This is a genomic window from Veillonella fallax (genome assembly GCF_020687175.1).
Lineage (GTDB): Bacteria > Bacillota > Negativicutes > Veillonellales > Veillonellaceae > Veillonella > Veillonella fallax.
In genome coordinates, this window is sequence record NZ_JAJEQD010000007.1 from 56,021 (window position 1) to 112,900 (window position 56,880).

46 protein-coding genes and 3 tRNA genes (1 of these 49 running past the window's edge) are annotated in these 56,880 nt (G+C 39.8%); 45 read left to right on the forward strand and 4 right to left on the reverse strand.

All coding sequences use genetic code 11. The features are described 5' to 3' along the window. The 22 genes from hemA to LKD20_RS04875 all read left to right on the forward strand — a co-directional run. On the forward strand, positions 1-164 hold the 3' portion of the coding sequence (hemA, locus tag LKD20_RS04770; protein ID WP_005385587.1) for a glutamyl-tRNA reductase. Its footprint begins 1,108 nt before the window's first position; the window shows 164 of its 1,272 coding nt (coding positions 1,109-1,272); its start codon lies off the left edge, out of view; it ends in the stop codon at positions 162-164. A gap of 4 nt (positions 165-168) precedes the next feature. Then, a complete protein-coding gene (gene hemC / locus LKD20_RS04775; protein ID WP_039969005.1) occupies positions 169-1,107 on the forward strand; it encodes a hydroxymethylbilane synthase in 939 nt (312 codons plus the stop codon). Beyond that, positions 1,104-2,612 carry a uroporphyrinogen-III C-methyltransferase gene (cobA, locus tag LKD20_RS04780; protein ID WP_227721038.1) on the forward strand — a complete coding sequence of 503 codons (1,509 nt, stop codon included), beginning with the start codon at positions 1,104-1,106 and terminating at the stop codon, positions 2,610-2,612. The genes hemC and cobA overlap by 4 nt, the downstream gene beginning before the upstream one ends. 9 nt (positions 2,613-2,621) lie before the next feature. Further along, a complete protein-coding gene (hemB, locus tag LKD20_RS04785) occupies positions 2,622-3,596 on the forward strand; it encodes a porphobilinogen synthase (RefSeq protein WP_039969007.1) in 975 nt (324 codons plus the stop codon). A 9-nt stretch (positions 3,597-3,605) separates the two neighbouring features. Then, the gene (gene hemL / locus LKD20_RS04790) at positions 3,606-4,910 is read left to right on the forward strand and encodes a glutamate-1-semialdehyde 2,1-aminomutase (protein ID WP_227721039.1); all 1,305 of its coding nucleotides are present in this window, start codon (positions 3,606-3,608) and stop codon (positions 4,908-4,910) included. Between the two features lie 91 nt (positions 4,911-5,001). Further along, positions 5,002-5,463, forward strand: a complete 462-nt coding sequence (locus LKD20_RS04795; protein WP_105097369.1) for a helix-turn-helix domain-containing protein — start codon at positions 5,002-5,004, stop codon at positions 5,461-5,463. A 318-nt stretch (positions 5,464-5,781) separates the two neighbouring features. Next, complete coding sequence (locus LKD20_RS04800; RefSeq protein ID WP_227721040.1) at positions 5,782-6,534, forward strand: hypothetical protein; 753 nt, start codon at positions 5,782-5,784, stop codon at positions 6,532-6,534. Positions 6,535-6,599: 65 nt separating this feature from the next. Then, on the forward strand, positions 6,600-7,034 hold the full coding sequence (locus LKD20_RS04805; RefSeq protein WP_227721041.1) for a hypothetical protein: 435 nt from the start codon (positions 6,600-6,602) through the stop codon (positions 7,032-7,034). Positions 7,035-7,414: 380 nt separating this feature from the next. Beyond that, positions 7,415-8,179, forward strand: coding sequence for a DUF3969 family protein (locus LKD20_RS04810; protein ID WP_227721042.1), 765 nt, complete (start codon positions 7,415-7,417; stop codon positions 8,177-8,179). Between the two features lie 245 nt (positions 8,180-8,424). Then, positions 8,425-9,192, forward strand: coding sequence for a M48 family metallopeptidase (locus tag LKD20_RS04815; RefSeq protein ID WP_316119942.1), 768 nt, complete (start codon positions 8,425-8,427; stop codon positions 9,190-9,192). A 12-nt stretch (positions 9,193-9,204) separates the two neighbouring features. Further along, positions 9,205-12,612, forward strand: coding sequence for a DNA polymerase III subunit alpha (locus LKD20_RS04820; RefSeq protein WP_227721044.1), 3,408 nt, complete (start codon positions 9,205-9,207; stop codon positions 12,610-12,612). A gap of 75 nt (positions 12,613-12,687) precedes the next feature. Beyond that, positions 12,688-14,436 carry a pyruvate kinase gene (gene pyk / locus LKD20_RS04825; protein ID WP_227721045.1) on the forward strand — a complete coding sequence of 583 codons (1,749 nt, stop codon included), beginning with the start codon at positions 12,688-12,690 and terminating at the stop codon, positions 14,434-14,436. Positions 14,437-14,544: 108 nt separating this feature from the next. Next, on the forward strand, positions 14,545-15,288 hold the full coding sequence (locus tag LKD20_RS04830) for a Bax inhibitor-1/YccA family protein (RefSeq protein WP_227721046.1): 744 nt from the start codon (positions 14,545-14,547) through the stop codon (positions 15,286-15,288). 11 nt (positions 15,289-15,299) lie between these two features. Beyond that, positions 15,300-16,211, forward strand: coding sequence for a LysR family transcriptional regulator (locus tag LKD20_RS04835; RefSeq protein WP_024066727.1), 912 nt, complete (start codon positions 15,300-15,302; stop codon positions 16,209-16,211). A gap of 391 nt (positions 16,212-16,602) precedes the next feature. Next, positions 16,603-18,006, forward strand: coding sequence for a DASS family sodium-coupled anion symporter (locus LKD20_RS04840; protein ID WP_060924528.1), 1,404 nt, complete (start codon positions 16,603-16,605; stop codon positions 18,004-18,006). 123 nt (positions 18,007-18,129) lie between these two features. Continuing rightward, positions 18,130-18,399, forward strand: a complete 270-nt coding sequence (gene citD, locus LKD20_RS04845; protein ID WP_005385629.1) for a citrate lyase acyl carrier protein — start codon at positions 18,130-18,132, stop codon at positions 18,397-18,399. Beyond that, on the forward strand, positions 18,399-19,364 hold the full coding sequence (locus LKD20_RS04850) for an HpcH/HpaI aldolase/citrate lyase family protein (RefSeq protein ID WP_004695279.1): 966 nt from the start codon (positions 18,399-18,401) through the stop codon (positions 19,362-19,364). Before citD ends, LKD20_RS04850 begins: the two co-directional genes overlap by 1 nt. After that, positions 19,354-20,901 (forward strand): citrate lyase subunit alpha, encoded by a 1,548-nt coding sequence (gene citF / locus LKD20_RS04855; RefSeq protein ID WP_060924527.1) that lies wholly within the window; start codon positions 19,354-19,356, stop codon positions 20,899-20,901. The genes LKD20_RS04850 and citF overlap by 11 nt, the downstream gene beginning before the upstream one ends. A 434-nt stretch (positions 20,902-21,335) precedes the next feature. Continuing rightward, complete coding sequence (locus LKD20_RS09640) at positions 21,336-21,617, forward strand: DUF4261 domain-containing protein (protein WP_432049332.1); 282 nt, start codon at positions 21,336-21,338, stop codon at positions 21,615-21,617. 28 nt (positions 21,618-21,645) lie between these two features. After that, positions 21,646-22,002: a cupin domain-containing protein gene (locus tag LKD20_RS04865; RefSeq protein ID WP_227721048.1), complete on the forward strand. Its 357-nt coding sequence runs from the start codon at positions 21,646-21,648 to the stop codon at positions 22,000-22,002. Between the two features lie 241 nt (positions 22,003-22,243). Continuing rightward, positions 22,244-23,557 carry an MFS transporter gene (locus tag LKD20_RS04870; protein ID WP_213467167.1) on the forward strand — a complete coding sequence of 438 codons (1,314 nt, stop codon included), beginning with the start codon at positions 22,244-22,246 and terminating at the stop codon, positions 23,555-23,557. A gap of 156 nt (positions 23,558-23,713) precedes the next feature. Beyond that, positions 23,714-24,610, forward strand: a complete 897-nt coding sequence (locus tag LKD20_RS04875) for a hypothetical protein (RefSeq protein ID WP_227721049.1) — start codon at positions 23,714-23,716, stop codon at positions 24,608-24,610. Between the two features lie 70 nt (positions 24,611-24,680). Here LKD20_RS04875 and LKD20_RS04880 read toward each other — a convergent pair whose 3' ends face one another. Further along, positions 24,681-25,100, reverse strand: coding sequence for a hypothetical protein (locus tag LKD20_RS04880; RefSeq protein ID WP_227721050.1), 420 nt, complete (start codon positions 25,098-25,100; stop codon positions 24,681-24,683). Then, the gene (locus LKD20_RS04885) at positions 25,100-26,023 is read right to left on the reverse strand and encodes a LysR family transcriptional regulator (RefSeq protein WP_105094131.1); all 924 of its coding nucleotides are present in this window, start codon (positions 26,021-26,023) and stop codon (positions 25,100-25,102) included. The genes LKD20_RS04880 and LKD20_RS04885 overlap by 1 nt, the downstream gene beginning before the upstream one ends. Before the next feature lie 385 nt (positions 26,024-26,408). Between LKD20_RS04885 and nifJ the strand changes: the two genes are divergently transcribed. From nifJ to LKD20_RS04900, 3 genes are all read left to right on the forward strand, one after another. After that, the gene (nifJ, locus tag LKD20_RS04890; RefSeq protein WP_227721051.1) at positions 26,409-29,945 is read left to right on the forward strand and encodes a pyruvate:ferredoxin (flavodoxin) oxidoreductase; all 3,537 of its coding nucleotides are present in this window, start codon (positions 26,409-26,411) and stop codon (positions 29,943-29,945) included. Positions 29,946-30,217: 272 nt separating this feature from the next. After that, positions 30,218-31,834 (forward strand): methyltransferase regulatory domain-containing protein, encoded by a 1,617-nt coding sequence (locus LKD20_RS04895; protein WP_227721052.1) that lies wholly within the window; start codon positions 30,218-30,220, stop codon positions 31,832-31,834. 349 nt (positions 31,835-32,183) lie between these two features. After that, positions 32,184-33,212, forward strand: coding sequence for a helix-turn-helix transcriptional regulator (locus LKD20_RS04900; protein ID WP_105084871.1), 1,029 nt, complete (start codon positions 32,184-32,186; stop codon positions 33,210-33,212). A gap of 74 nt (positions 33,213-33,286) precedes the next feature. Here the strand turns inward: LKD20_RS04900 and putP are convergent, their stop codons facing one another. Further along, positions 33,287-34,774 carry a sodium/proline symporter PutP gene (gene putP / locus LKD20_RS04905; protein WP_227721053.1) on the reverse strand — a complete coding sequence of 496 codons (1,488 nt, stop codon included), beginning with the start codon at positions 34,772-34,774 and terminating at the stop codon, positions 33,287-33,289. A gap of 323 nt (positions 34,775-35,097) precedes the next feature. On the opposite strand from putP, the gene recQ reads away from it, so the two are divergent. The 6 genes from recQ (at position 35,098) to LKD20_RS04935 (ending at position 43,803) form a co-directional block, all read left to right on the forward strand. Further along, positions 35,098-36,981, forward strand: coding sequence for a DNA helicase RecQ (gene recQ / locus LKD20_RS04910; protein ID WP_227721054.1), 1,884 nt, complete (start codon positions 35,098-35,100; stop codon positions 36,979-36,981). Positions 36,982-37,097: 116 nt separating this feature from the next. After that, a complete protein-coding gene (locus tag LKD20_RS04915) occupies positions 37,098-37,889 on the forward strand; it encodes a thymidylate synthase (RefSeq protein WP_129823877.1) in 792 nt (263 codons plus the stop codon). Positions 37,890-38,020: 131 nt separating this feature from the next. Continuing rightward, positions 38,021-38,515, forward strand: a complete 495-nt coding sequence (locus LKD20_RS04920; protein WP_005385658.1) for a dihydrofolate reductase — start codon at positions 38,021-38,023, stop codon at positions 38,513-38,515. Beyond that, positions 38,512-40,791, forward strand: a complete 2,280-nt coding sequence (locus tag LKD20_RS04925; RefSeq protein WP_227721055.1) for a Tex family protein — start codon at positions 38,512-38,514, stop codon at positions 40,789-40,791. The genes LKD20_RS04920 and LKD20_RS04925 overlap by 4 nt, the downstream gene beginning before the upstream one ends. A gap of 215 nt (positions 40,792-41,006) precedes the next feature. Next, positions 41,007-42,491: an aldehyde dehydrogenase family protein gene (locus tag LKD20_RS04930; RefSeq protein WP_227721056.1), complete on the forward strand. Its 1,485-nt coding sequence runs from the start codon at positions 41,007-41,009 to the stop codon at positions 42,489-42,491. Between the two features lie 244 nt (positions 42,492-42,735). Beyond that, the gene (locus tag LKD20_RS04935; protein WP_349226963.1) at positions 42,736-43,803 is read left to right on the forward strand and encodes a hypothetical protein; all 1,068 of its coding nucleotides are present in this window, start codon (positions 42,736-42,738) and stop codon (positions 43,801-43,803) included. A gap of 82 nt (positions 43,804-43,885) precedes the next feature. Here the strand turns inward: LKD20_RS04935 and LKD20_RS04940 are convergent, their stop codons facing one another. Beyond that, complete coding sequence (locus tag LKD20_RS04940) at positions 43,886-44,461, reverse strand: hypothetical protein (RefSeq protein WP_060924509.1); 576 nt, start codon at positions 44,459-44,461, stop codon at positions 43,886-43,888. 287 nt (positions 44,462-44,748) lie between these two features. On the opposite strand from LKD20_RS04940, the gene LKD20_RS04945 reads away from it, so the two are divergent. From LKD20_RS04945 to LKD20_RS05010, 14 genes are all read left to right on the forward strand, one after another. Next, positions 44,749-45,141 carry a hypothetical protein gene (locus tag LKD20_RS04945; RefSeq protein ID WP_060924508.1) on the forward strand — a complete coding sequence of 131 codons (393 nt, stop codon included), beginning with the start codon at positions 44,749-44,751 and terminating at the stop codon, positions 45,139-45,141. Between the two features lie 111 nt (positions 45,142-45,252). Then, on the forward strand, positions 45,253-46,818 hold the full coding sequence (cshA, locus tag LKD20_RS04950; protein ID WP_227721058.1) for a degradosome RNA helicase CshA: 1,566 nt from the start codon (positions 45,253-45,255) through the stop codon (positions 46,816-46,818). 176 nt (positions 46,819-46,994) lie between these two features. Further along, positions 46,995-47,414, forward strand: coding sequence for a Fur family transcriptional regulator (locus LKD20_RS04955; RefSeq protein ID WP_227721059.1), 420 nt, complete (start codon positions 46,995-46,997; stop codon positions 47,412-47,414). Positions 47,415-47,583: 169 nt separating this feature from the next. After that, positions 47,584-48,420, forward strand: a complete 837-nt coding sequence (locus tag LKD20_RS04960; RefSeq protein ID WP_227721060.1) for a deoxyribonuclease IV — start codon at positions 47,584-47,586, stop codon at positions 48,418-48,420. Positions 48,421-48,506: 86 nt separating this feature from the next. Next, entirely contained in the window at positions 48,507-49,877 is a 1,371-nt protein-coding gene (locus LKD20_RS04965) for an exonuclease SbcCD subunit D (protein ID WP_227721061.1), read from the forward strand. After that, the gene (locus tag LKD20_RS04970; RefSeq protein ID WP_227721062.1) at positions 49,878-52,961 is read left to right on the forward strand and encodes an SbcC/MukB-like Walker B domain-containing protein; all 3,084 of its coding nucleotides are present in this window, start codon (positions 49,878-49,880) and stop codon (positions 52,959-52,961) included. Between the two features lie 79 nt (positions 52,962-53,040). Continuing rightward, on the forward strand, positions 53,041-53,415 hold the full coding sequence (locus tag LKD20_RS04975) for a VOC family protein (protein WP_004695332.1): 375 nt from the start codon (positions 53,041-53,043) through the stop codon (positions 53,413-53,415). Next, a complete protein-coding gene (locus tag LKD20_RS04980) occupies positions 53,415-54,122 on the forward strand; it encodes a tRNA threonylcarbamoyladenosine dehydratase (protein WP_227721063.1) in 708 nt (235 codons plus the stop codon). The genes LKD20_RS04975 and LKD20_RS04980 overlap by 1 nt, the downstream gene beginning before the upstream one ends. Continuing rightward, positions 54,119-54,553: a peptidylprolyl isomerase gene (locus tag LKD20_RS04985; RefSeq protein WP_227721064.1), complete on the forward strand. Its 435-nt coding sequence runs from the start codon at positions 54,119-54,121 to the stop codon at positions 54,551-54,553. The genes LKD20_RS04980 and LKD20_RS04985 overlap by 4 nt, the downstream gene beginning before the upstream one ends. A gap of 4 nt (positions 54,554-54,557) precedes the next feature. Further along, positions 54,558-55,187 (forward strand): hypothetical protein, encoded by a 630-nt coding sequence (locus LKD20_RS04990; RefSeq protein WP_105089630.1) that lies wholly within the window; start codon positions 54,558-54,560, stop codon positions 55,185-55,187. Positions 55,188-55,269: 82 nt separating this feature from the next. After that, positions 55,270-56,109 carry a polyamine aminopropyltransferase gene (gene speE / locus LKD20_RS04995; protein WP_227721065.1) on the forward strand — a complete coding sequence of 280 codons (840 nt, stop codon included), beginning with the start codon at positions 55,270-55,272 and terminating at the stop codon, positions 56,107-56,109. Positions 56,110-56,326: 217 nt separating this feature from the next. After that, positions 56,327-56,402 (forward strand) — tRNA-His (locus tag LKD20_RS05000). A gap of 24 nt (positions 56,403-56,426) precedes the next feature. After that, positions 56,427-56,501 (forward strand) — tRNA-Gln (locus LKD20_RS05005). 4 nt (positions 56,502-56,505) lie between these two features. Continuing rightward, positions 56,506-56,581 (forward strand) — tRNA-Lys (locus tag LKD20_RS05010). Positions 56,582-56,880 lie beyond the last annotated feature (299 nt).

A 56,880-nucleotide genomic window follows, 5' to 3' on the forward strand; every position in this document is an offset into this window, starting at 1 on the left:
TTTCAGATAAAGAGCGCCGTATTATGGACTCTATGAGTCGCATGATCATTCGCAAAATGTTGCGTGAACCGATGATTCACTTTAACGAAATCGCCGGTACAGAGGAAGAAGGTTTGTACTGGGATTTATTCAAAGATATGTTTAATCTTGAGAAAGAAGGCTAATGCCATGAGAGACCATATTCGAATCGGCACGCGAAAAAGTGCCCTTGCCCTATGGCAGGCTGAACATATTAGTGCAGAGTTACAACGTCTGTACCCAAACATTACAGTAGAGCTTGTTCACTTTAATACAAAGGGTGACCGTATCTTGGAAAAACCACTGGCTCAAGTTGGTGGCAAAGGTTTATTTACCGCTGAGCTAGAAGAGGCTATGCATAAAGGCGACATCGATATCGCCGTACATAGCTTGAAAGATATGCCTACAGAGTTGCCAGAAGGTCTTACGCTAGGTGCTATTTCAGCCCGTGAAGTTCCTTACGATGCGCTCGTAAGCCCTGTGTATAAAACATTAGATAAATTGCCTGAAGGTGCTTGCGTCGGTACGAGTAGCTTGCGCCGTCAAGCCCAATTATTACATGTGCGACCGGACCTTAAGGTGGAGGTTATCCGCGGCAATGTACAAACCCGCTTAAGCAAGATTGAAACAGAGAAGCTAGATGGTGTTATCTTGGCACAAGCTGGTCTTAAACGGTTGGGCTTAGATGATCAAATTACCCAAGTATTTAAAGCTGATGAAATGATTCCTGCCGTTGGTCAAGGTGCTCTTGCTATCGAGTGCCGCGCTGACGATACGGAAATGCTTGAAATGCTAGCTCCTATTAACGACGAAGCTACACGCTATGCCGTTGAAGGGGAACGCAGCTTCTTGCGTCAGTTAAATGGTGGTTGCCAAGTGCCGATGGGTGTACATGGTACTATTAATAAAGGTCAATTGATACTAAAGGCTATGATTGCCTCCCTCGACGGTAAAACTGTGTACGAAGGAGAAATTTCTGGCCCTGCTAAAAAAGCTGAAATTCTTGGTAAAAACCTTGCAAAAGCCTTATATGAAGAAGGTGGCAAACATATTGTGGATGCTCTCATAGAGGAAGGAATCATAAAATGACAGGTATGGTATATCTAATCGGTGCAGGCCCTGGCGATGTTAAACTTATTACTGTAAAAGGTCGCGAATGCATTGAAAAAGCAGATGTAATTGTATATGACTATTTAGCAGATGCTCATTTACTTGAATGGGCACGCCCAGATGCAGAATTGATTTACGCTGGTAAACAATGTAAAGATCACACAATGCACCAATGGGAAATTAATGAGCTTTTAGTACAAAAAGGTAAAGAAGGTAAAATCGTAGCTCGCTTAAAAGGCGGAGATCCACTCGTATTTGGCCGTGGTGGTGAAGAGGCTATGGCTCTTGGTGAAGCTGGCGTACCATTTGAGTTTGTACCTGGTGTAACATCTCCAATTGCAGCACCTGCTTATGCAGGTATTCCTGTAACACAACGCGCTATGGCTACATCCTTTGCAGTTGTAACAGGCCATGAAGATCCAACTAAAGCAGTATCTGGTATTCACTGGGAAGGCCTTGCTACAGCCGTTGATACACTTTGCTTTGTAATGGGCGTTGGCAACTTGCCTACTATTGCAGAAAAATTGATGGCTTATGGACGCCCAGCTTCTACACCAGTAGCGCTTGTTCGTTGGGGTACAAAAACGGTTCAAGAAGTTCTCGTATCTACCCTTGAACATGTAGTAGAAGACGTAGAAAAGGCACAACTAAAAGCGCCAGCTATCATCGTAGTAGGCGATGTAGTTAACCTTCGTGAAAAATTACAATGGTTCGATAATAAACCTTTATTCGGCAAAACTATTGTAGTTACACGCGCTCGCTCTCAAGCTAGTGCATTCCGCGAAAAATTAGCAGCTCAAGGTGCTAATGTAATAGAAGCGGCAGCGATTAAAACATCTCCATTGGAGTTGTTTGATGAAGATAAACGCATCATCAATAATACAAAACAATACCAATGCATCGTATTCACTTCTGGTGAAGGAGTTCGTTACTTCTTTAATGCTCTTTACAAAGAAGGCAAGGATACACGTGCATTAGGTAATTCTAAAGTAGCAGCTATCGGCTGTGCTACAGCTCGTGAACTTCAAAAATACGGCATCGTACCAGATATTATTCCTGTAGACTACAAAGCTGAATCTGCTGTAAAGGCTCTTGAAGAAGAGCTCAAAGCAGGGGACTCCGTATTGCTTATTCAACCAAAAGTAGCGCGCGACGTAATTCCACGCTCTTTGCGTCATCACGATATAGATGTAGATATTTTGCGTTTATATGAAACGACACAAGATACATCTCAACAAGAAGCATTAGTAAATGCATTAACTGCAGGTACTGTAGACTATATTACGTTTACAAGTTCCTCTACAGTAACCAATACAATTCAATTATTGGGCGATGATGCATTGAAACTATTAGGTAATACTAAGATTGCTTGCATCGGACCTATCACAGCTGCTACAGCTATGAGTGCAGGTCTTAAACCGGCTGTTATCAGCGATGTATATACAACTGATGGCTTGGTAAATGCTATTGTAAAGGACATTTAGGAGGATTACATGTACGATTTAACATACCGTCCTCGCCGCTTGCGTATCAATCCAGAAATGCGTGATTTGGTACGGGAAACGACACTCGACGTAACTGATTTAATTTATCCATTATTTATCGTTCCTGGTGAAGGTATCAAAAAAGAAATCGATACGTTGCCAGGCCAATACCACTTATCCGTTGATGAAGCTGTAAAAATGGCTCAAGAGGTATATGATCTTGGTATTCTTGGGGTAGAAATCTTCGGTATTCCTACATATAAGGACGAGCAAGGCTCCTCTGCATGGGATATGTCCCAACCTGTTCAACAAGCTATTAAAGCCATCCGTGCAGCGGTGCCAAATCTATTAGTGGTAGCTGATGTTTGCTTGTGCCAATACACAACAACAGGCCATTGTGGCATGATTGATGATCATGAAATCTTAAATGATGAAACATTGCCATTGCTTTGTAAAGTAGCGGTAAGCCAAGCAGAAGCAGGTGCCCATATGGTGGCTCCATCCGATATGATGGACGGCCGTGTAGGTGCTATCCGTGAAGCCCTTGATGCGGCAGGTTATACTAATGTATCTATTATGAGCTATGCTGCAAAATACGCATCCGCTTACTATGGTCCGTTCCGTGGTGCCGTTAACTCTGCTCCTAAATTTGGGGACCGCAAATCCTATCAAATGGACCCAGCTAATCGATTGGAAGCTTTCAGAGAAATTGAACTTGACATCGCTGAAGGTGCAGATATTATCATGATTAAACCAGCCTTGTCCTATTTGGATATCGTTCGTGAAACACGTGACCGCTATGAATTACCTGTAGCTGTATACAATGTGTCTGGCGAATATGCGATGGTTAAATCCGCTGCTGCAGCTGGTCTTATCGACGAAGAACGCCTCGTTATGGAAACAATGCTTTCTATGAAGCGCGCCGGTGCTAAAATCATCATTACGTACCATGCTATAGATATTGCTAAATGGTTACAAAAGTAAGGAGAAACCATGTTCCAACTCGGTAAATCTGAAAAGGCCTTTGAAGAGGCTAAACGTTATATGCCAGGCGGCGTAAACAGTCCTGTTCGTTCCTACCGCAGTGTAGGTTCTAACCCTCCGTTTATCAGCAGTGCTAGCGGCAGTCGTATTTATGATATCGATAATAACGAATACATCGACTATGTGTTGAGCTGGGGCCCTATGATTTTGGGCCATGCGAACCCTGAAGTTATCGCGAGCTTACAAGAGGCGATTCCTCGCGGCACGAGTTATGGTGCGCCTACACTACTAGAAACAGAATTGGCTAAAAAGGTACAAGCCTTCATGCCATCTATGGAGGTTATCCGCCTCGTTAACTCTGGTACAGAGGCTACTATGAGTGCGTTGCGCGTAGCTCGTGGCTATACTGGTCGCGATCGGATCGTGAAATTCGTTGGCTGTTACCATGGTCATAGCGATGCACTCTTGGTAAAAGCTGGCTCTGGCCTTGCTACCTTTGGTGTACCAGATAGCCCTGGTGTACCTCAAGGTGTAGCAGAAAATACAATTACTTTGCCGTACAATGACTCTGATGCGGTTCGCAAATTATTCGACGACATCGGCGATACTATTGCGGCGATTATCGTAGAACCTGTAGCAGGTAACATGGGCTGTGTGCCTCCAGAACCAGGCTTCCTGGAAACCTTGCGAGAAGTGACTAAGGCTCATGGCGCAGTATTGATCTTTGACGAAGTTATGTGTGGCTTCCGCGCTAGCAGTGGGGGTGCACAAAAACGTTACAATATTAAACCTGACCTTACATGCCTTGGTAAAATCGTTGGCGGTGGCATGCCACTTGCTGTATTCGGTGGCTCTCGTGAGATTATGAATCAAATTGCGCCAGCTGGTCCTATTTATCAAGCCGGTACATTGAGCGGTAACCCAATTGCCGTTACCTCTGGTCTTGCAACGCTTTCGATTTTGCAACGGGATCCAACTGTATTTAAACAAGTAGAAGATACGACAATTGCCCTTTGTGAAGGCTTTGAACGTTTGGCAGCACAATACAATGTGCCTGTTGTAGTGCAACGGGTAGGCTCCATGTTCACCATTTTCTTCACTGATAAACCAGTTAAGAACTTTGATGATGCAGCAGCGTGCAACGAAGAACAATTCAAAATGTTCTTCCATCATAACTTGAGCCATGGTATTTACTATGCACCAAGCCCTTATGAAAGTAACTTTGTATCTATCTGCCACAAGAGCAGTGAAATTGAACGGACATTAGCCGTTGCTGATGAAGCTTTCAAAAAAATCAGTGATACACTACTATAAAGATTAGTGATACACTACTATAAAAATCAGTGATACATTATTATAAAATATATAGTTTGTAGTTGTTTATGTATCGATGTAGGTGATGAACATGCAGTTTTATAAGAACTTAAAGCGTGCTCGCGTGCGCATGGGCAAAAGCCAAATCGAAGTAGCAAAGGCCGTAGGTATCAGTAATGCGGCGCTTTCAAATTACGAAACAGGGTATCGCGAACCAGATTTAGATACACTCTGTGCTCTGTCTCGCTATTATGGATTGACCTTGGATGAGCTGCTAGATGTAAATGGAGAACAACACGAGCCCATCTATGATCTCAGTCCTGTACTCAAAAATAAATACATCGCCTATAAAGGTGAAGTATTCGAGTTGAAAGACTCACAAAAACGTGCGCTCTTGCGCGAGCTAGATAATCTATTTACTAAATTTGAGAAATCAAAGGTAGAAGATAAAAGTAGCAAGCCAAAAACGTACAAACATGGGAACCCACATATCAATCGAGCTGGCCTAGCTAATAGCGCTGGTAGTCTGGCAGCACGACGAAATATAAAATAGTGCTATACTACATTGTATGTGAGTGGAACTGTTTATTTGAAGAACTTAATTAGAACAATTATAAAAGCACCATCTATCTTAATAGGAAACGATACATAAGTCGGACCTAGGTAGATGGTGCTTTTGTATTACTATACTGTAAATGCCTGTGCTAATGCTTTGGCATTTTTTTAGGCTAACTATAAAAATAAATAAAAGATAACAATGTTAAAATATCTGTTGGTGATATAAGTTGGTTTAATATATAATTGAAATATAGAAGTAGATTAAATATTAACCAATAGAAATAAAAGTGCGGTTTAGTTTAGAGGTTTCGTTATGAAAAAGGTTTGTGCTTTAATACTGCTCGGACTAGTAATTATTAGTGCTGTGATTTATCAGTATTATTATCACGATAGTTCACCAAATAATATAGTTATTATGGATGAGTCTCATGAGTTAGTGGATACTTCGATTGATGAATCGATTTCTAATCGTATTTTAGCAGTGTATCTTGATGATCCTTACTATTATTATTTAGGCTATGATGGAATAGGTCGGTATGATATTAAAAATCATAAACTAGATGTTTGGGAATTTACCGTTTATGGTGATGAAACCGAACAGCATAAATTATATCATCCAAGATCAAAGATGATCGTTAATAAGAAAAATAAGTTAGAAGATTTTTCCAAAATGGATTTAGATAACTTTGAAAAAATGTTAATGAATTCTGATCGTGGTGCAAAGTACTTTAATAAACGCTGGTATCACTCAGGCTATGAAGCAACGTTTCTAGATTTAGATAATCATCTTATTATTACGAATGATGTGCGAGGTGTAAAAGATACGGCTACAAAAATTCTGATATTTAATGTGAGTGGTTTTATTATCATCGATAAAGAAACAAATGATATTCAAGTATACTTTGATGAAAGTCTTGCTGGTAAAAAGGTTACAGACTCTTTAATTGCTATGTTGAAATATACTTATGGAGATCATCTAGTTTTGTTAAATAGCTTAGATGAAATTGGCGAAGAAGAACGAACTATTTTATTACAATTACGAGATAACTATGTTAGTAAAAATTAGAAATACGCTATATTTATTTTGATAATGTTATGTAGTATTTCTGTGTACTTTAACAAGTTGATTTGATGGGGTTATTAGTTTTGAAAAAGATATCCTATTACTATAACATGATTCCTTTATCTTTTAAGATGATTTTGGGATTTGCACTTATATGTATGATTATTATCTCTTTGATGACCGTAGCTGCTATTATTAATAGACCAAAACAAATTCAACAACTAGAAGCATATGAGCAAAAGCTAACAAGTATATCTGCACATAAAGTTAGCGAAGATCATTATGCTACAGGTAGAAATGGGCAGGTTTATAATTTTAAGATTACATATGAAAGTATTACTTTAGAAGAAGTGAAGAATATACTTTCAGAAGAAAAGATAAACTGGCGTGAAGTAAATAAGAGTCAACTTATAGGATACGATGTAGATGATAATATTGGGGTTGATATTACTCATGATATTAATACAAAGGCTATCATCGTTAAATTAGAAAAAGACAGGTGAACTTAATATTATATTTAGTATGTATCATTTTAACTATAAGGAGATTCAGTGTATAAATGGAGTTTTTCGATTCTTTACTAAATTTATATAATACTAATTATGAGGTTAAAGATACAATTCAGTCTATAGGTCTTACTATTGCATTTCTTTGTATCCCTGAGTTGATTGGCAATCATGATAGCATAGAATCTTTTACTCCGGCTAAGCCTATAGTGAGACGTGTAGTAAGGATTATTTTAAGTATCCTCTTGGTTTTTGCTATATTTACTTTGTTGGGGTTACTGATGGATAATGGACTGTTATAATTCACTAAGTAAAACGGGTTAATGATGAACGTATAGATTTTAAGTTAGAATAAATTAGTGGACAGAGGTATAAATATGATCTATTTTAAAAATAAAAAAAGTTTAGATACATTTTTAATGGTCTTTATATTGGGCGCTGTTAAGGCATATAGACGAAATTATATTGATTTGACCATTCTAGAATATTACATATTTAGTATGTTAATTCGATTAATGTGCAGAAAAGCACATCTGTCCAATAAATTGTTAAATATTATTGGAGATGGGATGAGTTTAGAGGATGTTGATGAGTGGATGGCTCGTAGGATTCCTATACCACCATTAAATGATACGTTAGATGATATTGAATGCAGTAGTTGGATTGCTTTAATAGAACGGGAGTTAGAGGGTAATACTTTATCTGAAGCGTTAAAGATTTCTACACATGATGAAGAGAAGCTCGGTATCTATTTCTTTACCGATTATGTAGAGGATATATTTTGGGCGTTGTTTTTGTTAGGATTATATGAAGTCTTACAAAAACCTGAATTTATTTCTGAATCAATCTTAAGTTGTATTAAACAGACCTATTTGTCTGAAATATATACGTTTGAACGTATTCAGAATGAAGATCTTCAAGCATGTATTTCCAATTTACAAGAGATAGTTGATACTAATATATCCGGGCAATTAAGTAAAGAATTAATTACTATGAAAGCAAAATTAGCATCATTACAGGTATTATTACCATTTTATGATGTGAGTTTTGATAAGTTAAAAACAGACATTGATTTAAAAGCTACTAGAGGGATGTTCTGGCAAATTAAAGTTTCAGGGAAGTTTATAGACTTGGGATTATAGATTCTAAAAGATTATTGAGTTGGTTCTATACTTATGATTACTTTTAATTTTGGGATTAACCTTTATTAACTTCTATCCTTAAATAATATTTAGTGTTAAATGTTATAAGCTTATTTTAATGACATCTATACCTTTCATAAGGGACTGGTATAGGTGTCATTTTTATATTACAAATTAATAAAAATCAGTATTGATTAAAATCTAAGTATTTCTATTAAAATCACCAGAATTTTACGATTTTATGAGTGTTTTATGATAAAATAAAAGGTATGAATACTTCAACAACTAGGTCTATTACCTATAATGGCGACAGAATTGAATATGAGTTAACTATCAAGCGTGTGAAGAATATGAACATGCGCATTACAAAGGATGGGGTGATCCATGTATCGGCGAATGCCTATGTGCCGGATTATAGGGTGGACAAGTTTGTTATCGAGAATATGCCCTTCATTGAGCGGGCTCGTTACAAGATTGATGCATTGAATGCCAAGCGTGTCGATGCGTTGCAGTATGTGAATGGTGAAAGCTTATCAATCCTCGGCATTCCCGTTACGTTACGCCTAGTTGAGCAGGACGGAAAGCCTCATATTGGCTTTGACGGAAAGGCGATTCTTACTATGGTGGTACCTTGTGGTACGACCTTTGAGGCTAAGCATAAATTAATGCAAAGTTATTGGCGTAATTTAGGGGAGAAGGTCTTTGTCCATTGGGCAAAGGTCGTGTATCAACGCTACCATAAGCAAGGTATTGATGTACCTATGCCAACCATAAAACAGCAGCGTATGAAGAGCCGTTGGGGTTCTTGTACGCCAGCAAAGCAGCTCATCAAAATGAACACCCGCTTATTAGAGGGACCACAGGCGTATATTGAGTACGTTATGGTTCATGAGTTTGCTCATTTTAAATATTTAGACCATTCCAAGAACTTTCACAATCTAGTGGCACTGTTTTTGCCAGATTGGAAGGCTCGTAAGAAGTCATTGAACGTATATTTTGCTCATCGCCCTTAAAGGAGGTGTACCATGCAGCCATTTGTACATTTACATAGTCATACAGAGTTTAGTTTGCTGGACGGTATCAGTCGTTTGCCTGACATGGTACGTCGTGCGAAGGAGTTAAATCAGCCAGCCCTTGCCATTACAGACCACGGCAATATGTACGCAGCCATTTATTTTTATAAGGAATGTGTGGCCCAAGGCGTTAAACCGATTATTGGATGTGAAGTATATGTCACAGAAGGTAGCCGTCTTGATAAGCAGGAAGGTCGCAGCCGTGAACGATTAAAACATCTTATTCTATTAGCGGAGACCATGGAAGGGTATCGAAATCTAGTAAAAATCGTGTCGAAAGCCTCTACTGAAGGGTTTAATTATAAGCCTCGTGCAGACCGCGATTTATTGCGCCAATACAGCAAGGGCATTATTGCCCTCAGTGCTTGTATTCAAGGGGAGATTCCTCAGTATATTTTGCAAGATAATATGGAAGGCGCGAAGCGTTCTATCGAATGGTATATCGAGACGTACGGGAAGGATAGTTTCTTCTTAGAAATTCAAAACCATGGTTTACCAGAGGAGGCAAAGGCTCAAGAGGAGCTCATTAAGCTCAGCAAGGAATATGGTCTTGGCATCGTAGCATCTAATGACTTCCACTATGTCTTAAAAGAGGACGCAGATGCGCAAGATATTAAGGTATGTATTTCTACAGGCCGTCGCCGTGCTGAGGTGGACCGCTTAAAATTTCCGAATGATGAGTTCTATCTAAAATCTGGGGATGAGATGGCAGAGCTATTTGGACATATTCCTGGGGCCATGGAAAACACGTTAAAAATTGCAGACCGCTGTAATGTAGAGTTTAATTTCGATGAACATCATTTGCCGCACTTTGATGTGCCAGAAGGGGAAACGTCTAAGACCTATTTGCGTAAGGTTTGTGAACGGGAAATTCCACGTCTCTATGGTGAGACCTCTGAAGAGTTACAAAAACGTCTCGACTATGAACTAGATGTTATTGGCACCATGGGTTTTGAAGATTACTTCCTCATCGTATGGGACTATGTACGGTATGCCCGTGAACATGATATTTTAGTAGGTCCTGGTCGTGGTTCGGCGGCAGGTTCTGTAGTTGCCTATCTACTTGGTATTACAGGTCTTGATCCATTAAAATATGATTTGCTCTTTGAACGGTTCTTAAATCCAGAGCGGGTAAGCATGCCCGATATTGATATTGACTTCTGCTATGAAAAGCGTGGCCAAGCTATCGAATATGTAACGCGAAAATACGGACAGGAGCGTGTATCCCAGATTATTACCTTTGGTACTGAGGCTGCGCGTGCCGTAATTCGTGACGTAGGTCGTGTGCTAGACTTACCACTGGCGGAAGTGAACCGTATTGCTAAGATGATTCCCAATGAACTTGGGATTACCTTAGATAAGGCTCTGCAAGGCAAAGAATTAAAGGCTTTGTACGAAGCTGATCCAAATGTTAAAGAGTTATTTGATTTTGGTAAAAAACTAGAAGGCATAGCGCGAAATTCGTCCACTCATGCAGCGGGCGTCGTAATTTCCGCGAATCCTTTAGATGACCACGTACCAGTACAAAATGCCAATGATGATGGCTTTGTAACACAGTACGATAAGGATAACATCGAGGAATTAGGCCTCTTAAAGATGGACTTCTTGGGCCTCCGTACCTTGACGGTTATGGGGGATGCTTTAAAGCTCATCAAGGCGAACCGTGGTATTGATCTCGATTTAGATGCAATACCGCTCGATGATAAAGCGGCTTGTGATATCCTCACAAAAGGAGACACCTCTGGTGTATTCCAGCTTGAATCGGAAGGTATTACAAAGCTCGTTATGGACCTTAAGCCTGAACATTTTGAAGACTTAATTCCATTGGTTGCCTTGTATCGTCCAGGCCCATTGGGCTCTGGCATGGTAGCGGACTTTATCGACCGCCGTCATGGTAAAAAAGAGGTTACCTATTTACATCCTATCTTGGAACCAATACTAAAAGATACCTTTGGGGTAATCTTGTACCAAGAACAGGTTATGCAAATTGCATCCGCCATGGGCGGCTTCTCCCTTGGTCAAGCGGACTTGATGCGCCGCGCCATGGGTAAGAAAAAGGAATCTGTGCTAAAGGCGCAGCGCGAGTCCTTTATTCAAGGTTCCATAAATAATGGTATAGAAGAGTCCATTGCAAATGAAGTATTTGACTTGCTCGTATACTTTGCAGGCTATGGCTTTAATAAATCACATAGTGCGGCTTATGCATACATTGCGTACCAAACGGCGTATCTGAAAGCCCACTATTTCCCTGAGTTCATGGCTGCAACCATGACTAGCTTTATGCAAAACATGCAGAAATTGACGTACTATATCAATGCCTGCAAGAAGCATAATGTTAAGGTACTCGGTCCAGATATTAACTATTCTGAACGCAGCTTTGCCGTGCAAGGTGATGCCATTCGCTTCGGCCTTGGGGGTATCAAAAACGTAGGGGATAATGCCATTGATCGTTTGATTCGCGAGCGTAATGAACACGGCCTCTATACAGATATCGTAGATTTCTGTAAACGCGTGGACAATAAAGTTGTTAATAAACGACTTCTTGAAAGTCTCATTCGATGTGGCGCCATGGATGGTTTCAAGGAAAACCGAAACCAATTATTGCACATGTATGAAAGTGCACAAGCCGTTGGTGCTAAAGAGCAAAAGAATGCCGCTATGGGTACTATGAGTCTCTTTGGCGATATAGAGGAGTCCGTTGACTTCATCCCTGTACCGAATGTGGAGGATTTATCGGAAGATGATAAATTAAAGGATGAAAAGGAATATACAGGCTTTTACATTACAGGCCATCCATTGCAAGGCTATGCGAAGGAGCTAGAGGGCCTATTTGAACTGGGGGCTCTCGTAGAAAATCCAGAGCAATACGATGGTCAAACCATAACCTTTGGCGGTTTGATTGAAAATAAGACGGACCGCATGACGAGACGGAATGAGGTTATGTCCATTCTTCGAATCGAAGATTATTCTGGTGCGGCTAACGTAGTGGCATTCCCTAAGGTCTTTAGTCAAAGTCAACAGTTCCTTGCGATCGATATGATCGTTAAGGTAAAAGGCCGCGTTGATGCGGATGAAAAGGGTGTGCAAATTATTGCAGACCGCATTATGCCGTTAAAGGTAAACTATAGTCAGGCTAAGCATGTGGCCATTCATATTTATAGCCAATATGACACGCCAGAAAATAGTGAAGCCTTAAAACGGCTGTTAACAAACACCGCAGGCTCTGTGCCAACATCACTATATTTGCACCGTCAACGGAAGCGCATTAACTTGCCACCGAACATGTGCTTTGATCCTAGTGATGCATCTATCAAGGCTATTGAAGCTATCTTAGGTGATGGATCCGTAGAGGTGCAATAATAAATAGCTTTCACCAACATTACTACAATAAGAAGTGAAAGATTCAATATAGAAATTGCTTTCATAGGAGGAAAGATGAAACGTACAAAAATCGTATGTACTGTAGGTCCGGGAACGGATAAATTTGGTATTTTAGAAGATATGATGCGAGCGGGCATGAACGTGGCTCGTTTTAATTTCTCTCACGGATCTCATGAAGAGCAAGCCGAGCGCATGCAAATGGTGCGCGATGCGGCGATGATCGTCAATAAACCAATCGCATTATTGCTCGATACGAAAGGTCCTGAGGTTCGTCTTGGCCTATTTAAAGAGGGCAAGGTATTCCTTGAGGCAGGTCAACAATTTACGTTGACTACCGATGATGTGGAAGGCACAAAAGAGCTTAGCTCCGTGAACCACAAAGGTCTTGTTGGCGACGTGTCCGTTGGGAATAAAATCCTCTTGGCTGATGGTCTTGTAACACTTAACATCGATGCCATCGAAGGGAATAACATCATTACTACCGTTCAAAACAGTGGTGAAATCGGTAACCGTAAACGCGTGGCTGTGCCAGGTGTAGCGCTTAGCTTGCCTCCTGTATCTGAACAGGACGAAGCGGACTTGCGCTTTGGCTGTCAACAAGGTGTAGACTTTGTAGCCGCATCCTTTATGCAACGCGGTAAAGATATCGTAGCCATCCGTCGTATTCTTGAGTCTGAACAAAAGGATATTAAGATTATCGCAAAAATTGAAAATGCCGAAGGCGTTAAAAATATTGATGAAATCTTGGAAGTAGCAGACGGACTTATGGTTGCGCGTGGTGACCTTGGTGTAGAAATTCCTGCAGAAGAGGTACCGGTTCTACAAAAGATGATGATCGAAAAATGTAACAACTTGGGTAAACCAGTTATTACGGCTACACAAATGCTTGAATCTATGATTCAAAATCCACGTCCTACACGTGCGGAAGCAAGTGACGTAGCTAATGCTATTTTGGACGGCACAGATGCCATCATGTTATCTGGTGAAACGGCAAACGGCGCATACCCTGTAGAGGCAGTTACAACTATGACTCGTATTGCAGAGGTAACAGAAAAAGCCTCTATTTACGACAGCAAAAGCCGTGCTCGTCAAGATGACGACATGACTACTACAAGTGCTGTATGTTTAGCGAGTGTGCGCATTGCTCAAAACCTTGGGGCTGCAGCTATTTTGACGTGTACTGAATCTGGACATACTGCACTTAGCGTGGCACGACACCGCCCAGATTGCAAAATTATTGCCGTTACACCTCATGAGGAAACAATTCGTCGCATGCAATTGTGCTGGGGCGTAGAGGCTATCAAAGGCCATGAAATCATCAACTCTGATGAAATGGTAAAACAAGCCATTACAGGTGCTCTTGGCACTGGTGCCATCGAGTCTGGTGATCTCGTAGTTGTTACAGCAGGTGTGCCATCTGGTGCAACAGGTACTACAAATATGATTCGCGTTCACATCGCGGGCCAAGTACTCTTGTCTGGTAATGGTATTTTACGTAAATCCGTAACAGGTAATGTTTTCATTGCGGCTAATCATAAGGGCAATTATGAAAGCTTCAAAGATGGCGACATCCTTGTGGTGGGCACAATGGAGCCTGAATTGATGTCTGTTGCAAAAAGAGCAGGCGGTATTATCGCTGTAGAGGATGGTTATACCTCTGACAGTGCTATTGCTGGCATTACCTATGGCATTCCTGTAATCTTAGGCGCTAAAAACGCTCATGACGTACTCCTTGAAGGTCAAGAGGTAACAATCGACGGAGAACGTGGTAAGGTGTTTGCTGGCATTGCTAATGCTCGATAGTTAGGGATAATAATTTTATAATATAGGGACTGCCTAATCTCGTGACGGGAGTAAGTGACGAAATATAGGCTGGTCAAAATATGAATGCTTAATACAAGGAGTGAGACTATGAATCCATATAATGTAACAGGACCTAGTAATTCTCAAGTTGCTCAGGTTGAAAGTATTGTATCCCAACGTATGAAGGGATCCTTCTTGTGGATGGTTGTAGGTTTACTTACGACTATCGGTGTTGGAGTGGCTGCGTTGGCAAATCCAAACTGGCTACGCTTTGCATACGAAAACTTTAATATTATTCTATTAGTTGAACTAGGCGTAGTATTCCTATTTAGTGCTCGTGCGTATACGGCCAATGTTATGACTTTAAAAGGCATGTTCTTCCTCTATAGTGCATTGAATGGCCTTACATTGACCTTAATATCGTTGCGATATAATGTATTTGAAGTAGTTATTCCCGCGTTAATCGGCACGTTAGCGTTCTTCATTGGCTTTGCCGTGGTAGGGGCTACTACGAAACGTAATTTGTCATCCCTAACACCATATGTAATGGCTGCCTTACTTGGTATGATCATCGTATCTTTTGTGATGATAGGGGCTCGTTATTTTAACTGGGCTGTACTTAGTGGCTTTAGTGACACTGTTAGCTTAGTTCTAGGTTATGTAGGGGTTGTAGTATTCTCCATCTTTACAGCTATCGATGTGAACCGCATTAAAAATAATGTGACACAAGTAGCTCTTATGGAGGATGAAACAATTCTAGACCGCATTGAAATCACAGGTGCTTTGAGCCTATATTTAGATTTCATTAACTTATTCTTATCCTTATTGCGCATCTTTGGTAATAAGCGATAAAAGGAGATTGTATGGATAATAGAGAATGGCAAACCTTTGTAACCGTTGTGGATGAAGGGAATATTACAAGGGCTGCAGAAAAATTATTTTTATCACAACCGGCTTTAAGCTATCGGTTGCGCCATATGGAAAAAGCCTTAGGCCATTCTCTGTTGTTGCGAACTGCTGAAGGGATTGCTCTTACGGCACAAGGCGAAATTTTTTATGACTACTGTAAAAGAATGATGCAAGATCAAGAGGCCTTAGAAAATGCTATGAATTCCGCTTCTGGTAAGATTCAAGGGACCTTAAAAATCGCATCATCCATCAATTTTGCAGACTATGAACTACCAGCTTTACTGAAATCATTTCGAGAGCAATATCCGGATGTGCATATTCAAGTTAAGACTGCTTTCAGCCATCAAGTAGTAAAAATGTTTAATTCTGGTGACTGTATGGTTGCCTTTTCTCGTGGTGGCTATGAAGTATCTGGTAAATCTGAATTACTATTGGAGGAACCGTATTGTTTGGTTTATAAAGAATTAGTACCACCTGAGTCGTTAGAGAAGGTACCATTCATTAAATATCAAACAGATGCGTCTGTAGCAAACATTATTGAAACGTGGTGTGCTGAGCATTTTGAAGAACCACCGAGTGTTGCGATGGATGTAAATTCTATGAGTACGTGTCGTCACTTTGTACGCGCCGGCCTTGGATGGTCTATTTTGACCTATATGGGCCTTGGATCTTGTAAGGATAGAGATATATATGTAAGTCCATTGCGTAGCAAAGATGGGACCTATATCACTCGTGATACAAATATGGTATATACAAAGGATACGGAAAATCTTGTTGTAGTTAAAACATTCATTGAATATGTTCGCGATTACTATAAAAAACATACTGTTGTAGATAATAGTATTTTTAGAGAATATAAAGGATAGATTATACAAATTGAGTCTATATAAGGCTTTATAACTGTCTATCCATGCTATTTCAGTATTAGACTTTTTCGATATAATCAGTCATAATAAAGGTGTCTCGAAAGAGCAAGGCAGTAACCATGTAAGTGCATGTATACCCCCTTTGGGGACGTATACATGCATTTTTTTCATTTTGGGCTGCAATTCTATGCTTAAAATGCATAAAAAGTATGAATAGTAGATATAAAAGTTTTTATAACCCCTATAAAGGTAATCTATTATTCATAATTCTTTTAAGCATATATAATGAGTGTAGACTTAATCAATGTAACTGACGTCGCGAGCAGTTAGGTTGTTAAAGACTAGATGATTTTATGTATGCCTAAGTTAGTTAAGAAAGGTAAAGACACACATGAAAGACAAATTATGGCGCGTTGCCGTTATGGCTGCCATCGTCGCAATCGCATGGTTTGGTGGCACACCAGAAGGCCTCAAACCACAAGTATGGCAATTATTTGGCATTTATTTAGCAACTATCGTGGGCTTGGTATTAAAACCATTCCCAGTTCCTATTACGGTATTATTAGGTGTTGCTACATCTTCTATTTTATTGAGCAACACAAAAGATGTATTAGCTGGTTACAGCAATACAGCATTATGGTTGATCTTCGCAGCCTTCGCATTATCCGTTGCGTTTGGTAAAACTGGCCTTGGTCACCGTATCGCTTACCACTTAGTTCGATTGTTTGGTAGCACAACACTTCGTCTTGGTTATGTAACTGCATTCCTTGACTTAATCTTGTCTCCAGCAACTCCATCCAACACAGCACGTGCAGCAGGTATTGTTTATCCAATCAACTTATCTATCGCTGAAGCGGTTGGTTCATATCCTGGTGAAACTGCTAAAAAAGCAGGTGCTTACCTCTTACAGAATGGTTACTTTGCAACAAAGGTAACATCTTTCCTATTCGCTACAGCAATGGCACCAAATTACTTAGCACTTGATTTCATTACTAAATTAACAGGTGTATCCTTGAATTGGGCACAATGGGCTGCAGCTATGTTTGTACCTGGTTTTATCATGTTAATGCTAATACCACTTATTGGTTATATGTATGAGCGTCCATCTGTAAAAGATATTGACAATAAGAAAATTGCGGCGGATGGTTTAGCTGAATTAGGACCTATGAAAGCGTCCGAAAAAGGCCTTATCGTTATCGCACTTCTTGCAATCACTGGTTGGATTCTACCAACATTTGATATTAAAATCGATGCTACCGCAGTAGCTATCGTAGCCATGATTGCTACATTTGTATGTGGCATTATTTCTTGGGATGATTTGCTTAAAACAAAAGCTGCTTGGAACACATTGATTTGGTTCGGCGGTATCTTGGGCTTATCCTCCGCATTGACTAAAGGTAAATTCTTCGAATGGTTGGCTAAATACTTAGAAGCTCATATGAACTTTGGTTTAGATCCATTCATGATGCTTATCCTTATCTCTATTATTTCCGTTGTAGTTCGCTATTTCTTCGCATCTGGTACTGCATACATCTCTGCAATGCTTCCAGTATTCTTGATTGTAGGTATTAACGCAGGCATCGATCCTACATTACTTGCGTTCATCATGATTGGTACAAATGCGTATGGTGGTTCCGTAACTCACTACGGTGCAGCTCCTGGTCCAATCATCTTCTCCGCTGGTTACAACAATGTAAAAGACTGGTGGACAGTTGGTCTCATCTCCGCCGTTGTATGTTTAGTATTGAACTACGTAATTGGTATCCCTTGGTGGAAAATTACTGGTTTCATGTAATATGAAACTTTCACTATGGAGTGTTAGAATTTAATTGTTAGTATTCAATGTCTGTATATGGCTCTCGCGACGAGCCTGTACAGACTTGGGTTTTATAAATGTTTCACAAGGAAAGGATGCAACATGGCACAATTAGTAAAAGCTGCACAAGCTGGCTTCGACGAAAAAAATGATGCATTAGTAACGGTTGAACCGATTGCTAGCGGTATCGAAATTGAATTAACATCCAAAGTTATCCGCCAATACGGCGACCAAATTAAATCCGTTATCTTAAACACAGTAAAAGAAGCTGGTTTTGATGGCGTAAAAGTAATTGTACAAGACAAAAATGCTTGGGATTACACAATTAAAGCTCGCGTATTAGGCGCATTGGAAAGGGGGAGCAAAGCATAATGGCTAACGATAAAACATTCCCAGAAGTTAAAACAAATCCATTAACAGAGGCTGCTAAAAAACGCTTGTCTCGTTCCATGATGTTCGTACCTGGTAATACACCTAAAATGATTAACAGTGCTGACATTCACGGTGCTGACTCCATCATGATCGACATCGAAGATTCCGTGCCTATTACAGAAAAAGATACAGCTCGTCTTTTAACTGCAGAAGCATTGAAATCCCGTAAATTCCGTGCAGAAACAGTTGTACGTATCAACCATCCTACACAAACTCCTTATGGCTATGACGATCTTGATGTAATCGTTCCAGCTAAACCTGATATGATTCGTTTACCTAAAACTGAAGATGTTTCTGAAGTTGAAATCGTAGCAAAGAAAATTGAAGAAGTAGAAAAAGCTAACGGTTGGCCAGAAGGTACAATCAACATTATCGTAGCTATCGAATCCGTTCGTGGCTTGTACAATGTTCGCGAAATCTGTCACGGCCCTCGCGTAGTAGCTATCGCTCTTGGCGCTGAAGACTACCGTGCTGACCTTCGTACAGGTAAACATAAACCAGCTGTTGAATTGTTGTTCGCTCGTCAAACAATCCTTCATGCAGCACGCGAAGCAGGTATCCGCGTAATCGATACTGTATTCTCTGACGTGAAAGACCCACAAGGTTTCCGCGAAGAAGTTGAATTCATTAAAGCTTTGGGTTACGATGGCAAATCTTGTATCCACCCAAGCCAAATCAAAATTATCCACGAAGTATTCACTCCTGACGAAAAAGAAATCGCTCATTCTGTTAAAGTATTGAACAGCTATGCAGATGCATTACGCAACAATAAAGGCGTAATCTCCGTAGATGGTAAAATGATCGATGGTCCTATCGTAGTTCGTGCACAACGCGTAGTTGATAAAGCACGTGCAGCAGGCATTAAAGTTGAATTAGAGGAAGGAGCAGAATACGATGTTAAATAAAGTAGGTCGCGATATCCCAACAAATATTCCAGCACTAGAAGGTCGCGAAGTATATCAAGGTGAATTCGCAATTGAACCTAAAGCTCATCGCGCAGGTAAACCTGTACACATGAGCCGTGTTGGTACAAATAAAGTACTTGCTTCTATCGATGAAGCAATCGAAAAAGCTGGCGTAAAAGATGGTATGACATTGTCCTTCCATCATCACTTGCGCAATGGCGACTATGTAATGAAAATGGTTATGGAACGCGTTCAAGCAAAAGGCATTAAAGACATTACAATCGCGTCTTCTTCCTTGTCCCCATGCCATGAATTCTTGGTAGAAATGATTCAAGATGGTACTGTAACAGCTATCGAAACATCTGGCTTGCGCGATCGTCTTGGTAAATTCTTAACTCAAAACCCAGGCGTATTAAAACGCCCTGTAGTAATTCGTTCCCACGGTGGCCGTGCTCGTGCTATCGAATCTGGCGAAGTTCATATCGACGTGGCTTTCATGGCTGCTCCTACAGCTGACCCACGTGGTAATGCTACTGGTCGTATGGGTAAATCCGCATGCGGTGCGCTTGGTTATGCTAAAGTTGACTCCCACTATGCAGATACAACTGTTATTATCACAGATAACTTGGTTGACTATGTACACAACTATGCAATCCCTCAAACTGACGTAGATTATGTTGTTGAGGTTGAAAGCATTGGTGATCCAGAAGGTATCGCTTCTGGTGCGGTAGGTTTCACTAAAAACCCTATCCAAATTAAAATTGCTGAATTAGCTGGTGAATTCCTTGACCAAGCTGGCATCATTAAAGATGGTTTCGTATTCCAATTGGGTGCTGGTGGTGCTCCATTAACTGTAGCAAAATTCATCGCTGAAAAGCTTCGCAAACGCGGTGAAGTAGGTGGCTTCGCTATCGGTGGTGCTACTGGTATCTTGACTGGTATGCTTGAAGAAGGTTTGATTCGTGCTATTTACGATACTCAAACATTCGATACAACTGCAGCAGCATCTTTAGATAAAAACCCTGCACACATCGAAATGTCTGCTTCCATGTACGCTAACCCATGGACAGACTGCACTACAAACTACTTAGACGTAGTATTCCTTGGTGCTACTGAAATCGATCTTGATTTCAACGTAAACGTAATGACTGACTCCAACGGTGTATTGATGGGCGCTTCTGGCGGTCACTCCGATACAGCAGCAGGTGCTAAATGCACAGTTATTACTTGCCCATTGATCCGTGGCCGATTGCCAATGATCCGTGACAAAGTAGCAACTGTAATTACACCAGGCTCCTCTGTTGACGTTCTCGTTACTGAATACGGTATCGCAATCAACCCAGCTCGTACTGATTTGATTGAACGCTTCAAAGATAGCAACTTGCCTATCTTCACAATTGAAGAATTACAACAATTAGCATTTGACTTAGTAGGTAAACCACAAGATATCCCTGTATCTGATAAAGACGAAGATATCATTGCAATCGTAGAATATCGCGATGGCTCTATCATCGACGTGGTTCGTAAACCTCTATAATTGATTGGTAATCGGCGCATATCACTATAACTATAGTGATGTCACTATCGCTTTACCAGTCCTCACTGATTAGTGACTATAAAGACCCTCTCCATAGTTCTCGGACTTATGGAGAGGGTCTTTTGGTATTTTAATAATACTTTAGTGCTCACTTTTAAAATATTCATAATATTTAATGTGGTAAAAATGGTACATAGATATAGTTATACTTTTACCATAGCAAGATTGGGGAGCTTTAGGAGGTAGTTTCTATGTATCGATGTATTGCTAATTTAGAGATTGACCTAGATGGATTACGTGAGTTTTATAGTGAAGTAGATGAATATGAAACATTAAATATGTACCAAATAATATCAGCATGGTTACAGGATGATTTAGATGGACCTAATCCAGAAAAGACCGTATTTGGTGTATCAGAGTATGCCTTAGACTGGATGTCTGTGTTACCTGGAGATATTTCTTATCGAAACCTATTTGATATGGAAAGCTGTAAACGAGGCAATTGTTTTGAAAGTATTGATTATTTATATAGTGTGTTGTATTATATCTTTGAAGATGATAATCCTATTGATGACGGGCAAACTATTGCAGGCTTAGAAAATGGAGATATGAATCCAGATATTAAATGGAAGGTTCAATATGAGGACTCTTTAATTCAACGTGTTCGAACTGTTATAGATATTAATATGGGAGAATACGCATCTGGTACTCGTTAGTTATTAATCGATGAAAGGTGTGAGCATTATGAGTGATCAACGTGTTTTTGACATGGAACTTGTGAAAGTTGAAAGTCTAGAGAAAGCTGTTAGGACACCATTTTATGAAACTGATTCCACAGGTGGTTCAGTATGGGTTATTAAACCTGGGCAAACCTTACCAAAGCATTACCATCATAACTCTGATGATATATGGGTTATATTGCAAGGTAAGGGGGTATTTTATCCAACGCCTGATACAGAGGTGCCTTTTACAAAGGGACAAGTTATAGTATCTAAAAAGGGTGAATGTCATGGCGCAAAAAATACTGGGACAGAAGATGTTATCTTTGTAAGTATCGTTGCTCCTATGCCTGCTGATTATGATCCTGTTAGTACAAATTAATATGAAAGCACTTTATAGTATTTTCTTATCTTGTGATAGAGATATATTTATACTATAAAGTGCTTTTTGTTTTATACAGTCATTCCTAGCAAATATCCTTTTTCTATTTTTAAAGGCTATTATTTTGGTGTTACTATTCCTATTTGTTATTTCTATATTCTATATAATTCCATTGACAGAGGACTTTTGTTTTCTTAAGATAGTAAGGTATGTAATATCTTAAGTAGTAGAAAGGAATTATATGAACTCATCTACACCAGAGCCTCAAAGTGGGGCCATCGATTTCAAAGACTTTACAAAGCGGCGTATGCTACACGTAGTCTTACCTTTATTTATTGTTTCCATCATTGCCTTCTTAGACCGTGTTAATATTGCCTATGCAGGCTTGACCATGAAAGAGAATTTACCATGGTTAACGCCAGAGGTATTCGGTATGGGGGCCGGTATTTTCTTTATTGGCTACGTTTTATTTGAAGTGCCAGCATCCTTAATAGCTGCTCGCTGTAACGCTATGCATTGGGTGGCTCGTATCATGTTTAGTTGGGGTCTCGTATGTATTCTTATGACGACGATGACTACAGAGTTGGAGTTTTATATTTATCGATTCTTACTCGGTCTATGTGAAGCCTCTTTATATCCTGTAATTTATTCGTTACTGATACCGAATTGGTTCTTGCCAAAGGAACGTGCGAAAGCGATCTCCTTGATGTTAACATCTTTATTGTTCTCTAACATCATTGGTGGTCCATTGGCAGGTATCTTGCTAGATACAACATTCTTTGGTTTGCATGGTTGGCGCACACTCTTTATCGTTGAAGCCATTCCTGCTGTAATTTTTGCGTTCATTTTCGCATTCTGGATGAAAGAACGTCCAGATCATGCATCTTGGGTAACTGATGCAGAAAAAGCGTATATCAAGGCTGAACTTGAAAAAGAAGAGCAACAAAAGCAAGCTGTAAAGAAATATACCACATGGCAAGCTTTAAAAGATCCAAAAGTATTACGTTTAGCGTTAATTTACTTCTTATGGGTTATTGGCTTCTGGGGCTTTAGCTTCTGGATGCCTCAAGTGCTTAAAAGCTTATCCGGTTGGCCACCAAGTGTTGTAGCATGGTCTATTGCGATTCCAATGTCTGCTGCATTACTTGTACAAGTATATTGTGGTTACTCCTCTGAAAAGCGCAATGAAAAACGTTGGCATGTTGCTACAACATTATTCATTGGTACTATTGGCTTCTTAGCAACGCCACATAGTCCATCCCCAGAAATTAGCTTATTCTTTATCTGCTTAACTGCTGTAGGCGTTTACGGTGGCATGGGTGTATGGTGGACTATGCCAACTACATTCTTATCCGGTGCTGCTGCGGCGGGTGCGATGGGCCTTATTAACTCCTCTGGTAACATGGGGGGCTGGGTAGGTCCTTACATGCTTGGTTTCATCAATGGTCATACAGGTAGCTTTACTTACGGTTACTATGTAATGGGGGCCTGCATGTTCCTTGCAGCTCTATTGATTTTGACATTACCTAAATCTATGGAACACAAAGACGACTAAGTTAAATATTAAAATTACAAATTTAAAAGAGCTATATTTTTTATTCTTTTCTATGACGGATATTGAATAAATATATAGCTCTTTTTCTTTTAGTAAATATATTGTTTTATGTATAATAAGAGTAATGTAATCTACAGTAAATAGAGAGAGGATACTATGTATAGAACGTTATTATTAGCAACCGTATTAACAACTTTTACACTAGGCGTATCTGTAAGTGCCATATCATTACATGATCCGACGGGTGAAGGTAGAGCTGCCTTTGAGAAAATTGCAGTGTACAACCGTGACGTTGTTAAAGTTTCAGGTCCTTATGATTCATGGGAGTTAGCTGTTAAGAATTTAGGGCGCGCTAAATATATTAGTGATATAGAACAACGTAAGACGATAGATAAATTACAGAGTCAATTGAAGCCTATATTAGGCAATTACTATGTATCAGCTTATTACGTAGATTCTAATATCCTTACTCATGACGAGGGTACTATTAAAATAAAATCGACTACTGATGCGGTGGGTGAAAGTAAATATATTGTAGAGTATAAAACTCAAGAGCATTATATAGATTCAATCTTATGGAATCCCTTTGTAGAGAAAAATATTACAGTAGCAGATCCGATTATTTCCTACGAGAATCGGTATGGCTCAGGAAAACTTATAGTAGTGACTGCTTTTGGATATCAAGAGGATGCTCAAGGGTTTCCTGATAAAGGTCTTATAGCGGCAAATAAAGCTTATAAGGCTGCTGAAGATACTTTGGTTAGTAGAGTATTGGAATTAGGCTGGGTTAATGCATCTCGTGAAGCAGAGTTGCGAGATTATTTAAATACAAATGATGGCGTTCATAAGGGATATACTTTGGACGCGATGGGATTTGGTGTTATGGCTCAAAAAGATCTCTTTCTTTATATAGATGATAAAGGTAATTTCCATCATAGGCACTACCCTGTTGTGAGCGAATGGGAAAAATCCTATAATAAGAATTTTAGTTTATATAAGCACATTCCTCTTGATAAAAAGATAAAAGCTATTACTGTAGTTCAAACGGATTAAGGCAGATATAATAAAAAGCCAGATACAAGGTAAATACTTTTAAGTATGTATTTACCGTATCTGGCTTTTATTATTTTGTTACATCTGGCACTTTCCCAGGGTTCATATCGAGGTTTAAATCCGTCGATTTAAATGGGGAAGGGTTTGCTTCTGGTGGCCGTACTTTGAGTTCTGGGTGCAACCATTGTAGTTGTTTTAGTTCCCAGTCGTACTTGGCACCATCGTTTTGTAGTTGGCGAATGTCTTTAAAGATATCATCCAGTTGGTCGCTATGTTTATTAGCCATCCCTTCGAGGATGTAAAGGCGACCAGCTACACTATCAACGGAAGAACCATCGTGGTCTTCATCGACACGCCATTGTAGTTCTGAGATTTGTATTTGCTGGAAGATTATGACAATGACCAGCACGATAATAACGCCCCACATGGGTGTTTCTTTAGCTTTCAAAAGGGCCCGCAATTTAGATGCGAGCCCAGATGGTTTATTCATTATTGAAGATCCTCAAGTTGTAATCCAGGTAATGGTAATTTGGAATTTACGAAGTCTAACCACAAGCGAGAAGCGTGGGAGAGGTAATGACCTTTTTTCCAAATAACATAAAGTGTATGAATGATTTCTGGTACAAGTGGACGTACAACAACCTTGGAACCAACCTCTGTGTTTTCACCTACCTCAGGGCAGAGGCGAGATGGTAACAATGCGATAGCAAGGTCTGCACTAACTGTTTGTAACATGAGATCACGTTGGCTTGTTTCAAATACAATATGAGGTTGGAAACCTGTATGTTTACAAGCTTTGATGATTTCGTCATGTAAGTTAAAATCATCTTTATGCAATACGAAGGATTCATCAGCTAGCATTTCTAAACGAATTTCTTTTTCTTTCGCTAGAGGACTAGATTTAGGAACAATAACGGAAAGTGGATCGCTAGTGAGGTAGAAGGATTCAAATTCTTTAGGATTTGGTTTTGTACAAATGATACCAATATCGATTAAGCCTTCCTGAACACTAATCTCAACTTTTTTGGAACCTTGTTCGTAAAGTTCTAGTTCGATTTGTGGATATACTTTTTTGAATTCACCTAAAAGCTGTGCAAAGATAGGTGCATCGGTAATTGGTGGAATACCAATTCTGATGGAACCTTGTTCCAAACGAAATTCGTTTTCAAAATCAGTTTTAAGATGTTCAAACATGAATACTACGCGTTTTGCGTGGGTTAAGAAGATGGTACCCCCATCAGTAAGTTCTACAGATTTAGCATTACGCATGAAGAGAACAACACCAAGTTCGTCTTCTAAAGCTTTAATAGTACGGCTGATAGCGGATTGGGAGATGTGCAAATTCCGCGCAGCTTTACTAAAGCTTTTTTGATCAGCTACTTCAACGAAGTATTTCAAATGATGAAAATCCATAATTAACCCCCTAAAAATAAAACTTGGTTATAGGAAGTGACCTAAACTAAATGAGAATAGTTATTACTATAACGCAATTAGCTATTACTTTATGTAAAGCATGGATAGCAATATTGGCAAAGCGACAGTCACTGTATGTGTTGCGTTGATAGGGCCCAGCACGTTATAATGTGCTTATAGGGCTATATCAAGTTATGATATTAGGAATTATGGTTGTGCCCAATACAAAAGTATGTTCACACATAATGCCATATTATATATAACATATATATTATTGCATTATTTTTTCATGTGCGCAAGTTTGTAATGGTTGTTATTCCTAAACATAATGATAGATTAAGCAAGTGTTCTATTTTTGCTAAATGCTTAAGGAGGCAATAATCACATGAGTCGTAAATTTAAAACTATGGACGGCAACCAAGCGGCTGCTCACGTTTCTTATGGTTTTACTGAAGTTGCTGCGATTTACCCAATCACTCCATCTTCTCCAATGCCAGAACACATTGACGAATGGGCTGCGTCTGGTCGTAAAAACATTTTCGGCAACACTGTTCAAGTTGTAGAAATGCAATCTGAAGCAGGTGCTGCTGCCGCAACTCACGGTTCTTTACAAGCTGGTGCATTAACAACAACTTTCACATCTTCCCAAGGTTTGTTATTGATGCTTCCTAACTTATACAAAGTAGCAGGCGAATTACTTCCAGGTGTATTCCAAGTAGCTGCTCGTGCATTGGCTGCACATGCTTTGGCTATCTTCGGTGACCATCAAGACGTAATGGCTGCTCGTGCAGCTGGCTGCGCTATGCTTGCTGAATCCTCCGTACAAGAAGTAATGGACTTGTCCGCTGTAGCTCACTTAACAGCTATTAAAACTCGTGTACCTTTCATCAACTTCTTCGACGGTTTCCGTACATCCCACGAAATTCAAAAAATCGAAATCTGGGACTATGAAGATTTAAAACCATTGGTTGACATGGACGCTGTTAAAGCTTTCCGTAAAAACGCTTTAAACCCAGATGCTCCTGTAACTCGTGGTACTGCAGAAAACCCTGACGTTTACTTCCAACATCGTGAAGCATCCAACAAATTCTACTTGAACGTTCCTGACGTTGTAGAACACTACATGAACGAAGTTAACAAATTGGCTGGTACTAACTACCAATTGTTCAACTACCATGGTGCTCCTGATGCAACTGACGTAATCGTAACTATGGGTTCCTCCGCTCAAGTAGTTCAATCCACTGTTGACTACTTAAACAAATTGGGCCGTAAAGTTGGTTTCATCAACGTTCACTTGTTCCGTCCATTCGCAACAGATCGTTTGTTGAAAGCTCTTCCTCAAACAGTAGAACGCATTGCAGTTCTTGACCGTACTAAGGAACCAGGTGCTTTGGCTGAACCATTGTTCTTGGACGTACAAGCTGCTGTAATCGACGGTGGCCGTAACGTAAAAGTTATCGCTGGTCGTTATGGTTTGAGCTCCAAAGACGTTATCCCTGCAGACATCGTATCTGTATTCGATAACTTGGCTGCTGAAAACGGCAAGAAATTCTTCACATTGGGTATCAATGATGATGTTACATTCTTGTCCTTGGATCGTGCTGAAGGCGTAGAAGTTGAAACTCCTGGTTTGACTGAATGTAAATTCTGGGGCTTCGGTTCTGACGGTACTGTAGGTGCGAACAAATCCGCTATCAAAATCATCGGTGACCACACTGACATGTATGCTCAAGCATACTTCGACTACGACTCCAAAAAATCTGGTGGCGTAACAATGTCTCACCTTCGTTTTGGTAAAAACCCAATCAACTTGCCATACTTGGTAACTGAACCTCAATTCGTAGCATGTCACCGTCAATCTTACGTACATGAATACGACTTGATCCGCGGCATCAAAAAAGGCGGTACATTCTTGTTGAACTGTACTTGGTCTCCTGAAGAATTGAACGAACATTTACCTGCTAAATTACGTCGTCAAATCGCAGAAAAAGAATTGAACTTCTACATCATCAACGCTGCGAAAATCGCTTCCGAAATCGGTTTGGGCGGTCGTATCAACATGGTAACTCAAGCTGCATTCTTCAAATTGACTGAAATCATCCCTGTAGATGACGCTGTTAAATATCTTAAAGAATCCGTAGTAACTTCTTACGGTAAAAAAGGTCAAAATATCGTTGACATGAACAACGCTGCTATCGATCAAGGCGTTAACGCTTTGGTAAAAGTAGATGTTCCTGCTGACTGGAAAAACGCTGTTGATGAAGGCGGCCACGCAGTTAAACCTGGTTGCGAATCTTGCCCATCCTTCGTTCAAAACATTGCACAACCAATCAATGCACAAGCTGGTTATGATCTTCCTGTATCCACATTCGCTGGTTACGAAGATGGTACATTACCTGCTGGTACTGCTAAATTCGAAAAACGCGGTCCTGCATTGTTCGTTCCAAAATGGTTACCTGAAAACTGTATCCAATGTAACCAATGTTCCTTCGTATGTCCACATGCTACAATTCGTCCAATCTTGGCAACTGAAGCAGAAGTGGCTGCAGCTCCAGAACATTTCGATACAATCCCTGCATTGGGCGCTAAAGACCTTCAATTCCGTATCGCAGTATCCCCATTAGATTGCTTGGGTTGCGGTAACTGTGTTGATATCTGTCCAGCTCCTAAAGGCAAAGCTATCGTAATGACTTCCATCGATTCCGAAATCGAACAAGCTGAAGCATGGAACTACGGTGTTAACCTTCCTGTAAAAGAAAACCCTATGAAGAAGGAAACTGTTAAAGGTTCCCAATTCGAACAACCATTGTTCGAGTTCTCCGGTGCTTGCGCAGGTTGTGGTGAAACTCCTTACGCTAAATTGTTAACTCAATTGTTCGGTGACCGCATGATGATTGCCAATGCAACTGGTTGTTCCTCCATTTGGGGTGCTTCCATGCCTGCATCTCCATACACAACTAACCAACAAGGTCAAGGTCCTTCTTGGGCAAACTCCTTGTTCGAAGACAATGCTGAGTATGGTTATGGTATGTACATCGGCGTTAAGAAAATTCGTCAACAATTAGTAGAATTAGCTTCTAAAGCTGTAGAAACTGCTACAGGCGAATTGAAAGAAGCTTTGGAACAATGGATCGAATTTGCTAACCTTGGTGCAGCAACTCGTCAACGTTCCGAACGTTTAGTAGCAGCTATCGAAGCTGAAGGTGCTACAACTCCAGAATTGAAAGAAATTCTTGAGAAAAAACAATTCTTGATCAAACGTTCCCACTGGATCTTCGGTGGTGACGGCTGGGCATACGATATCGGCTTCGGCGGTGTTGACCATGTATTAGCTTCTGGCGAAGACATCAACATTTTCGTATTCGATACTGAAGTATACTCCAACACTGGTGGTCAAGCTTCCAAATCTACTAATATCGCAGCAGTTGCTCAATTCGCAGCTTCTGGTAAACGTACTAAGAAAAAAGACCTTGGCATGATGGCTATGTCTTATGGTTATGTATACGTAGCACAAGTAGCTATGGGTGCAGATAAAAACCAATTGATGAAAGCTGTTGCAGAAGCTGAAGCATATCCAGGTCCTTCCTTGATCATCGCTTACAGCCCATGTATCAACCACGGTATCAAAGCTGGTATGGGTAAAGCTCAAGAAGAACAACGTAAAGCAGTTGCAGCTGGTTACTGGGATCTTTACAGATACAACCCTCAACTTAAAGAAGAAGGTAAAAATCCATTCTCCTTGGATTCCAAAGAACCAACTGAAAACTTCCAAGACTTCCTTAAAGGTGAAGTTCGTTACGCTTCCTTGGCTAAAGCAGCTCCAGATGTTGCAGAAGAATTGTTCGCTAAAACTGAACAAGACGCTAAAGATCGTCGCTTAAGCTATGTTCGCTTACAAAAAGGTTTCGAAGACGTAAAATAATTCGTTATTTAACGACTAAGAACTAATAAGAGGCACCCTCTCGAGGGTGCCTCTTTTGTATATAAAATTATATCTTCCATATGTTTGAGTCTATCTTACATTAATAGGGGCACGTCATGAATCTGTTATTCCTATGTTACTAATGCTTTTACCATAGGTAATATATTAGGAATTTGATATAATATTAGATAGTTATGCAGTTATACGTAAGTATATTGCATTGTTACATTGATAGATAACTAGGTAATTTTAATCGTAATATAGAGGTGCTTATGGCTAAGGATAACCAACAGATCACAACAGATGATATGCAACAAACAATATATAAAGAGTTAGGCTATAAATCCTATCCATTTCCATTTACAACACCTGCGTATTTAGAAGCGTATGGTACACTTGTAGGTCTTAATACTCCACCTGCAAAGACAGCTCGTGTCCTTGAATTAGGTGCTACCTATGGTGGAAATATTATTTCTCAAGCTGTACATAATCCAGAAGCAACCTTTGTAGGTATAGAGCTTTCTCAAGATCAAGTAGAGAAGGGAAACAAAATTATTAGTGATGCTAAGTTGGATAATGTATCTCTAATTCAAGGGGATATTATGAACTTTGATGAGACCTTAGGAACCTTTGATTACATTATCGCTCATGGTTTTTACTCTTGGATTAGCGATGAGATGAAGGATAAATTGCTCGCTATTATATCCAATCATTTGGCTGATAATGGCATTGCCTATGTGTCATATAATACATATCCTGGCTGGCATACGATGGAAGAGGTGCGTCAGCTCATGCTATTTGCTAATCGTGGTCATGATGAATTAACACATAAAGAAAAGGTATTGCGCGGTAAGACTGTAGGAAGCTTAGTAGGTTCTCAAATTCTTAATTATGACAACCTTAAGGAACGTAATAGTAAATTCTTAGGGGCGTTGCGTTCTGTTATGCACAAGGATGATTATTATGTAGGTCACGACCATTTAGAACCTCATAATGATCCATGCTATTTTTACCAATTTAACGATCATTTGAAGGCTCACAATCTAGCGTATGTATGTGATGCAGATTTAACATTATCTATGGTTCGTACCTATGATGAAAGTATCGCCGATAAGCTTGAAAAATTGGCTCCTAATAGCCAAGCGGATCAAGAACAATACTTAGACTTTATGTTGGACACCACATTCCGTAAGTCTATTATTTGTAAAGCAGATGCTGCAAAGAATCTTAACTATGATGTAGCTAATCCTGAAAAGGTGAATACAATACCTGTACGTACCATTGTGAATAGTTTTGTATTCCAAATACTCTTTGATGAAGAAGCTTTAGAAATGTTTGAAAATAAGCTTGTAAGAGATACATTCCAAGCGCTTATTAAAGATGGTGGTACGTTTAATATGATTGAAGCTCTCGCCATTTTAAAAGCCGCTCACGATGCTGCTAAGGCATCTGAAGAGGATTTAGAACCAGCGGTGTGCAGCTTATATAAAGCTATTGTTGAACATATGGTACGCGGGGGTATTCGATTCTATAAAACATTCCCTGATAAACAGGAATATATGGAGGGCTTATCCTATGTACCAGCTCGTTTTACAAACTTTGTAAAAGCTATTGCTGATGGTGGTAGTGAATATATTTATGGTGCAAATATGTTCAATGACGCTATTGGTGATATTTCTGAAGAAGATTTATTGTTCATGGAATTGTTGAATAAGCCTAAAGCTAAGTCTACTATGATTAAGAAGATTAAAGATTCTCTCTTTAGCGCTGATAAGGCCCAAACTGGTAAACACCAAAATGCCATGGCGGAAGCATTCTATAATGAATTGACGAAGCGTATGGAACAATTAGGCTTTATTAGAAGTAAGAAAAACGATGGTCTTTCGTAATTCTTTTAAAATTTCTAAGCTAATATTTTAGTGATTCATATAATTTTCAGAATAAACATAAAACCCATTACACTTATAACATTTATGTGTATTAAGTAGTAATGGGTTTTTGTTTTATATAATTTAATTTAATCTTTTTTAATAATTATTACATTTAGTTATTTAATATTGCCAAAAAAGTATAGTAAATCGATAAAATTAATGAGAAATAAATGAACCATATATGAAAAGTATGGTATACTATGTATGGGTATTTTTGTGAACATCATCCGATGTGTTGTGGATGATATTATAAATTGTATTAGTTACAATGTTGTTTTTATTGTATTATTTGTAAAAGGAGTCTTTTATGGCATCTAAGAAGGCCGTTCTAGTATATATACTAGAGATCCTGAAAAGTGAAACGGATGCTAATCATACTTTATCTCAAGAGGAGATTCGCAGTATATTAGCCGAGCGGTACGAGGTATCCGTCGATCGGAAGACCTTAGGCCGTCATTTAAATGATTTATATGAATCTGGTGATTTTGGTATTCAATGTGAAGAGTCTGCCGTAGGAGCAGATGGTACTATTCGCCGTACTGATTTCTATATGATTCATACCTTTGAAGATTCAGAATTGAGATTATTAATTGACGGTATTTTGGCGTCTCGTCATATCACCGCATCTCAACGTAAGGATTTAATTAGTCGTGTTGCTAAATTGGGTAGCTCTCATTTCAAGCCTCATGGTATTGATATTGAAAGTGCTACGGGTTACCTTCATAGAAGTCAGGACTTATTCCTTAATATTGATCTCATAGAGGAAGCAATACAAAAGGGGAGAAAAATTTCCTTGGCTTATTGCCAACCTGACGTGGATAAACGATTACATATTAATCTCGGTCCAGATAATAAGGAGCGAAAGTATGTATTCAATCCATTCCAACTAGTTATGAATCGGGGACACTATTACCTAGTTGGGAACCATGAAAATTATGATGACATGTCTACATTGCGTGTCGATCGAATTGCACACATTACGGTGCTGAGCGAACGCAGAAAACCTTTACGGGAGATAAAGGGCTATAATCAGCAACGCACCTTTAATGTATCACAATATGTAAAAGAACATATTTACATGTTTGGCGGTGAATCCATTACCGTAAGTTTTAAGGCAAAGCGGTCTATTGTAAACCAAATTTTAGATTGGTTCGATGGCAATGTGGAATTCACCAACGTCACATCTGATGATGTTGTATGCCGTGTACGTGTAAATCATGATGCCTTTAAGTATTGGGCACTTCAATATATGCAAAGTGTGAAAGTACTTTCACCAGCATCCTTGGTAGCAGAAGTGAAAGAAGCTATTAAGGAAGGCTTAGAACAATACTCATAATAAAAGAGCTAGTTGATCGTTGAATCAACTAGCTCTATTTTTATGTATGCTATTTTAAACGTCCGGTTTCTAATTTATAGAACATGCATTTTTTCTGCTTCGCGATAGTCCTTAAGAACTGGACGAGGAGGTAATTTACCCATGATACTCACTACATAGATAGCGATGGAAGAGAAGAGGAAGCCTGGTACGATTTCGTAAAGGCCGAGGAATCCAAATTGTTTCCAAATGAGTACGGTTAAACCACCTACGACGATACCGGCGATACAGCCATGACGTGTCATACGTTTCCAGAATAAGGAGAACAAGATGGCTGGACCAAAGGCGGCACCAAAGCCTGCCCATGCATAGGCAACCATTGTTAAGATGTAGCTATCAGGATCCATCGCCATATAGATGGCAATCAATGCTACGATAAGTACTACGATACGACTTACAAGCACTAGTTCCTTATCACTTGCTTTAGGATGAATGATATTGGCATAGAAGTCATTAGAAATAGCAGAAGCTGTTACTAATAACTGTGCAGATGCGGTACTCATGATAGCCGCTAATACGGCAGACCAGATGAGACCTGCTACAAATGGTGTAAAGAGGCGTTCTGTCATGATGAGGAATACAGTTTCCGCATCAGTGCCGACTAATACATCAGGCAACATATATACGTGACCGATGAGGCCTACAGCGATGGCCGCCATAAGGGATAAGATAACCCAAACCATGGCGATGTTTGTAGATTTTTTAAGCTCTTTCGCATCGGAGATAGCCATGAATCTTACGAGGATATGAGGTTGACCGAAGTAGCCAAGACCCCAACCAAGAGAAGAAATTAAGCCGATAGCCCATGTGAACCAGTCGGATGGATCACCAAATAGGCTAAGTCCTTGCGGGAACTCATGTTGAATGAGCTGGAATGTTTCAATAGGGCCACCCATAAACATGGCAGCCGTAATTGGTACTGCTAAGATAGCAAAGAACATCAATGCCCCTTGGATACAGTCTGTCCAAGATACAGCGAGGAAGCCACCGAGGAATGTATAGAATACGACGATGCCTGCTGTAATAAAGAGGGATACTGTGTAATCAAGACCAAAGATGGTATTGAATAACTTGCCACCTGCTACAAAGCCTGATGATGTATATATCAAGAAGAAAATCAAGATAAATAAGGCGGAAATGACAGCTACCGAATGGGATTGATCGTGGAAACGATTCTTCAAGTAATCCGGTAAGGTTAAACTGTCGCTAGCTACCTCTGTATGATTACGCAAGCGTCTAGAAACGAATTTCCAGTTCGCCCATGTACCCAATGTGAGGCCTACGGCAATCCATACACCAGAAATCCCCGTAGTATACGCAAGACCCGGTACACCCATGAGCATCCAACCACTCATATCTGATGCTTCCGCACTAAGTGCTGTAATCCATGGTCCTAGTTGTCGGCCACCGAGGATGTAATCACCAATGCTGTTAGATTTCCTGTAATAGTAGACCCCGATATACATCATGAGTCCTAGGTATAAGGCAAAGGCGATCATAATCATTAAGTTGTCTTGTGTCATGCCTATATAAGACCTCCTTAGGTTGTAGTTTTATTCTATAGTATTATAAATAATTCCTATTGTACCATATATTAGCACTTTAGAGTGTAAAAATTTCGTGATATTACGTAGTTTCTATACAAATTTTGAAGATTGGTTTTCTACATATGCATTAGACGTTGGACTAATAAATCGTTTATACTAATAAGCCCAATGGCATATGAAATATGTTAAAATATAAGAATGGAAAAATGATATTTCGTGTTTTGTATACGAAATTTCGTCATTGATAGTCGTAATTATGGTCTTGTATGTATATTTCTGGAACATGAAAGGAGGGCCCTATGGAACAACAACAAACCACAAAGAACGTTGTGGGAACACAGCGTGATGGGGCGAACCAACAGGCCCAAATGAAGCAACACGCATTGCGTATGTTGGAAACCTACTTTGGGTATACCTCCTTTAGACCGGCTCAAGAGGCGCCCGTTGCATCCTTGTTACGTAACGAAGATGTAATAGGCATCATGCCGACGGGGGCTGGCAAGTCTATCTGTTTCCAGATTCCTGCGCTTTGTAAGCCGGGCCTTACTATCGTGTTTTCGCCGCTCATTTCTCTTATGAAAGACCAGGTAGATGGTCTATTAGTGCAGAACATTCCAGCGGCACTCATTAATAGTACCCTTACCCAAGCGGAGTTTAATAAGACTATGTACGAGGTACGTAGTGGTAAGATTAAGCTCTTATATATTGCACCAGAGCGACTAGGTTCTAATTTCTTCTGTAATGTGCTGCGAGCGTTGCCTATTGCTCAAGTCATTGTAGATGAGGCCCATTGTATATCGGAGTGGGGGCATGACTTTAGACCCTCCTATCGCCTCATCGGTGAGTGGCTCAACTCACTACCGAAGCGTCCTATCGTAGGGGCTTTCACGGCGACGGCTACGAAATATGTAGAAAATGATATCAAGAAACTATTAGGCCTAGATAAGGCAAATGTGTATGTAACGGGTTTTGATCGGCCTAATTTATCTTTCTCTGTCATCCGTACACCAAAGCGCATGGACTATGTGGTTCACTATGTACGCCAACATGCCAACGAAAATGGTATTATCTATTGTGCGACGCGCAAGGATGTAGATCGGGTGTATGAAAATCTAACCCGTGCAGGCATTAAGGTAGGTCATTATCATGGAGGTCTCAGCGACGAGGTGCGCCGTGAGATGCAAAACGCTTATGCAGATGATAAACTGCAGGTCATGGTGGCTACCAACGCCTTTGGTATGGGCATCGACAAGAGTAATGTGCGCTATGTGTTGCACTACCAAATGCCGCGCAACATGGAGTCTTACTATCAAGAAGCGGGTCGTGCAGGTCGCGATGGAGCTCCTGCAGAATGTATCTTGCTCTACAGTGGGCAGGATGTACAGGTTCATAAGTATTTGATTGAACAGTCCATCGAGACACCTGAGCGGCAAGAGGTGGAGCTTCGTAAATTACAGTCTATGATTGACTACTGTTTCTGCAGTAATTGCTTACGTAAATATATGCTTAACTATTTTGGTGAAAGCACCGTTTGGACTACTTGTGATAATTGTAGTTCCTGTAAAGGCTCCGGTGATAAGGTAAATGTAACAAAAGAGGCGAAGGCTATATTCCGTGCTATTATGGGGACCGATGAGCGCTATGGTGCCTCTATGATTACCTCTATCGTACGTGGTGAGCGAACTGACCGCATTATGCGGGCAGGCCACGATGCACTGCCTGTCTTTGGTTTACTAAGTAATGTAGACGAGAAATCTATTAAAGGGCTCATCCAACAGTTTGTAGCCTCTGGGTACTTGTGTAGTTCTTCAGGTAAGTATCCTGTGCTATCCTTGACGGCTGGTGCGGAGGAGGTCCTTGCTGGGCATAAAGAGGTAGAGGAAATCAGACAACATGTGTCTGTACCATCTCGAACTAGTCGGTCTACGTCTACTACATCACGAGGAAAAGCTAGTTCCGGGGCGGGTGGTTTATTTGAACATTTACGACAACATCGTAAGCGCTTAGCCGAAGAGGCAGGGCTTCGACCATATCTTATCTTCCCCGATACAGTACTTATTGACCTAGCCAATTTACGACCAACTACATTAGGTGAGTTTGGCAATGTTAAAGGTGTAGGGGAAGCAAAATTGAAAAAATATGGCCTCAGTTTTTTACAGGCCATTGCAGAATATAAGGGATAATAAATTTTACTGTATATATGGTAGTACGATGTATTTTTTAGTATGATAGTACTATATATTGTAAGATATAAAGTTAGTATTATTCGACGTGTTATATATAAGATTTAGGGGGACATATGAGTCTAGCAGATACACAATACCTCGGTATTATTGAAAATATTTTAGAACACGGCACGTATGGTCAAAATCGTACCGGTGTTGCAACTTATAAATTGCCACATCAAATTATGCAATTCGACTTGCAAGAGGAATTTCCAATTTTGACTACAAAATTTGTAGCTTTCAAAACGGCGGTAAAAGAATTGTTATGGATTTGGCAAATGCAATCTAACGATGTACGTAAATTACAAGAAATGAACGTGCGCGTATGGGATGAGTGGATGCGTGAAGATGGTACTATTGGTAAGGCTTATGGTTACCAAATTGCAAAGTACAAACAACTTGATAAGCTCATCAAGACTATCAAGGAAGATCCGGATAGCCGCCGTATGATTGTTACATTGTGGAATATTGAAGATTTAGATGATATGGCATTGCAACCATGTGCGTATGAAACATTATGGGACGTAGCTGATGGACACTTAAACTGCATGCTCATCCAACGTAGTGGCGATATGGGCCTTGGCGTTCCATTTAATACAGCTCAATATGCAGCATTACAATGCATGATTGCCCAAGTTACCGGTCTTAAACCTGGTAAATTTACTCATGTTATCAACAATGCTCATGTCTATGAAAACCATGTAGAAGCATTGCGCGAGCAATTAGCACGTCGCGATCAAGCATTGCCAGCTCCAAAAATTATTGTGAATCCTGAGGTAAAAGACTTCTATGACTTCACACCAGAGGACGTTACATTAGACGGGTATGAACATCTAGGTAAATTGTCCATGACTGTTGCTGTATAGCATTATATTCATGACAATTGTTAAATAGCATAATATGTATGGCTGTTGCTATATAGTATTGTGTTCGTAGACATTGCTAAATAGCATAATTTATGACTGTTGCCATATAGCATTAACCGAAAGAGGCCAGTATGTTAGCATTAATCGTAGCCGTAGCACATAATCGTGTGATCGGTAAAGATAATACCTTGATTTGGCACTTGCCGAATGATTTGAAATTCTTTAAAGAGAAAACGACAGGTCATGTCATCATTATGGGCCGTAAGACCTTTGAAAGTTTGCCGTTCTTGTTGCCAAATCGTGAGCACTGGGTGATTACCCGTGATAAGGGCTTTGATGCGCCAGAAGGAGTTAAGATTTTCCATAGTCCTGAGGCGGCTTCAGAAGCAGCGCGTGTTCTTGATGCGGCCTATGTTATCGGCGGTGCTCAAGTATACGAGGCTTTCTTGCCTTACGTGGATACGATGTACATTACAGAAGTAGACCACGAATTTGAAGGGGATGCATTTTTCCCAGAGTTCTCAGAGGAGGCTTTCACCATTGAATCCGTTGTAGACGGCGTGGTGGATGAGAAGAATACATATCCTCATCGTTTTGTAACCTATCGCAGAAAGGCATCTAAATGAGTGAAAGAATGTTTGCCATTATTGGCAGTGAATTAAATGTTAAGCCAAAGCAGGTGCAAGCTGCCGTAGAATTATTAGACGAAGGCAATACGGTGCCATTTATTGCGCGTTACCGTAAAGAGGTAACGGGCGAATTGCAAGATGAGCAATTGCGCACCATTGAAGAACGCATTAAATATCTGCGCAACTTGGAAACACGTCGCCAAGAAATCATTGCATCTATTACAGAGCAAGAAAAGATGACCGACGAGTTGATGAAGTCCTTAGAAGCAGCAACAAAGCTTCAAGAGTTAGAGGATCTCTATTTACCGTATCGTCCTAAGAAACGTACCCGTGCTATGATTGCCCGTGAACGTGGATTAGAGCCGTTAGCGGAAATGATCCTTAACGATACAGTTACCTCTGGCGATCCATTAGAGATCGCTAAAGAATTTGTAACGGAAGAGGTGCCAACACCGGAGGACGCTATTCAAGGTGCATCAGATATCGTAGCGGAAATTGTTAGTGATAGTGCAGACTTCCGTGCATATTTGCGTAAAAAGATGTGGAACGAAGGCTTTATTCAAGCTGAGTTGACTGGTGATGAAGAGATACAACAACAGTTCTTGCAATACGCAGAATATGCTGAACCGGTTCGACAAATGCCGTCTCACCGTATCTTGGCGGTTAATCGCGGTGAAAAATTAGGAGCTTTGAAATTAGCCCTTACCGTACCAGGTGATACTTATGTTGCTTACATGGTGCAACGGTTAGAGAAAAATCCAAAATCCATCTTCGCAGACTATAAAGCGGCTGCAGTAGCCGATGCGTATAAACGTCTAATTTTCCCTGCTCTAGAGCGTGATATCCGTAATGAGTTGACGGAAAATGCGGACGAACAAGCTATCAAGGTATTTGGTGTAAACCTTAAAAATCTATTGTTACAACCGCCTTTGGCAGGTCATGTTATCATGGGCCTTGACCCTGGTTACCGTACAGGTTGTAAGATGGCTATCATCGACCAACAAGGTAATGTGCTAGATTATGGTGCCTACTATTTAACTAATAGTGAAAAGCTTCGCAAAGAAGCGCAAAAGGTATTGGCAGATAAAATCCGTAAGTTTAAGGTTACTCTCTTATCTATTGGTAATGGTACTGCATCCTATGAAACAGAGCAGTTTGCATCTACCATGATTGAAGAGGAAAAATTAGATTGCCACTACATCATCACCAATGAAGCAGGTGCATCTGTATATTCTGCTTCTAAATTGGCTATCGATGAATTACCAGATTTAGACGTAACAATTCGCGGCGCCGTATCCATTGCGCGCCGTGTACAAGATCCATTGGCTGAATCTGTTAAAATTGATCCTAAATCTATCGGTGTAGGTCAATATCAACATGACGTCAATCAAAAACAATTGACACATACCTTAGATCAAGTAGTTGAAACCGTAGTAAACCACGTTGGGGTAGAGCTTAACACAGCATCTCCAGCTATTTTGCAACATATTGCAGGTATTTCTAGTACGGTGGCTAAGAACATCGTTGCATACCGTCAAGAGAATGGCGTATTTAAAAGCCGTAAAGAATTGTTGAAAGTACCTCGTCTAGGTCCTGCAGCGTTCACACAATGTGCTGGTTTCCTTCGCTTGCAACACGGTAAAAATCCACTAGATAATACATCTGTCCATCCTGAGTCTTATGAATTGGCAGAACGCATTATTGGTGAATTAGGCTTTACCTTAAAAGATTTGCAAGATAAGGCTCAGTTAGAAGCGTTACAAGTGAAGTTACCTCTCGTTGATGCAGAGAAAATGGCCGCAAAACTTGATGCGGGTGTACCAACTGTACGAGATATTCTAGCTGCTTTGGCAAAACCAGGTCGTGACCCTCGTGAAGATTTGCCTGCACCACTTACTAGAAAACATGTAGTAAGCCTTGAAGATATCAAGGTCGGCACTGTGGTAAAAGGTACGGTTCATAACGTAGTTGACTTCGGTGCCTTTGTAGACTTTGGACTTAAAACTAATGGTCTATTGCATCGCAGTGAATTATGTAATAGCCGTCAACATCCATCTGATGTACTGGCTGTAGGCGACATCATCGAAGCTCAAATCATTTCTGTTGATGTAAAACGTAATCGTATCGGTTTATCTGTAAAAGCATTGCAACCAGAAAAGCCAAAGAACAACGATAATAACCGCAATAGAAATAATAATGGTCAACGTCGAAATAATAATCGTGACAACGGTGGCCGTCAAAATAATAATCGTAATAATGAAAATCGTAAGTAAAAACTATTATTGACTTAAAGTCATCATATAGAAAACCGCATCCTCTATGGTGTTAGAGGGTGCGGTTTTTCTATATAGCTTAAAGCTATGTAGAATAATGCAGAAGTGATATATCGAAAACAATATATCTGATTGAAAAAATTAGATATAAGGAGTATGATGAAATCACAGAGGAAATCTTCCTCAATCTATATTCCTACATAGGAGGTAATGCTATGAGCTTGAACCTTAAAGAACGATATGGACTTTTGATTAATAATGAATGGGTACCGGCATCTGACGGTGCTGAATTCAATGTATATAACCCTGCTAATGGCGAACAACTTGCTATCTGTGCAGAGGCTACGAAGGACGATGTTGATAAAGCGGTAGACGCTGCAACAGAAGCTTTCAAAACTTGGAAAAAAGTATCCCAAGTAGAACGGGCTGATTACTTGTTAAAAATTGCTGACGCTATTGATGCGCACAAAGAGTACTTGGCACAAGTTGAAACTTATGACAATGGTAAACCAATCCGTGAAACTTTGAATGTAGATATTCCACTTGGCGCTGACCATTTCCGTTACTTCGCTGGTGTACTTCGTTCCGAAGAAGGCTCTGCTCAAGTATTTGACGAAAATACATTGAGCCTCATCGTACGTGAACCAATTGGCGTTGTAGGTCAAGTTGTGCCTTGGAACTTCCCATTCCTAATGGCTGCTTGGAAATTGGCACCAGCTCTTGCAGCAGGTTGTACAGTTGTAATTAAACCTTCTAGCCATACATCCCTTAGCCTTTTAGTATTAGGCGATATTTTGAAAGACATCTTGCCAGCAGGCGTTGTGAACATCGTAACTGGTAAAGGCTCTAAATCTGGTCAATATATCCTTGATCATCCTGGCTTCAGCAAACTTGCTTTCACAGGCTCTACAGAAGTAGGTCTTGATGTATATAAAGCAGCATCTGAACGCTTGATTCCTGCTACATTGGAATTAGGTGGTAAATCTGCGAATATCTTCTTTGAAGATGCAAACTGGAAACAAGCTCTTGATGGGGCAATGCTCGGTATCCTCTTCAACCAAGGTCAAGTATGCTGCGCAGGTTCCCGTATCTTCGTACAAGATACAATTTACGATAAATTCGTAGCTGAACTTTCCGCATTATTTGATAAGGTAAAAGTTGGTTTGCCTTGGGAAGAATCTACACAACTAGGCTCCTTGATTTACGAAGCTCAAGTTGAAAAAGTACTTAGTTATGTAGAACTTGCTAAAGAAGAAGGCGCTCGCATTGCAGCTGGTGGTGTACGCGTTACTGACGGCGAACTTGGTAAAGGTTGCTTCATTAGACCTACACTTATCGTAGACGCTACAAACGATATGCGCGTAGCTCGCGAAGAAATCTTCGGTCCTGTAGCGGTTGTTATTAAATTCCACAGCGAAGAAGAAGTGATCGAACAAGCTAATGACAGCTTATACGGTCTTGGCGGTGGCGTATTTACGCAAAACCTTAACCGTGCCATCCGCGTAGCTCGTGCAATCGAAACAGGTCGTATGTGGGTTAATACATATAACTCCATCCCAGCAGGCGCACCATTCGGTGGCTACAAACAATCTGGTATCGGCCGTGAAACTCACAAAGTTATCCTTGAACACTACACTCAAATGAAAAACATCATTATCAACTTGAGTGATAAACCATCTGGATTCTACAATTTAGATTAATACAATATAAATCTCTCCAATAAACTATAACAACGAGGCACCTCTAAAGAGGTGCCTTTTTTTGTGCTTAACAATAGCTTATTATCTGTGAAAGGATACAGTATGCTATAATTGTAGCCATATAAAATCGTGTTGTTTAGAGAGGGCCATTAGAAAATCAAACCCTAAGTCAATACTTAAGTAAATAGAGTAAATACATAGTGAAGAATATTTGTACTAGATAAAAATAAGGAGTATGAAATTAATGAATCCTATTCCCATCAAAAAATTGTATAATCCCCAATATGATTTGTTATCTACTAGCGATAGAATGGAATTATTAAATAAGATTGGGAAAATGTATAATTTAGAATTAATATGCTTTAAAGAATTTACTGCCTTTGGAAAATCCACATATACGGCGGTATATCGTTCACATGATGGTATAGACTTTGTATTTGTTCCTGGAGATACTGTTACGTTAGGGTTTGATTTTAAAAATAAACCATTTCAGGATATTTTTAATGATGAAAATTTAGCGGAGCTTGCCTATCCATTTGTCGAGGGATATGAAGAGGAAATCTTTAGTGAAGACGATGTTCAAACTAAGATTAGCGAAATACTAGAAGATGAAGAGGTACTATCCAACATAGAAACGTATTTTAAATATAATTTTACTCAAGAAGATGAGTTTGTAATCCATCCATTGTTGGTACAAAAAGAGTATAGTGAAACTTGTTGGATACCTATTTCAGATGAGACACTCAGACAAAATAAAGAGTGGCAACAGATGATAGAAAAAGCCGAAAGCGAGGGTCTTTCTGAAATAATGATTCATAATACCATTTGTTTATATAAAACAGACGATAGCAATTGGTGTGGCAAACTTTATGAAGAAACAACATTTAAGAAACTTTTACAGGATATAAAAGATAATAGATATTCTTTGCCTACACAAAGAGAGTGGGAGTATTTAGCTGGCAAGGGGTGTAGAACTATCTTTCCATGGGGCAACAATATAGATTTCTCTATGAATTTAAAGCATATGGAATGGATGGATAATGATGGAGATTATACGTTAGAAAAAGAAAACTTTTTTGGCCTTGTTATAGGTGACGATCCGTATTGTAGAGAAATTGTATATGATAATGATGTGTTTTCCTATAAAGGTGGAGACGGTGGCCGCAATATATGTGGAGGCTTAGGCGTTCTATGGGGCTATTTACCTGTTTCACCATACTTTCAAGATAGTGAAATGGTAATTGGCAATAATATAAATGGAGGATATGATTTCTTCAGACGAGTTATAAGGATTAATGACAATATGAAATGATGTTACATATAATAATTCTAAAATATCAAATGATAACGTCGTCTCATACGTAAAAGAGGTACACTAGAGGGTACCTCTTTTATTAATATTGGGATAAGCGGAATATTCTTCTATATTCTTGCGGTGCATCAGATCCATCAGCAGGTTTTATGATGACTCTAATATATATTTTTTCTTTGAAGTCTGGATATGTTGAAGCATATTCTTTGCAGAATTGATCCATACGATTGTAAAAGTTTGGTACATCTTGATTTTGTATGGCTGAATAGGGGATAGGCATTTCAATATACAAAGAAGATGTATCATATGTGGCATAGGTTAACTCCTCTGCTGTTAGATAGTTTTTCATTAATGGAAATGCTGTTATCAACGGAATATTGGTTATTAGTATTCGCTCAACTTGTGGTACAACAGGTGCAGAGGTGTGCAAGACTTCAGATATTTCAATTGGTATTTGGGGATACTTATCAAAGGTGACTTGCCATGTATTGTTCCTTTGTGACTCCAAGTGATATGTTAGGTTAGGATAATTCTTACTTATATATTGTTGAACTTCCTCTTCACTGTAATGTGAGAGAAGATGACAACCCGTTGTTAGTATGAGGGATAGTACAATCAACGGTAGTAATACAAATCTTTTAAGAGTAAATGGTTTCATTGGTATTCCTTTTATACTATTTTAGAAAGTTCATTAAATCGTAATTGCTTAACAGGCATTGCTTAATTATTGGCGGTATTTTGAAGTACGTTCTTTTAATTATATTATACCTAAAACATATTTTTACTTATATAGTTGATTAATACCATACAAGTCTCCAATAAACTATAACAATGAGGTGCCTTTTTTGTGCATAATATAGGAAATCAGTATCTTATAAGTGTGGATCTGCCGTATGCTATAATAAAGAACATCTAAAAGTGTATTGTAAAAGAGACTGGTAAAAAATGAAAAAACTTGAAATGTTAGGATATTTTTGGATTTTCATATCTATATCATCATCTATAGGGTTATATAAACTTGAGATTCGTAAGCGTCCAATTGATAAAAAATATGAATATATAAAAAAACATAGAATTTTTGGTAGTCTAACAAAGTATTTATCTATAATTTCTATTATAAGTTTAGTGGTCTTAAATCTTAAATTTTTAATAGATAAAGATTATAAAATTATAGTGAATTATGGTAGTATTTGGTTGATTTTTTCCCTTTTCACAATGATTACAGGATTTTGTCAAAAGAGAGAGAGTATATATTTTAAACGGAGTCTTATTGCTATATTTTCTGTGTTATTTTATATAATTGTGCTTGCATATGCATTTAGGAATGTAATATTTTAGATAGCAATTATATATCTAAAATATTAATTCTTTCAATAGCGCTCATTTTCGAAATATGATATACTATTCTAACGCGCATAATTCGTGCGCGATAGGAGGAAACACATTTAGATGTTAGAAAAATTTGAACAATTAATGATTAGCGAACCTGTTCTAAGAGCGTTAAACGATATGGGCTTTGAAGAGCCTACGCCAATTCAACAGGAAGCTATCCCAGTAGCCATGAGCGGTAAAGACATGATCGGTCAAGCTCAAACAGGTACTGGTAAGACAGCAGCATTTGGCTTGCCTGTATTGGAACGCGTAGACGGGAATGAGCGTCACGTTCAAGTAGTTATTTTATCCCCTACACGAGAATTAGCTATCCAAGTAGCTGAAGAGCTTAACAAAATGGCTCAATACACGAATATCACTGCACTACCTATTTACGGTGGTCAAGATATTAATCGTCAGTTCCGTGCCTTGAAAAAGAACCCACAAATCATCGTTGCCACTCCAGGCCGATTGATGGACCATATGGATCGCGGTTCTATTAAATTTGACAATGTGAAAGTTGTCGTATTGGACGAAGCCGACGAAATGTTAAACATGGGCTTTGTTGATGATATCAATAAAATCTTGGGTGCTATCCCAGAAGACCATCAAACATTGTTGTTCTCCGCAACTATGCCTAAAGCTATTCAACAATTAGCTGAAACATATTTGACAGAGCCAACATTGATTCGTATGAAACCGACTCAAGTTACGATGGACTTAATTGAACAATATTATATCGAAGTGCAAGACCGTCAAAAATTCGATGTTCTTTGCCGCTTGTTTGATATTCAAACACCTGAACTTGCTATTATCTTCACACGTACAAAACGTCGTGTTGATGAAGTAACAGAAGGTCTTAAGAAACGTGGTTACATGGCGGAAGGCATCCATGGCGATTTGTCTCAACAAAAACGAGATAGCGTAATTCGTCAATTCCGTGAAGGTACCATCGATATTCTCGTGGCTACTGATGTGGCAGCTCGTGGTCTTGATATTTCTGGTGTATCTCACGTATATAATTATGATATGCCTCAAGATCCTGAAAGCTACACACACCGCGTAGGTCGTACAGGTCGTGCCGGTAAAGCTGGTCAAGCTTTCACATTTGTTATCCCTCGTGAAATGGAGCATTTACATGCTATCGAGCGTTTAACAAAACGTAAAATTGCACGCCGTCGTGCACCTTCCTTAGGTGAAGTTCTTGAAGGTCAACAACGTTTGGCAATTGAAAGCCTCGTTGAAATGACAGATAATTTAGAAGCATTAGCGCCATTCAAATCTAGTGCAGAGGAATTGTTAAACGATACAGATTCCGTGACACTATTGGCAGCAGCTCTTAAATTATTAACAAAAGAACCAGATACAACTCCTGTAAATATTACAGAAGAAAAACCATTACGCGTACGCCGTCGTCGTGAAGGTGGTCGTGGTGACCGCCGCCGTGGTGACCGTCGTAGAGATGGTGATCGCCGCCGTGACGGAGATCGTCGTCGCGATGATCGCCCTCGTCGCAACCGCGATGATCGTAGAAGTGATCGTCGTGATGACCGCCGTAGAGATGATCGTAAATCTGATCGTCCACGTGGTGACAGAAAACCTCGTCATCAAGGTGAAGGTTTCAAACCTTACTTTAAAGACTAATAGAATGTGGATTGCTTGCGGGCAATCCACATTTTTTATTACTTAATAGTTAATACTATCTATCTTGATAAGTGTTGAGAATTCTGCTATAATAGATAATAATTATTTCTTGTGAATGGCCGATAATGGTCGATGCCTTATAGATTTCCAAGTGGAGAAAGGTAGAGTAGAGTATTATGGATATCGCACAAATTCTGCGTAGCCAAGGGTTTAAAGTAACCCCACAACGTATTGCGATTTATGATGCCTTGCGTGGTCATCATGATCATCCAACAGCAGAAATGTTGTATCATACGTTGCGCCCTGAACATCCAAGCATGAGCTTGGCAACAGTGTACAAGACGATGGAGATTTTTGAAAAAATCGGTCTTGTAAAAATTTTAGAAGTAGGTGATGAGCGCGCTCATTACGATTGGGACACACAAGCTCATTCCCATATCCGTTGCATTCGTTGTAATAAGGTAGAGGATATGATGGGCATTGACTTACAAGCTATCAAAACCATTGCTGATCAAGGTAGCGAGTATCAAATCACAGGTCAACATATTATCTTTGAAGGTGTATGCCCTGAGTGTGCTAAAAAAGAAAGCCATTAATACATAACCCCTGTCGCGAAGGGCTCCTTCACGGTAGGGGTTATATTAGTTATATATGTCTTATATTCGTTAGGCTTTTGGAATAGATGTAAGCATAATAGAATAGATATTAGAGTTAAGTATTTTAGAATTATAAAATTATAAAATTATAGAATTATAAAGGAGTAGTATGTTTGTCATCGGCAGTCATTTATCAATTAGCAAAGGTTATTTACATATGGGGAAGGAAGCTACTAAAATTGGTGGTAATACCTTCCAATACTTTACCCGTAATCCTCGCGGTGGTGGTATGCGAGCTCTCGATTTAGAGGATATGAATAGTCTTGGTGCATATATGAAAGAGCATAACTTCGGCACCTTGTTAGCCCATGCACCGTATACGTATAATCCATGTGCTGCAAAGGAAGACTTACGCGCCTTTGCTAAACAATCCATGATGGAAGATTTAGAGCGCATGGAATATTTACCAGGCCAAATGTATAACTTTCACCCAGGCAGCCATGTGAAGCAAGGTGTGGATCAAGGCATTGAATATATCGTAGAATGTTTGAACGAAATTTTGTTCCCTGGCATGAAGACAACAGTTCTATTGGAAGTAATGGCTGGCAAGGGCACAGAAATTGGTTCACGATTTGAAGAGATTGCACGCATTATCGACGGTGTAAAACTAAAAGAATACATGGGTGTGTGCGTTGATACATGTCACATTCACGAAGGTGGTTATGATATTGTCAATAATCTCGATGGTGTTATCGACGAGTTTGATCGTATTGTAGGCTTAGACCGTTTAAAAGCGATTCATTTAAATGACTCTAAAAATCCTATGGGTGCTCATAAGGATCGCCATGAAAAAATTGGGGAAGGCCATATTGGTATCGATGCTATCGCTCGCATTGTGACACATCCTAAATTGACAAATTTGCCGTTCTATTTGGAAACGCCAAATGAATTAGACGGCTATGCGAAAGAGATTGCTATGTTGCGCTCTATTGTAGAGAATCAATAATTAAGCTGAAACGTAGTTTTAGTTATATAATAATTTATATAGCTACATTTACATAAGATATAGGGAGAGCTGGAAAGGGGGTTAAAATGCGTTTTTTACATACTGCCGATTGGCATTTAGGACGTATTTTTTATGGTCAGTACTTAACCGAAGACCAAGCTCATGTGTTGGAGAATCAGTTCTTTTCTATTTTGAAGGATGAAAAAATCGATGGCATATTGCTAGCAGGGGATATTTTTGATAGAGCAGTGCCACCTATTGAAGCTATTGAGCTGTGGGACTCTATTATTACCCGTCTCGCTATGGATTATAAGGTACCACTTTTTGTAGTAAGTGGTAATCACGATGGAGCAGAACGCCTTGAGGTGGGCCGCTCTATGTTAAGTCGTTCCGGCATTCATATTTGGGGTTCCCCTCATCACGCATTACAACCATTTGAGTTTGAAGGCGCTGATGGTAAGGTGGCTATTTGCCCTATGCCTTTCAGCGAGCCTCGTCGCATAGGTGATGCATTAGGACTAGGCTCTGCTAATAATTCTTTACAAACTATTCAAAGTTTAGAGAATGCCATAGATGCAGACACTAAGACTAAAGCAAAATCTAAGCGTTCTAAATCTAAAAAAGCATCCGTAGATATTATTGAGGATTCTTTGTTTGCTAGTGTTGATATGGCAGATACAAATTTAGCTGATGTAGAAACAAATGACGTAGTAACACAAGATTTGGACCGAAATAATGAGACTACTCTAAATCTACATAATTACGACCAAATGTATCAAGCTTGGAGTAACCATTTACGGACTCAAGTGCCAAAGGGAATGCGTAGTATTGCCATTAGCCATGCCTTTGTAATGGGCGGAGAAATATGTGAATCTGAGCGTACCTTATCTATTGGTGGTAGTGAACAAGTAAGCCCACAAGTTTTTAAGGACTTTCACTATACAGCTCTTGGCCATTTGCACGGCCCGCAACGGATGGGGGCAGATTATATCCGCTATAGCGGATCACCTTTAAAGTATTCCTTTGATGAGCATACGCAGAAGAAGTCTTTCACCATTATTGACATGGATGCAAAGGGAAAGGTTGATATTAGTACCATTCCTGTAGAGGCGAAGCGCGATGTTGTGATATTGGAAGGCTATTTTGAAGACCTGCTAAACAATAAGAAATTACAGGCTAAGCATAAAGATGATTATGTGCAAGCCCGTTTGCTAGATACGATGCCTATTATGGATGGGATGGCTAAGTTGCGCCAAGTCTATCATCGCTGTATGACCATTGATCTAGCAGGTCGTGTGGCAGCGCCTGTGGCTGACATGGGGGATGCAGTCTTTAAAGAGTTAAACGAGCGTCAACTATTTAACCAATTTGCCGAAACTGTATGGAAAGAACCATTAACAGAGCGAGAACAACAATACATCAACTCTGTATGGGACCGAATTCTAAAGGAGGACTAAATGAAGCCTATATCTTTAACTATAGAAGCCTTTGGTCCATACCGCGACTCGGTTACCTTGGACTTTAACGAGCTTCAAGACCATTCTATGTTCCTCATCTCTGGTCCTACGGGGGCAGGTAAAACATCTATACTAGATGCCATGGTGTATGCCTTATATGGTGAGCCTAGTGGAGAGGTGCGTAAAACAGATGCAATTCGCAGTGACTTTGCAGAACCTGATCGTATGACTCGGGTAGATTTTTCCTTTGCTATCGGTGATGCTCAGTACCGTGTTGAAAGACTGCCAAAGCAAATGGTTGCAAAGAAACGTGGTACAGGTATGCGTGAGCAGAATGCTAGTGCTACTGTTTACGAAATGAAAGATAGGGAGTGGAAAGTTATCGCTACCTCTGCAGCGGCTATTCGCGATACAGTTCAACGAATCATAGGCTTTCGTAAGGATCAATTCTTACAGGTGGTTCTTTTACCGCAAGGGGAGTTCCGAAAATTACTAGTAGCCTCCACTAGTGAACGGGAGGAGTTATTACATACACTCTTTAGAACCGAGTTGTACCGAAGATTACAAGATGCTCTAAAAGCTTCTTATGATGACGCAAAAGCAGGGATTGAAGAAAATCTAACAAAACAGAATGCATTGCTGCAATCCATTCCACATGACGAAGACATACCCGTACTAACCATTGAACATGTACGAGATCTGTTGAAACATAGAGAGCCACACCGAGATGCTCTTGTTATTGAGCGTGATAAAGCTGTAACTGTAGTGGAGCAGTTCAATACGTTGCGAAATGAGTGGGCCTTATATAACCAAGCACAACAATCTCTTGCAGAGGCTATCTCTAAATTAGACCTCGTGAAAGCCAGAGAAGCGGAGCGTGCTAGCTTACGTGAAAAGGTTCAGTTCCTTACTTCTTTAACGCCAAGCTTTGAGTTATATAAACAGTTTACTGATAAGCAGTCGGTGTTAAAAACCTTGGAAACGTCACTTTCAGAGGCTGAAAAAAATGTAGACAGTGCAACTCAATATGAGTCTAAATGTATAGAGGCTCATGCAGTATTAGAAGCTCAAGCTGAAACTATGCAAGCTAAGCGAACTACGCTTGCCCAAATGGAACAGCAATCAGAAAAGTTTAATGAGTTAGCAGTGCTAAATAAGGAACTGAGCACATTAAAGAGTAACTTACTGACAAAGGACCGTGAGAAAAGCGAAGCTGCGTTACAGGCACAGCATAAGACAGTAGCTGATTTAGAGGCTAAGTTAGTTGCGGACAGGCAGCAGTTACAAGGTAATAGCAAAGCGTTAGACTCTATTTCTCGTATCCAAGAACAGTTAAGTCATTTGCAACGATATTCTGAATTGGTTGCTGAGAAACAGAAGGTTCAAAATGATATCGATGCTAAAGATAAGGCATTAGCTACGCTTGATGAATTCGTAAAGAATTCAAAGGTGCAGCTTGAACGGTTAGAACATTTGATGGCAGAAGGGCGTGCCTTTGAACTCGTTCATTTAGTCGTAGATAACGAACCTTGTCCAGTATGCGGCTCTACAGAGCATCCACAGTTGGCAGCCAAGCCTGAGTTATATCCCACTAAAGAGGAGATAGAAGAGGCTCGTGCCGTGCGTGATCTTGAGTTACAAAAGCAAGCTAGTGAAATTGGTCAGAAAGAAACGTTAGCTCTTCGTCTACATGAGTTAGATCAGCAAATTAAAGACCAAGTTTCTCAGTTGAAGTCATCTATTGAGAGTTTTTCAGAAGAGGCTTTTGCTTCTATTCAACATGACTTGTTATCCAAAATGGAACAGCTTACAACCTTGCGTAGCGACACTGAACAACTGAGCAACACTATAGCTAATACTGAGGGGGACCTTAGTGCGGCTAAAGATACACTAGCGAAACTGGAGACGGCTCATAAGGAATTACTTGATAACTTGCACAATTTAGAGGTTCAGATTAGTACGGTACAGGCTAAAATTGATGCTCTTTCTGAAAGTTTGCCAACTACGGATGTAGCTGCATGGCATAAAGAGATAGAATCATTGGTATCTGAGCTTGCAGACTACGATGAACAGGTGAAAGTTTGTAAAGCAAATCTAGATTCTGCTAGAGAAGTGCTCAATGCTAAACGGGGACGTCTAGAAACCTTATTTGCCCAAGTGCAGGAAGACAAAAAAAATCTTGATGTACTCAATAAAGACTATGTAGAATCATTGCAATCGATTTCTTTATCTGAAGATGACTTTATAGATGCGTTGGATGATTATAAGGCTTTAGATACGTTTAGAACTGAACTACATGCATTGGACGAGGCTTTCAATAAAGCTCAAGCTGTATATGATGCGGCATTGAAGCATGCTCAATCTGTAGTGAAGCCAAGTGATACGGTTTCCAATGAAGTATATGATGCAGCAGTAGAACAGCGTGATGATTTAGTGGGTTCTCTTGCGGCTTGGGATAGAGAAACGAAACATATTGAAACGACACTGGTTTCTCTAGAAACACTTGAACAAGCTATGGGAGAAGCCCGTGAGGAAGTGACTTTCTTAAGTCGCCTAAATGACTTGGCAAATGGCGGTGAACAAGGGTTTAAAAATGTAACCTTTGAGCGCTATGTATTGGGAGCTATTTTAGATGAAGTCGTATATGCAGCTAATTTACGGCTTCAAACGATGAGCCGTAATCGTTATTCCTTGGAACGTTCTGACTATACAGGTGGTGGACGGGGCAAACAAGGCCTTGATTTGGCAGTCATGGATGCTTTCACAGGTCAATCAAGACCTGCGAATACCTTATCTGGTGGTGAAACATTCTTGGCCTCTATGGCACTTGCCTTAGGTCTTGCTGATGTTATTCAAAGTTATGCTGGTGGTATTCATATGGATACAATGTTTATCGACGAAGGCTTTGGTACACTTGATCCTGATACATTGGAACTCGCCATGGAAACACTGGTGAAATTACAATCGTCAGGTCGTCTTATCGGCATGATTTCCCATGTACCTGAATTAAAGACTCGTATACCGGCCCACTTAGAGGTCACACGTGGTGACGATGGTAGTACGGCAAAATTTGTTATTAACTAGCTATAGAATTGTCAAATGTGATACTATTAAAAGAGGAGAATTCCTACAAAAACATACTGGAATTAATTAAGGAGGTCCTATGAAGTTTTCATTTGCTCATAATAATATAAATGTTAAGGATCTTGATAAGAGTTTAGCATTCTATAAAGAGGCCTTATTACTTGAGGAATCTCGCCGTTTGGAAGATCCAAGTGGTGCTTTCACTCTTGTATATTTAAAAAGTCCATACACAGCGCATGAACTAGAACTTACATGGTTGCGCGACTGGGATCGTCCTTATAATTTAGGGGACAATGAATTCCATTTGGCATTTTATGTAGATGACTACGAAGCAGCTCTAAAAAAGCATAAAGAGATGGGCGTTGTAGCTTACGAAAATGCTGACATGGGCATTTACTTTATTGCCGATCCAGACGGGTATTGGACAGAAATCATTCCAGCGGGTAAATACTAATGGAATATATGTTAACTCGTTTAGAGTGGCTGGTTGGTCCTGATAAAATTCAAACCTTAAAAGATACGTCTGTGGCTCTATTTGGTGTCGGCGGCGTTGGTGGTGGTGCCCTTGAGGCACTAGTTCGAGCTGGTGTGGGACGCATCGTTCTTATCGATGGCGACTCTATTGCACCTAGTAACTTAAACCGCCAAATGATTACGACTCATGACACAATTGGAGAGCGTAAGGTAGAGGTCGCAAAGGCACGAGCACTTTCTATTAATCCAGATGTAGTGATAGAAACTCATGATATTATGTATACTGAGGAAAATTACCCTGGATTTATTCAAAGCTTGAACGTTGATTATGTAATCGATGCCATCGATATGGTAACGGCAAAACTTAATATTATTGAGGTGTGTCAACGTGAAAGCATCCCTGTTATTTCTTGTATGGGCGGCGGTAATCGCTTTTACCCTGAAAAACTTATGATTGCTGATATCAATAAGTCTCATACATGTCCTTTGGCGCGCGTTATGCGTCGGGAGCTCAAAAAACGGGGTATTAAAAAGCAATTAGTTTTATTTTCTACAGAAAAACCAACAAAACCACAGTTCCGCGGCGAAGCAACAAGCCCTGGTACATGTAGTTTTGTGCCACCAGTGGCAGGTTTTATATTAGCAGCACATGTGTTGCGTACAATTTTGGAGGTACCTGAACAATGAAAAAAGCAAAAATCCATATGGCTGACGGCGGCGATATCGTAATCGAATTATTTGATAAAGAAGCTCCTGGCACAGTACAAAACTTCATTGACTTGATCAACAAAGGTTTCTATAATGGCCTTCGTTTCCACCGTGTAATCCCAGGCTTCGTAGCTCAAGGTGGTTGCCCTAATGGCAATGGTACAGGTGGCCCTGGTTACACAATTAAAGATGAATTGATTGGCAACCCACATAAACATGAACGTGGTGCATTGTCTATGGCTCACCGTGGTCCTAATACTGGCGGTAGCCAATTCTTTATCGTATACGAACCACAACCTCACTTGGATGGTGTACACACTGTATTCGGTAAAGTAATCGAAGGTATGGACGTTGTTGATGGTATTCACCAAGGTGCCATCATGGAAACTGTTGACGTAATCGAAGGTTAATCTCATGAATGATGTATCTATTAAACATCCAGAATGGCTATATATTGATGTAAATGGTAAAACATCATATGGGTATGACCAAGAATGGTTCACTGATGAGTGGCAACGCTTGTCTGGTTGTGGCCCCACATCGGCATCACAAGTATTGGGTTATTCGCTGTTTAGGGATGGCTTATTAGATCTGGAAACCACATCCGATCAAACGCTTGCTTTAGAACGGATGAACTTAGTTTGGAAATATGTAAAGCCACGCTTTGGTGGTGGTGTTTATAAGACTCAATGGATGGAACGTGGTCTTACTCGTTTACTGGAGGATAAAGGCCTATCTTATGATGTACATATGTTGAATGTATCTCCGTTCTGCGCATCTCGTGTAGAGGTGGAGGCTGCAGCTCAGTTTATTCATGATGCATTGGCGCAAGATGTGCCTGTAGCATTTTTGAATCGTCATAAGGGTAAAGAAAAAGCTCTTTATACATGGCATTGGGTTCCAATTCACAAGATATTTATGGATGGCGATGATATTCGTTGTGGCATCTTTGATGAAGGTGAAATCCGTGATTTCTCGTTAGCAAATTGGATGAAAGACACTATTTTAGGTGGCGGTTTCTGTTATATTAGTCGTAAAGATTAAGAAACAGAGCATTTAACGTAATATTCATACGCATCGCAATCATCTGCGGTGCGTATTGTAGTATAAAAGTAGGAGGTACTACATGAGTCAATGGATTACAGAGGAACAAACTCCTCATTTACGTCTTAGCGCTGAAGCAGAAGAATTATTATACTCTGGTGAATCTGAGTTCCAAAAAATTGAAGTATTTAAATCAAAAGAGTACGGTACGATGCTCGCATTAGATGGTGTATTCCAAACGTCTGAGCGTGAAGAGTTTATATACCATGAAATGATGAGTCATGTTCCATTGTTTTTACATCCAAATCCTGAACGTGTATTGATCATCGGTGGCGGTGATGGTGGCGTAGCTAGAGAATGTGTACGCCATGATTGTGTAAAAGAAGTAACAATGGTTGAAATCGATGGTAAAGTCGTGGAGCTTGCTAAACAATATTTGCCAACTATTGCTAAAGCTATGATTGAAAACCACCCTAAATTGACTGTAAAAATTGGTGATGGCATTGGTTTCATGGCAGAAGCAGAAGATTACTATGATGTAATTATTGTAGACTGCTCCGACCCAATCGGTCCTGGTGAAGGTTTATTTACTGAAGAGTTCTATAAGAATACATTAAAAGCTCTTAAAAAAGATGGCTTATTTGTACAACAAACAGAATCTCCTATGTTACATCAACCGCTCGTAGAGAAGGTATTTGGTTATGTAAATAATCACTTCCCAATTGCGCGTTTGTATACTGCATTTATTCCAATTTATCCTGCAGGTATGCATTGCTTCACATTGGGTTCCAAAACATTTGACCCATTAACATGGACACCAAATCGTGAACAAAACTTTGAAACTAAGTACTATAATGCTGAAATTCAAAAGGCTACCTTTGCTTTGCCAAATTTTGTAAAAAACTATTTGCCAACTAAGTAAATAATATGTATAATAGGGAAGCACCATTCGTAAGGTATAACTTATGAATGTGCTTCCTTATTTTTATGAGGAGAAAGAGTTTATATTAGGGATAACACACTTTTTCATTTTATTTGTAAAAGTTAAATGAAATTGAGAAAAAGGTGTTGACACAAATCTCTAGAACAGATATAATTCTCTTTGTTACGAAGACAACGTCTTCGATACCTACAAGGTGGTGGGTATGGTGAAGCGGTTAACACGGCGGATTGTGGCTCCGTTACGCGTGGGTTCGATCCCCACTACTCACCCCATAACCTACACATCATAATCACTGTAGGGGTGTCGCCAAGTGGTAAGGCAACGGACTTTGACTCCGTTATGCGCTGGTTCGATCCCAGCCACCCCTGCCAACATGACTCACTAGCTCAGTTGGCAGAGCACCTGACTTTTAATCAGGGTGTCCCGCGTTCGAGTCGCGGGTGAGTCACCAAATTAAAACTCACAAACTTCGGTTTGTGAGTTTTCTATCTCTATTCATAGAGTATTTGGTTATGATTGTATGTATAAAATCAATCAAAAATAAGTTGAAAAAATCTTTGAAAAAGAGGTTGACGATTTAAGATTAGATTGATATACTATACAAGTCGTTAGGGCTTAGAACTAACGTAACAGATCTTTGAAAACTGAACAATGATAGGTAATCAATCAATACGATTGAACATATGCCAGAGTGCGGGTTTTGACATAGTCAAAACCAACCATAATTCAAAGTTACTTAAATGTAACGAC

Excerpts from the sequence above, each read along its gene's own strand:
- hemC (WP_039969005.1), top strand. The coding sequence starts at position 169 with ATGAGAGACCATATTCGAATCGGCACGCGAAAAAGTGCCCTTGCCCTA.
- cobA (WP_227721038.1), top strand. The coding sequence starts at position 1,104 with ATGACAGGTATGGTATATCTAATCGGTGCAGGCCCTGGCGATGTTAAA.
- hemB (WP_039969007.1), top strand. The coding sequence starts at position 2,622 with ATGTACGATTTAACATACCGTCCTCGCCGCTTGCGTATCAATCCAGAA.
- hemL (WP_227721039.1), top strand. The coding sequence starts at position 3,606 with ATGTTCCAACTCGGTAAATCTGAAAAGGCCTTTGAAGAGGCTAAACGT.
- LKD20_RS04795 (WP_105097369.1), top strand. The coding sequence starts at position 5,002 with ATGCAGTTTTATAAGAACTTAAAGCGTGCTCGCGTGCGCATGGGCAAA.
- LKD20_RS04800 (WP_227721040.1), top strand. The coding sequence starts at position 5,782 with ATGAAAAAGGTTTGTGCTTTAATACTGCTCGGACTAGTAATTATTAGT.
- LKD20_RS04805 (WP_227721041.1), top strand. The coding sequence starts at position 6,600 with ATGGGGTTATTAGTTTTGAAAAAGATATCCTATTACTATAACATGATT.
- LKD20_RS04810 (WP_227721042.1), top strand. The coding sequence starts at position 7,415 with ATGATCTATTTTAAAAATAAAAAAAGTTTAGATACATTTTTAATGGTC.
- LKD20_RS04820 (WP_227721044.1), top strand. The coding sequence starts at position 9,205 with ATGCAGCCATTTGTACATTTACATAGTCATACAGAGTTTAGTTTGCTG.
- pyk (WP_227721045.1), top strand. The coding sequence starts at position 12,688 with ATGAAACGTACAAAAATCGTATGTACTGTAGGTCCGGGAACGGATAAA.
- LKD20_RS04830 (WP_227721046.1), top strand. The coding sequence starts at position 14,545 with ATGAATCCATATAATGTAACAGGACCTAGTAATTCTCAAGTTGCTCAG.
- LKD20_RS04835 (WP_024066727.1), top strand. The coding sequence starts at position 15,300 with ATGGATAATAGAGAATGGCAAACCTTTGTAACCGTTGTGGATGAAGGG.
- LKD20_RS04840 (WP_060924528.1), top strand. The coding sequence starts at position 16,603 with ATGAAAGACAAATTATGGCGCGTTGCCGTTATGGCTGCCATCGTCGCA.
- citD (WP_005385629.1), top strand. The coding sequence starts at position 18,130 with ATGGCACAATTAGTAAAAGCTGCACAAGCTGGCTTCGACGAAAAAAAT.
- LKD20_RS04850 (WP_004695279.1), top strand. The coding sequence starts at position 18,399 with ATGGCTAACGATAAAACATTCCCAGAAGTTAAAACAAATCCATTAACA.
- citF (WP_060924527.1), top strand. The coding sequence starts at position 19,354 with ATGTTAAATAAAGTAGGTCGCGATATCCCAACAAATATTCCAGCACTA.
- LKD20_RS09640 (WP_432049332.1), top strand. The coding sequence starts at position 21,336 with ATGTCTGTGTTACCTGGAGATATTTCTTATCGAAACCTATTTGATATG.
- LKD20_RS04865 (WP_227721048.1), top strand. The coding sequence starts at position 21,646 with ATGAGTGATCAACGTGTTTTTGACATGGAACTTGTGAAAGTTGAAAGT.
- LKD20_RS04870 (WP_213467167.1), top strand. The coding sequence starts at position 22,244 with ATGAACTCATCTACACCAGAGCCTCAAAGTGGGGCCATCGATTTCAAA.
- LKD20_RS04875 (WP_227721049.1), top strand. The coding sequence starts at position 23,714 with ATGTATAGAACGTTATTATTAGCAACCGTATTAACAACTTTTACACTA.
- LKD20_RS04880 (WP_227721050.1), bottom strand. The coding sequence starts at position 25,100 with ATGAATAAACCATCTGGGCTCGCATCTAAATTGCGGGCCCTTTTGAAA.
- LKD20_RS04885 (WP_105094131.1), bottom strand. The coding sequence starts at position 26,023 with ATGGATTTTCATCATTTGAAATACTTCGTTGAAGTAGCTGATCAAAAA.
- nifJ (WP_227721051.1), top strand. The coding sequence starts at position 26,409 with ATGAGTCGTAAATTTAAAACTATGGACGGCAACCAAGCGGCTGCTCAC.
- LKD20_RS04895 (WP_227721052.1), top strand. The coding sequence starts at position 30,218 with ATGGCTAAGGATAACCAACAGATCACAACAGATGATATGCAACAAACA.
- LKD20_RS04900 (WP_105084871.1), top strand. The coding sequence starts at position 32,184 with ATGGCATCTAAGAAGGCCGTTCTAGTATATATACTAGAGATCCTGAAA.
- putP (WP_227721053.1), bottom strand. The coding sequence starts at position 34,774 with ATGACACAAGACAACTTAATGATTATGATCGCCTTTGCCTTATACCTA.
- recQ (WP_227721054.1), top strand. The coding sequence starts at position 35,098 with ATGGAACAACAACAAACCACAAAGAACGTTGTGGGAACACAGCGTGAT.
- LKD20_RS04915 (WP_129823877.1), top strand. The coding sequence starts at position 37,098 with ATGAGTCTAGCAGATACACAATACCTCGGTATTATTGAAAATATTTTA.
- LKD20_RS04920 (WP_005385658.1), top strand. The coding sequence starts at position 38,021 with ATGTTAGCATTAATCGTAGCCGTAGCACATAATCGTGTGATCGGTAAA.
- LKD20_RS04925 (WP_227721055.1), top strand. The coding sequence starts at position 38,512 with ATGAGTGAAAGAATGTTTGCCATTATTGGCAGTGAATTAAATGTTAAG.
- LKD20_RS04930 (WP_227721056.1), top strand. The coding sequence starts at position 41,007 with ATGAGCTTGAACCTTAAAGAACGATATGGACTTTTGATTAATAATGAA.
- LKD20_RS04935 (WP_349226963.1), top strand. The coding sequence starts at position 42,736 with ATGAATCCTATTCCCATCAAAAAATTGTATAATCCCCAATATGATTTG.
- LKD20_RS04940 (WP_060924509.1), bottom strand. The coding sequence starts at position 44,461 with ATGAAACCATTTACTCTTAAAAGATTTGTATTACTACCGTTGATTGTA.
- LKD20_RS04945 (WP_060924508.1), top strand. The coding sequence starts at position 44,749 with ATGAAAAAACTTGAAATGTTAGGATATTTTTGGATTTTCATATCTATA.
- cshA (WP_227721058.1), top strand. The coding sequence starts at position 45,253 with ATGTTAGAAAAATTTGAACAATTAATGATTAGCGAACCTGTTCTAAGA.
- LKD20_RS04955 (WP_227721059.1), top strand. The coding sequence starts at position 46,995 with ATGGATATCGCACAAATTCTGCGTAGCCAAGGGTTTAAAGTAACCCCA.
- LKD20_RS04960 (WP_227721060.1), top strand. The coding sequence starts at position 47,584 with ATGTTTGTCATCGGCAGTCATTTATCAATTAGCAAAGGTTATTTACAT.
- LKD20_RS04965 (WP_227721061.1), top strand. The coding sequence starts at position 48,507 with ATGCGTTTTTTACATACTGCCGATTGGCATTTAGGACGTATTTTTTAT.
- LKD20_RS04970 (WP_227721062.1), top strand. The coding sequence starts at position 49,878 with ATGAAGCCTATATCTTTAACTATAGAAGCCTTTGGTCCATACCGCGAC.
- LKD20_RS04975 (WP_004695332.1), top strand. The coding sequence starts at position 53,041 with ATGAAGTTTTCATTTGCTCATAATAATATAAATGTTAAGGATCTTGAT.
- LKD20_RS04980 (WP_227721063.1), top strand. The coding sequence starts at position 53,415 with ATGGAATATATGTTAACTCGTTTAGAGTGGCTGGTTGGTCCTGATAAA.
- LKD20_RS04985 (WP_227721064.1), top strand. The coding sequence starts at position 54,119 with ATGAAAAAAGCAAAAATCCATATGGCTGACGGCGGCGATATCGTAATC.
- LKD20_RS04990 (WP_105089630.1), top strand. The coding sequence starts at position 54,558 with ATGAATGATGTATCTATTAAACATCCAGAATGGCTATATATTGATGTA.
- speE (WP_227721065.1), top strand. The coding sequence starts at position 55,270 with ATGAGTCAATGGATTACAGAGGAACAAACTCCTCATTTACGTCTTAGC.